At 44.1% G+C, this 57,671-nt stretch carries 53 protein-coding genes (1 of these 53 running past the window's edge); 37 read left to right on the top strand and 16 right to left on the bottom strand.

Translation table 11 applies throughout. From position 1 onward, the window contains the following. The 13 genes from nrfD to KI742_RS14000 form a co-directional block, all read left to right on the top strand. Positions 1-871, top strand: the 3' portion of a protein-coding gene (gene nrfD / locus KI742_RS14060; protein WP_167415317.1) for a cytochrome c nitrite reductase subunit NrfD. Its footprint begins 101 nt before the window's first position; 871 of the gene's 972 nt are visible here — the last part of the coding sequence; the start codon falls outside the window, past its left edge; its stop codon occupies positions 869-871. 9 nt (positions 872-880) lie between these two features. Further along, complete coding sequence (locus KI742_RS14055) at positions 881-2,788, top strand: heme lyase CcmF/NrfE family subunit (protein ID WP_167415316.1); 1,908 nt, start codon at positions 881-883, stop codon at positions 2,786-2,788. After that, positions 2,766-3,299: a DsbE family thiol:disulfide interchange protein gene (locus KI742_RS14050; RefSeq protein ID WP_025767281.1), complete on the top strand. Its 534-nt coding sequence runs from the start codon at positions 2,766-2,768 to the stop codon at positions 3,297-3,299. The genes KI742_RS14055 and KI742_RS14050 overlap by 23 nt, the downstream gene beginning before the upstream one ends. Beyond that, on the top strand, positions 3,286-3,696 hold the full coding sequence (gene nrfF, locus KI742_RS14045) for a heme lyase NrfEFG subunit NrfF (RefSeq protein ID WP_167415315.1): 411 nt from the start codon (positions 3,286-3,288) through the stop codon (positions 3,694-3,696). The genes KI742_RS14050 and nrfF overlap by 14 nt, the downstream gene beginning before the upstream one ends. A 146-nt stretch (positions 3,697-3,842) precedes the next feature. After that, positions 3,843-4,019 carry a hypothetical protein gene (locus KI742_RS14040; RefSeq protein ID WP_020480909.1) on the top strand — a complete coding sequence of 59 codons (177 nt, stop codon included), beginning with the start codon at positions 3,843-3,845 and terminating at the stop codon, positions 4,017-4,019. A 271-nt stretch (positions 4,020-4,290) separates the two neighbouring features. After that, positions 4,291-4,887 carry a GTP cyclohydrolase II gene (ribA, locus tag KI742_RS14035; RefSeq protein WP_025767283.1) on the top strand — a complete coding sequence of 199 codons (597 nt, stop codon included), beginning with the start codon at positions 4,291-4,293 and terminating at the stop codon, positions 4,885-4,887. Positions 4,888-5,061: 174 nt separating this feature from the next. Next, positions 5,062-6,324, top strand: a complete 1,263-nt coding sequence (locus tag KI742_RS14030; RefSeq protein WP_285385632.1) for an imelysin family protein — start codon at positions 5,062-5,064, stop codon at positions 6,322-6,324. A 92-nt stretch (positions 6,325-6,416) separates the two neighbouring features. Then, the gene (locus tag KI742_RS14025) at positions 6,417-7,799 is read left to right on the top strand and encodes a di-heme oxidoredictase family protein (protein ID WP_017636117.1); all 1,383 of its coding nucleotides are present in this window, start codon (positions 6,417-6,419) and stop codon (positions 7,797-7,799) included. Between the two features lie 10 nt (positions 7,800-7,809). Continuing rightward, complete coding sequence (locus KI742_RS14020; protein WP_064354126.1) at positions 7,810-8,847, top strand: imelysin family protein; 1,038 nt, start codon at positions 7,810-7,812, stop codon at positions 8,845-8,847. Next, positions 8,828-9,910: a DUF1513 domain-containing protein gene (locus tag KI742_RS14015; protein WP_158156647.1), complete on the top strand. Its 1,083-nt coding sequence runs from the start codon at positions 8,828-8,830 to the stop codon at positions 9,908-9,910. The genes KI742_RS14020 and KI742_RS14015 overlap by 20 nt, the downstream gene beginning before the upstream one ends. A 153-nt stretch (positions 9,911-10,063) precedes the next feature. After that, positions 10,064-11,605 (top strand): murein L,D-transpeptidase, encoded by a 1,542-nt coding sequence (locus KI742_RS14010; RefSeq protein ID WP_064354124.1) that lies wholly within the window; start codon positions 10,064-10,066, stop codon positions 11,603-11,605. Positions 11,606-11,771: 166 nt separating this feature from the next. After that, positions 11,772-12,320 carry a DUF882 domain-containing protein gene (locus KI742_RS14005; protein WP_031778936.1) on the top strand — a complete coding sequence of 183 codons (549 nt, stop codon included), beginning with the start codon at positions 11,772-11,774 and terminating at the stop codon, positions 12,318-12,320. Between the two features lie 129 nt (positions 12,321-12,449). Continuing rightward, complete coding sequence (locus KI742_RS14000; protein WP_005376855.1) at positions 12,450-13,106, top strand: MBL fold metallo-hydrolase; 657 nt, start codon at positions 12,450-12,452, stop codon at positions 13,104-13,106. Positions 13,107-13,124: 18 nt separating this feature from the next. On the opposite strand, the gene KI742_RS13995 is transcribed toward KI742_RS14000, so the two are convergent. Continuing rightward, on the bottom strand, positions 13,125-13,790 hold the full coding sequence (locus KI742_RS13995) for a DUF2982 domain-containing protein (protein WP_054577696.1): 666 nt from the start codon (positions 13,788-13,790) through the stop codon (positions 13,125-13,127). A 273-nt stretch (positions 13,791-14,063) separates the two neighbouring features. On the opposite strand from KI742_RS13995, the gene KI742_RS13990 reads away from it, so the two are divergent. The 6 genes from KI742_RS13990 (at position 14,064) to KI742_RS13965 (ending at position 20,066) form a co-directional block, all read left to right on the top strand. Beyond that, the gene (locus KI742_RS13990; RefSeq protein WP_005376863.1) at positions 14,064-14,468 is read left to right on the top strand and encodes a hypothetical protein; all 405 of its coding nucleotides are present in this window, start codon (positions 14,064-14,066) and stop codon (positions 14,466-14,468) included. Between the two features lie 414 nt (positions 14,469-14,882). Continuing rightward, positions 14,883-15,974 carry a TRAP transporter substrate-binding protein gene (locus KI742_RS13985; RefSeq protein WP_017636112.1) on the top strand — a complete coding sequence of 364 codons (1,092 nt, stop codon included), beginning with the start codon at positions 14,883-14,885 and terminating at the stop codon, positions 15,972-15,974. A 115-nt stretch (positions 15,975-16,089) separates the two neighbouring features. Beyond that, positions 16,090-16,629 (top strand): TRAP transporter small permease subunit, encoded by a 540-nt coding sequence (locus tag KI742_RS13980; protein ID WP_285385635.1) that lies wholly within the window; start codon positions 16,090-16,092, stop codon positions 16,627-16,629. A gap of 12 nt (positions 16,630-16,641) precedes the next feature. Further along, entirely contained in the window at positions 16,642-17,928 is a 1,287-nt protein-coding gene (locus KI742_RS13975) for a TRAP transporter large permease subunit (RefSeq protein WP_285385636.1), read from the top strand. A gap of 151 nt (positions 17,929-18,079) precedes the next feature. Next, positions 18,080-19,435, top strand: a complete 1,356-nt coding sequence (locus tag KI742_RS13970) for a cache domain-containing protein (protein ID WP_005376873.1) — start codon at positions 18,080-18,082, stop codon at positions 19,433-19,435. Further along, positions 19,428-20,066: a response regulator transcription factor gene (locus tag KI742_RS13965; protein ID WP_005376875.1), complete on the top strand. Its 639-nt coding sequence runs from the start codon at positions 19,428-19,430 to the stop codon at positions 20,064-20,066. The genes KI742_RS13970 and KI742_RS13965 overlap by 8 nt, the downstream gene beginning before the upstream one ends. A 40-nt stretch (positions 20,067-20,106) precedes the next feature. On the opposite strand, the gene KI742_RS13960 is transcribed toward KI742_RS13965, so the two are convergent. Next, positions 20,107-20,583, bottom strand: a complete 477-nt coding sequence (locus tag KI742_RS13960; protein ID WP_005376877.1) for a MarR family winged helix-turn-helix transcriptional regulator — start codon at positions 20,581-20,583, stop codon at positions 20,107-20,109. Between the two features lie 387 nt (positions 20,584-20,970). Here KI742_RS13960 and KI742_RS13955 point away from each other — a divergent pair, with 387 nt between their 5' ends. Then, on the top strand, positions 20,971-22,542 hold the full coding sequence (locus tag KI742_RS13955; protein WP_176319976.1) for a BCCT family transporter: 1,572 nt from the start codon (positions 20,971-20,973) through the stop codon (positions 22,540-22,542). Between the two features lie 231 nt (positions 22,543-22,773). Beyond that, positions 22,774-24,657 carry a methyl-accepting chemotaxis protein gene (locus tag KI742_RS13950; protein ID WP_005376880.1) on the top strand — a complete coding sequence of 628 codons (1,884 nt, stop codon included), beginning with the start codon at positions 22,774-22,776 and terminating at the stop codon, positions 24,655-24,657. 69 nt (positions 24,658-24,726) lie between these two features. Here the strand turns inward: KI742_RS13950 and KI742_RS13945 are convergent, their stop codons facing one another. Further along, positions 24,727-25,446, bottom strand: coding sequence for a 3'-5' exonuclease (locus KI742_RS13945; protein WP_005376881.1), 720 nt, complete (start codon positions 25,444-25,446; stop codon positions 24,727-24,729). An 8-nt stretch (positions 25,447-25,454) separates the two neighbouring features. Beyond that, complete coding sequence (locus KI742_RS13940; RefSeq protein WP_053306567.1) at positions 25,455-27,344, bottom strand: DUF294 nucleotidyltransferase-like domain-containing protein; 1,890 nt, start codon at positions 27,342-27,344, stop codon at positions 25,455-25,457. Positions 27,345-27,658: 314 nt separating this feature from the next. On the opposite strand from KI742_RS13940, the gene KI742_RS13935 reads away from it, so the two are divergent. Further along, positions 27,659-28,300: an outer membrane beta-barrel protein gene (locus tag KI742_RS13935; RefSeq protein WP_054574733.1), complete on the top strand. Its 642-nt coding sequence runs from the start codon at positions 27,659-27,661 to the stop codon at positions 28,298-28,300. An 89-nt stretch (positions 28,301-28,389) separates the two neighbouring features. On the opposite strand, the gene KI742_RS13930 is transcribed toward KI742_RS13935, so the two are convergent. From KI742_RS13930 to KI742_RS13920, 3 genes are all read right to left on the bottom strand, one after another. Further along, a complete protein-coding gene (locus KI742_RS13930) occupies positions 28,390-29,580 on the bottom strand; it encodes an amino acid aminotransferase (protein WP_017636105.1) in 1,191 nt (396 codons plus the stop codon). 331 nt (positions 29,581-29,911) lie between these two features. Further along, the gene (locus tag KI742_RS13925; RefSeq protein WP_005376885.1) at positions 29,912-30,211 is read right to left on the bottom strand and encodes a hypothetical protein; all 300 of its coding nucleotides are present in this window, start codon (positions 30,209-30,211) and stop codon (positions 29,912-29,914) included. A 245-nt stretch (positions 30,212-30,456) separates the two neighbouring features. Beyond that, complete coding sequence (locus KI742_RS13920; protein ID WP_017636104.1) at positions 30,457-30,687, bottom strand: hypothetical protein; 231 nt, start codon at positions 30,685-30,687, stop codon at positions 30,457-30,459. Between the two features lie 258 nt (positions 30,688-30,945). On the opposite strand from KI742_RS13920, the gene KI742_RS13915 reads away from it, so the two are divergent. Next, positions 30,946-32,337, top strand: a complete 1,392-nt coding sequence (locus tag KI742_RS13915) for a PLP-dependent aminotransferase family protein (RefSeq protein ID WP_171344301.1) — start codon at positions 30,946-30,948, stop codon at positions 32,335-32,337. A 98-nt stretch (positions 32,338-32,435) separates the two neighbouring features. Beyond that, positions 32,436-32,660 carry a hypothetical protein gene (locus KI742_RS13910; protein ID WP_033905633.1) on the top strand — a complete coding sequence of 75 codons (225 nt, stop codon included), beginning with the start codon at positions 32,436-32,438 and terminating at the stop codon, positions 32,658-32,660. 91 nt (positions 32,661-32,751) lie between these two features. Here KI742_RS13910 and asnS read toward each other — a convergent pair whose 3' ends face one another. Beyond that, positions 32,752-34,152, bottom strand: coding sequence for an asparagine--tRNA ligase (asnS, locus tag KI742_RS13905; protein ID WP_017636101.1), 1,401 nt, complete (start codon positions 34,150-34,152; stop codon positions 32,752-32,754). A gap of 189 nt (positions 34,153-34,341) precedes the next feature. Further along, positions 34,342-35,967, bottom strand: coding sequence for a methyl-accepting chemotaxis protein (locus tag KI742_RS13900; RefSeq protein WP_262658715.1), 1,626 nt, complete (start codon positions 35,965-35,967; stop codon positions 34,342-34,344). Positions 35,968-36,260: 293 nt separating this feature from the next. Here KI742_RS13900 and queD point away from each other — a divergent pair, with 293 nt between their 5' ends. Then, positions 36,261-36,623 (top strand): 6-carboxytetrahydropterin synthase QueD, encoded by a 363-nt coding sequence (queD, locus tag KI742_RS13895; protein ID WP_005376896.1) that lies wholly within the window; start codon positions 36,261-36,263, stop codon positions 36,621-36,623. 89 nt (positions 36,624-36,712) lie between these two features. Here the strand turns inward: queD and KI742_RS13890 are convergent, their stop codons facing one another. From KI742_RS13890 to KI742_RS13870, 5 genes are all read right to left on the bottom strand, one after another. After that, positions 36,713-37,180: a GNAT family N-acetyltransferase gene (locus KI742_RS13890; RefSeq protein ID WP_017820448.1), complete on the bottom strand. Its 468-nt coding sequence runs from the start codon at positions 37,178-37,180 to the stop codon at positions 36,713-36,715. Positions 37,181-37,274: 94 nt separating this feature from the next. Further along, complete coding sequence (locus KI742_RS13885) at positions 37,275-38,990, bottom strand: EAL domain-containing protein (protein WP_017820447.1); 1,716 nt, start codon at positions 38,988-38,990, stop codon at positions 37,275-37,277. Positions 38,991-39,201: 211 nt separating this feature from the next. Continuing rightward, on the bottom strand, positions 39,202-40,563 hold the full coding sequence (locus KI742_RS13880) for an L-serine ammonia-lyase (protein WP_005376899.1): 1,362 nt from the start codon (positions 40,561-40,563) through the stop codon (positions 39,202-39,204). Positions 40,564-40,660: 97 nt separating this feature from the next. Continuing rightward, positions 40,661-41,914 (bottom strand): aromatic amino acid transport family protein, encoded by a 1,254-nt coding sequence (locus KI742_RS13875; protein WP_005376900.1) that lies wholly within the window; start codon positions 41,912-41,914, stop codon positions 40,661-40,663. A 345-nt stretch (positions 41,915-42,259) separates the two neighbouring features. Beyond that, a complete protein-coding gene (locus KI742_RS13870) occupies positions 42,260-42,859 on the bottom strand; it encodes a CoA pyrophosphatase (RefSeq protein WP_005376901.1) in 600 nt (199 codons plus the stop codon). Between the two features lie 231 nt (positions 42,860-43,090). Between KI742_RS13870 and KI742_RS13865 the strand changes: the two genes are divergently transcribed. Continuing rightward, on the top strand, positions 43,091-43,630 hold the full coding sequence (locus tag KI742_RS13865; RefSeq protein WP_005388282.1) for a heme NO-binding domain-containing protein: 540 nt from the start codon (positions 43,091-43,093) through the stop codon (positions 43,628-43,630). A gap of 7 nt (positions 43,631-43,637) precedes the next feature. Beyond that, entirely contained in the window at positions 43,638-45,338 is a 1,701-nt protein-coding gene (locus KI742_RS13860; protein ID WP_213876432.1) for an ATP-binding protein, read from the top strand. 365 nt (positions 45,339-45,703) lie between these two features. Here KI742_RS13860 and pabB read toward each other — a convergent pair whose 3' ends face one another. Then, positions 45,704-47,068, bottom strand: a complete 1,365-nt coding sequence (gene pabB / locus KI742_RS13855; RefSeq protein WP_285385642.1) for an aminodeoxychorismate synthase component 1 — start codon at positions 47,066-47,068, stop codon at positions 45,704-45,706. 270 nt (positions 47,069-47,338) lie between these two features. Here pabB and KI742_RS13850 point away from each other — a divergent pair, with 270 nt between their 5' ends. From KI742_RS13850 to KI742_RS13815, 8 genes are all read left to right on the top strand, one after another. Continuing rightward, complete coding sequence (locus KI742_RS13850) at positions 47,339-48,856, top strand: fumarate hydratase (RefSeq protein WP_017636098.1); 1,518 nt, start codon at positions 47,339-47,341, stop codon at positions 48,854-48,856. 174 nt (positions 48,857-49,030) lie between these two features. Next, entirely contained in the window at positions 49,031-49,216 is a 186-nt protein-coding gene (locus tag KI742_RS13845; protein WP_005376906.1) for a hypothetical protein, read from the top strand. Between the two features lie 256 nt (positions 49,217-49,472). Continuing rightward, the gene (locus KI742_RS13840) at positions 49,473-50,849 is read left to right on the top strand and encodes a YcjX family protein (RefSeq protein ID WP_285385645.1); all 1,377 of its coding nucleotides are present in this window, start codon (positions 49,473-49,475) and stop codon (positions 50,847-50,849) included. Further along, entirely contained in the window at positions 50,846-51,886 is a 1,041-nt protein-coding gene (locus KI742_RS13835; RefSeq protein ID WP_167415307.1) for a YcjF family protein, read from the top strand. The genes KI742_RS13840 and KI742_RS13835 overlap by 4 nt, the downstream gene beginning before the upstream one ends. Positions 51,887-51,986: 100 nt before the next feature. Then, positions 51,987-53,531, top strand: a complete 1,545-nt coding sequence (tyrR, locus tag KI742_RS13830) for a transcriptional regulator TyrR (RefSeq protein ID WP_017820442.1) — start codon at positions 51,987-51,989, stop codon at positions 53,529-53,531. 36 nt (positions 53,532-53,567) lie between these two features. Next, positions 53,568-54,152, top strand: coding sequence for a ribosomal protein S5-alanine N-acetyltransferase (gene rimJ, locus KI742_RS13825; protein WP_213973219.1), 585 nt, complete (start codon positions 53,568-53,570; stop codon positions 54,150-54,152). 1 nt (position 54,153) lies between these two features. After that, positions 54,154-54,741 carry an HD domain-containing protein gene (locus tag KI742_RS13820; protein ID WP_005376917.1) on the top strand — a complete coding sequence of 196 codons (588 nt, stop codon included), beginning with the start codon at positions 54,154-54,156 and terminating at the stop codon, positions 54,739-54,741. Between the two features lie 13 nt (positions 54,742-54,754). Further along, positions 54,755-55,228: a DUF2947 domain-containing protein gene (locus tag KI742_RS13815; protein WP_031781188.1), complete on the top strand. Its 474-nt coding sequence runs from the start codon at positions 54,755-54,757 to the stop codon at positions 55,226-55,228. Between the two features lie 43 nt (positions 55,229-55,271). On the opposite strand, the gene KI742_RS13810 is transcribed toward KI742_RS13815, so the two are convergent. Further along, positions 55,272-56,234, bottom strand: a complete 963-nt coding sequence (locus KI742_RS13810; protein WP_104975438.1) for an integron integrase — start codon at positions 56,232-56,234, stop codon at positions 55,272-55,274. Between the two features lie 234 nt (positions 56,235-56,468). Here KI742_RS13810 and KI742_RS13805 point away from each other — a divergent pair, with 234 nt between their 5' ends. Both KI742_RS13805 and KI742_RS13795 read left to right on the top strand, forming a co-directional pair. After that, the gene (locus tag KI742_RS13805) at positions 56,469-56,903 is read left to right on the top strand and encodes a hypothetical protein (protein WP_025613288.1); all 435 of its coding nucleotides are present in this window, start codon (positions 56,469-56,471) and stop codon (positions 56,901-56,903) included. Between the two features lie 132 nt (positions 56,904-57,035). After that, the gene (locus KI742_RS13795) at positions 57,036-57,560 is read left to right on the top strand and encodes a hypothetical protein (protein WP_285385649.1); all 525 of its coding nucleotides are present in this window, start codon (positions 57,036-57,038) and stop codon (positions 57,558-57,560) included. Positions 57,561-57,671: the final 111 nt, after the last annotated feature.

Here is a 57,671-nt window from a genome sequence, read left to right as displayed (position 1 = left end):
GATTTCTATCTATTTAAAACGCAAAGTGATTGAAGGTGATCCCGCAAACAACGGCATCATGAAAGCGATGGCTTGGCTTGCGCCATTTGGCATCATTGCTGGGTTGGTAATTTTGATTTTCCATTTAACCAAGCCTTTAGAGTTTTGGAAGATCATGATCTACTACAACCCAACGTCTGTGATGTCGATGGGCGTGATCTTGTTCCAAGTGTACATGCTGGTGCTGTTTGTTTGGATTGGCGTTATCTTCCGCCATCAAATCATCAGCTTCTGTGAAGGGAAGTTACCAAGCAAACTGCTGGATTTTGCCGATGGCATTTTGATTAAGGCGGGGAAAGCCAACAACGCCATTGAATTGTTCTTGGGCTTCTTAGCCATCATGCTTGCAGCGTACACTGGCTTTCTATTGTCTGCATTGAAGACTTACCCAATGCTAAACAATCCAGTACTGCCAATCTTGTTCCTGTTCTCTAGTTTGTCCTCGGGTGCAGCGGCATGCTTGATGTTCGGCATCTTGGTGTTTAAAGAGTCGACCAGCAGCCCAAGTGTGTCTTGGGTACACGGATTTGAACGCCCAGTAGTATTGTTTGAGCTGTTTGTCTTAGTGACTTTCTTTACTGGACTGATCTTCAGCGGTGGTCAGAACGAAGTCGCGGCTTGGAATGCTATTTCGAGTGGATTCTGGGCTCAATGGTTCTGGGGTGGGGTAGTGTTCATCGGCATGATAACGCCTTTGACTCTCAATTGGTTGGCGCCTTCTGAAGTGCGCCACAAAGGCAGTTACGTTTTTGTGGTCACGACGTTGAGCTTGGTTGGCGTACTTATGCTGCGTACTTTCATTCTCTATGCCGGTCAAATGACCTTAGTGTAAGGGGGATAAATGGAAGCTGAGCTAGGGTTCTTCTTACTGATATTGGTGGCTGTAACATCGACTTGTGCATCGTTGCTGCATTGGCTACGTCGTGCTATGAGTAAGAAGGCGACATTGCCGCATCAAGTCGCGATGTCCCACATCATTAGCTTAGCTTCCTTCATTTGTTTAGCACTTCTGATCGTCTGCTTCGTGCAAGACAACTTCGCGTTGGAATATGTTGTTACGCATTCCAACAGTCAACTTCCCGTAGCATTCAAGATTGCTGCCGCTTGGGGCGGGCACCAAGGCTCCATGTTGTTTTGGGTCGTCACATTGAGTTTATGGGCGTCGTTTATTGCATTTAAGTCACCGCTCAACGCCCAATATACTTGTGACTGTTTAGGAATCATGAACGTTCTTATTGCGACATTTGCTTGGTTCACGTTAATGACCTCTAACCCGTTCGAGTATGCCCAAGTATTGGCGTCGGAAGGACGAGATCTAAACCCAATGTTGCAAGATGTTGGGCTTATCATTCATCCACCATTGCTTTATCTCGGTTATGTCGGTTACGCAGCAATATTAGCTTTTGCATTAGCAGCGCTATTGGGCAAACAACCGATGAGCGATTGGTATGTGGTTGCTCGAAGCGCAGCGTTTTTTGCATGGGGAACGCTCACGTTGGGTATCTTGGTGGGATCATGGTGGGCGTACAATGAGCTAGGGTGGGGCGGCTGGTGGTTTTGGGACCCTGTGGAGAACGCTTCTCTACTCCCTTGGCTTACTGGTACTGCTTTGTTGCACAGCGGTGTTGTCGCAACACGTAACAGAGGCGCAATTTGGAGCACCTATGCACTGGCGTTTGCTACGTTCAACCTAAGCATTTTAGGGACATTCGTGGTGCGCTCTGGCGTGCTGACTTCAGTGCACGCTTTTGCGGTGGACCCAACTAAAGGTTTGGTGCTGCTGGGTGTATTGAGCTTGCTTGTCATCATCACTTTTGGCGTATTGATTTTGCGAGGAGAACAACTCCCTCGCTTCAAACTTCAATCTCTAGCGAGCCGAGCTTACACTGCTTACATCGCCAAAGGGCTGCTGGTTATTGCGACTGCTATCGTTTTTCTTGGCACTTTTTATCCGATGGTTTATCAACTGCTCGGTTTAGGAAACATTTCAGTTGGCGCACCTTATTTTAATAGTCTGATCTTCCCATTAAGCATACTGGCTCTGATTGCCCTAGCTTTCATGCCGCTGCTGAAATGGACAAAAGGCACAGTGCCGAGTGTAAGCGCTGATATTGCGATCAGTATTGCGTTATCTCTTGTCTCTGGGATCGGGTTGATCTTCTTAGTGCACGCACTGCATTTCGAAGTATTGCTAACCATAACGTTGGCTACTTGGGTGATTGTGGCGCATCTCGTTATGCTGTTTCGTTGTTCCAATAAGCGCAAACTCATGCCAATCGTGATGGCACATATCGGTTTTGCGCTGGCTGTGAGTGGAGCTGTATTCAACAGTCACTACTCATATGAACACAATTTACGTGTCGAACCCGGCAGTTCTCAACAAAGGGCGGGGATCACTATCGATTATCATGGTATCGAATGGCTAGTGGGGCCAAACTACACCGCGGAACAAGGACAGATCACCTTGCACTTGGAAGATGGCCGCATGCTCAATTTCAACCCGCAAAAGAGTCATTACCCTGTGCGAGTGATGAATATGACCGAGCCTGCGATTCGTTCACTATGGCATGGCGATTATTACGTGACATTGGGTGACAAAGTCGATACTCATGCTTATGCGATTAAAGTTCAGTACCGCGCAGGTATTTGGTGGATATGGTCTGGCGGGCTACTAGCTGTGTTTGGTGCGCTATTAACCGGCCTAAAGAAAAGGAGAGAGGCTATCAATGCGATCGAGAAATACGCTTAAACTCGCAGGTCTGTTTGTGGCTGTTGCCGTGTTTGCTGTAGTAACTGCGGTGGCTTTGTCTGAGCGACCACATGTTGAATTGTCCCCACAACGAAATTTAGAGACACCTAATTTTCGCTCTACTTCTCTGATCTCTGATGACATGGTTTCTGAGCAGTTGTTCAAAAGCGACGGATATAAATTATTGAATGTTTGGGCATCTTGGTGCGGAGTATGCAAACGAGAGCATGAAGAGTTATTGCAGTTAGCAGAACTCGGTGTGCCTATTATTGGGCTGAATTATAGAGATCAAAAACAAGCCGCTCGTGAATATTTGAGCTCTAAACGAAATCCATATATTGAAGTAATTAGTGACCCTAATGGAAAGCTCGCTGTGGAGCTAGGTGTTATCGGAACGCCGGAAACTTACTTGATTGATCCAAATGGTCGTATATTGATCAAATATCGTGGAGAGCTAACGGCAGATAAATGGAACGATATATTTTCAGGATACTTGAATGTTTCGATTTAATAGTCTTCTCCTCACTTTAATCCTATTTATACTATTTTCTCCTTTCACGATAAGTGCGGATTTAGAACAGAATGTTGATCTGTTTGAGTTTCATTCTGTTGAAGTGCAACAGCGTGCAAACTCGCTAGCCAAGACATTACGCTGCCCGCAGTGTCAAAACCAAAACCTTGTCGAGTCTAATGCACAAGCGGCTAAAGACCTGAGGTTGAAAGTGTATACGATGGCCAATGAAGGCAGCTCAGATCAAGAAATAAAGGACTATCTAGTTGCTCGTTATGGGAATATTGTTCTGTATCAACCACCATTAAATTATTCCACGGCGCTGTTGTGGATCTTTCCTGTGCTATTTTTGATCTTTTTTGTCTTATATTCGATCCGAATGGTGAAGCGTAATTAATGTGACCGTTATTCCACTATTAAAAATAAATTGTGCACTTAACAAGCAGAATGTTATCATTTTTCCGAATTTATGAAGTTTCCAGTATAAAGAAAATAAAAATTTTGAGCTGGATAAGTAATAAAAGAACGAAATAGGTGCACGCAGTGGATTCAGTTATATTACAACTTAAAAAAGACTTCTATTCGCAGATTCGTGCATTGCAATCACCGAACCTGCCTCAAGTTACTTCAACGCTCGCCGTGTTGACCGACGAGGAAATCCAAGAACTCGAAGCAGTTTGGATTGAACTCGCCGTTTGGAAGCGCAGTCAGACCCATTAAAAGATAGACCAAACGACCTTCTTGAAACCCCAGACAAAATTTGTCTGGGGTTTTTTATTGTAGTTTTTTTAAATTGTTATAATATAACAATTGTTCAGTTGGAGAGTGTTTCTCTTTTGCTGTCTTGAGTGGATAACTGCCCTCAATTGTGATCTCTATATTGCAAAATGCGGTATCAGTCCCCATAGTTGAAGAGCAACGAGTAAATCCCATGAATGCAATAACGAAAACGCATCAAGCGCATCAAGCAATAAATCGAGTGAGTATAGATATGGCGGAAGTACGTGCCAGAGTAGATTTTAAAGTCGGGGCAAAAAGTAACATTGATGCCGAAATTCTGTCTTTCCATGGTCTGAAGACAGACAAAGAGCATGTTGCTATTATCTTTAAACAAGCGGACCAAACTCAGGACATGCCTTTAGTTCGTATGCACTCTGAGTGTTTGACAGGCGATGTGTTCCACTCTTCACGCTGTGACTGTGGTGAGCAACTAGAAGAGACGATCAATCGCATGGGCGAGTCCGGTGGTATCATCTTGTATCTCCGTCAGGAAGGTCGTGGTATTGGTTTGTACAATAAGATCGATGCATACCGCTTACAAAGCCAGGGCATGAACACGTACGAAGCTAACAACCATTTGGGCTTTGATGATGACCTGCGTGATTTCACAGAAGCAGCACAAATGCTAGAAGCTTTAGGCGTGAATAAGATCCGCCTCGTGACGAACAACCCTAAGAAAATTCGTGAGTTATCTGAGTACGGAATTGAAATTGGCGAGGTTGTCAATACCTCTGCACATATCAAAGATGGCAACGAAAATTATCTGAAGGCAAAAGTCTCTCACGGAAAACATGACCTAAAGGTTTAATCTTAAAGATAAAACTGACAATAAAGCCTGTGAAAAACCTCATTTTTATGAGGTTTTTTTGTATCTGGAGTTGCAAATAAATTGTAAATTTGTATTATCTCGAGACTAAAGTGCAAATAAGAATAATTAGCACTACCAATACGATAATTGAAAAGCTCAACAAGGATGCTTCAGATGAATGCAAAAAAAGTTTTAGTCCAATCTATTGCTGCATCACTCCTCATTGCCAGTGGTTCTACCGTTGCTGCTACAGTAACTAAACAACAAGTTGTCGAACATTACGCGGACGTTGCCCATGCTGTGTTTGCTGATTCAGTAACAACAGCGAAAGCGCTGGATGTAAAAATCGACGAATTCCTAAAATCACCATCAGCGAAAAAGCTTGAAGAAGTAAAACAAGCTTGGCTCGATTCTCGCGTTCCTTACCAACAGTCTGAAGTTTTCCGTTTTGGTAACGTGATTGTTGATGATTGGGAAGGTCAGCTGAACGCATGGCCACTTGATGAAGGTCTGATCGACTACGTAGCAGCGGACTACCAATACGAATTGGGTAACGAAGGTGCGGCTGCAAACATCATCGCAAACACAAGTCTGCAGATTGGTGCTTCTAAACTGGACGTTTCAAAAATTACGCCAGAATTACTAGCAGATTTAAACGAAGTAGGTGGTTCTGAGGCAAACGTTGCATCAGGTTACCACGCGATTGAATTCTTGCTTTGGGGCCAAGACCTAAACGGCACTAACGCAGGCGCAGGTCAACGCGCTTACACTGATTTCGTTGTGGGTTCTGAGTGTACGAATGGCCATTGTGAGCGTCGTGGAGAGTACCTAAAAGCAGCCGCTGATCTACTGGTTCAAGACCTTGAGTGGATGGAAAAGCAGTGGTCTGCTGAAGTAAAAGGTAACTACCGTGAAGAGCTACTGAACGACTCAGCGGACAATGGTCTACGTAAGATGCTATTCGGCATGGGTTCTCTTTCTCTAGGTGAGCTAGCGGGTGAGCGCATGAAAGTGGCACTAGAAGCGAACTCAACTGAAGACGAGCACGATTGTTTCTCAGACAACACGCATAATTCTCACTACTACAACGAGCAAGGCATCTACAACGTTTACACAGGTACATACAAAGGTGTAAACGGCAAAGAGCTATCTGGTCCAAGTATTGCTGATCTTGTTGCTCAAAAAGATAAGAAAGCCGCGACCGACATTCAAAAGCAGTTTGATACAACACTTAGCCAAGTTGGTGAGCTAGTGACTTCTGCAGAGAAGAATAACCAGCATTTTGACCAACTTATTGCGGCGGGTAACGCACAAGGCAACGCGCTGGTAAACGACACCATCATGTCGTTGGTAGCGCAAACTGGTGCGATTGAGCGAGCGGCAAACATTGTCGGCATCGACAGCCTAAGCCCTGATACTGCTGACCACGAGTTTTAATAAGAAAACCATAATAAATAAGGGCTCTTTGTGAGCCCTTTTGCCGTTTGAGCTCGTTGTTATCACCCTTGTTGTCTATGTAGAGCAATGATATGAAGCCATACCTAATTTCTGCGCTAGCCGCGATCCTTTCTTCTTCTGCCATGGCTTACGATGTTAAGTCTGGTGGCAAAACCAGTGTTAAAAAAGATGGCGCGAATGCCTATTCTCTTCCTGCTGCCAACCTGCCGATGAGCAAACGCCTAGATTTTAGTGTGGGTAACAGCTTTTTCCGCAACCCTTGGGTACAAGCGCCAGCGTCAACAGACGCTCGTGATGGCCTAGGTCCGCTTTTTAACACCAATGGTTGTCAGAACTGTCACATCAAAGACGGTCGTGGTCATCCGCCAGAGAAAGATGATTTACATGCCGTGTCTATGTTAGTGCGCTTAAGCATTCCTGCGATGACGCCAGAACAAAAGAAAGCCTACATCAAAGACGGTGGCATACCTGAGCCGACTTATGGTGGTCAGCTTCAAGATTTCGCTCTGCAAGATCAAACGCCAGAAGGCAAAATCGAAATCACTTACACCGATGTCCCAGTGAAATTTAAAGACGGTACGACGGTGACGCTAAGAAAACCTCATTTGAACATTACCGATCTGGGTTACGGCGATATGCACCCTGATACCGAGTTCTCAGCACGCGTGGCACCGCCAATGATCGGCCTTGGTTTGTTAGAGAGTATTCCCGACGAAACGCTACTTGCTTGGGCTGATGAACAAGATGCCGACAAAGACGGTATCTCAGGCAAAGTAAATAAAGTGTGGGATATTGAGAGGGACAATTTCTCGATTGGTCGTTTTGGCTGGAAAGCAGGACAACCGACGCTAATGCAGCAAAATGCAGCAGCATTTAATGGTGATGTGGGTCTTACGAGCCATTTATTCCCAAATGAAAACTGTACCTCGAAACAAAGCATTTGTGACGACATGCCAAATGGCGGCAAACCAGAAGTGAGTGAAAATATTCTCGATTTCGTAGAGTTTTACAGCCAGCACTTAGCTGTACCTATTCGCCGTAATGTCAATGACCCTAACGTGAAACTTGGTCAGCAAATCTTTGCTGCGTCTGGCTGTGAAAGCTGCCACAAGACCAGTGTTAAAACGGCGAAACGACCAGAGTTACCAGCGCTTTCTGAGCAGCTTATCCACCCATACACCGACATGCTTTTGCATGACATGGGTGAAGGCTTAGCCGATAACCGTCCGGAATATCAAGCAAACGGCCGCGAGTGGCGAACAGCACCGCTATGGGGCATTGGTTATACCGAAGAAGTAAACGGACACACTTACTTTCTACATGATGGCCGCGCTCGTAACCTGATGGAAGCGGTGTTGTGGCACGGCGGCGAAGCTGAAACGGCGAAACAAAACGTCTTAGCACTGAACAAAAAAGAACGTGACGCATTGATTGCGTTTCTGAATTCTCTATAAGGAAGCAACCATGAAAAAAACACTATTAGTGAGTGCGATTGCCGCAACGTTAAGTTTGGTTGGTTGCCAATCGACCATCGTTTCGAGCTCTGCCAAGCCTGAGAGTACAAGTCATATTTCTCAAAGCGTGTACGAGGTCGAGTTTCAATCAGCTCAGACGTTTTTAGCGCAAACCACAGAACTTGAACAACGCTTCGCAGATTACTGCGCATCAGAGTCGAAAGATGATGCACAAGTAAAACAGCAGTGGCATCAAACGATGCTTGCGTGGATGGCATTACAAGGTCAAGAACGTGGCCCTGCTACGGCGCTGGAGCAAAGCTGGAATGTTCAGTTTTGGCCAGATAAAAAGAACACTACTGGTCGTAAAATGTCTGTATTGACGAAATCTGACCAAGCTTGGAGTGCAGAAGATATCTCCACCCAAAGTGTCACCGTGCAAGGTTTAGGGGCTCTGGAATGGCTGCTTTACGATAAAGCGTCGACCTTATCTAGCAACAGCAATACCTGTGTGACAGGCGTAGCGATTGCAGAAAACCTCGATAACAAAGCGCAGATCATCGCGGATTCTTGGGCAGAGAACCCTTGGAAATCGCTAGAGATGACGGAGTGGGAGTCTGAGTACATTTCACTGCTCTCGAATCAGCTTGAATACAGCATGAAGAAGTTGAGCCGACCGCTAGCGAAGATTGGTAAGCCTCGCCCGTATTTCTCAGAGTCATGGCGTTCAGAAACTTCGCTTTCAAACCTAAAAGCCAACCTTCAAGGGATGGAAGCGTTGTACTTTGCTAACGGAAATGGTTTAGATGCGCTACTTAGAGAGCAAGGCCATGCAGATCTCGCAGACCGTGTTGTTCATCAGTTTGAAATGGCGTTAGAAACTTGGCCAGAAGATAAGAGCTTGTTTGCTGCACTACAAACAAAAGAAGGCTATCGCATGGTGCTCTCTCAATACAATAAGCTAGAGCAATTGAAGTACCTGATTCACGAAGAAGTGGCGATCGAGCTTGGCGTAGTTATAGGATTTAATGCAACCGATGGTGACTGATCAAACCCGCCGAACCTTGCTGAAAGCCGCTCTATTCGGGGCGGCTATACCTATGATGCCATTTGGTTGTGCTTCAACAAGCTCACGTGAACCTGCGTTGATCGGCTGTTCTATCATTGGTCGAGATAAATTCGCAGCGGTGGTGGCGGATGAGCATGGTATGCCGCTATCTTCATTGCCGATTCCTGAGCGTGGTCACGGTGTAGCAACCAACCAACAAGGCCACGCCGTAGTTTTTGGTCGTCGACCTGGTACTTTCTTCATGGTGTTTGATTATCGCTCAGAGCAGATGATCAAACTGCAACTAGCAACGCCAAATCGTCATTTTTACGGACATGGTGTTTACTCCCATGACGGCACATTACTATTTGCCACAGAAGGGGAGAGGGGGACAAGCCGTGGGATCATTGGTGTTTATGATGTGCAGAAGCAATATCAAAAGATCGATGAGTTAACGGGTTTTGGTCTTGGTCCTCATGAAGTGATCATGATGCCTGATGGCGCATTAGCGATTGGCGTCGGTGGCGTACACACCAACGGTCGTGAACCTCTCAATCTTGATAGCATGAGACCTAGCCTGAGTTACCTTTCACAGGAAGGGGAGCTATTGGATCAAGTGTCTTTACCGGATCATAAGTTGAGTATTCGCCACTTAGCCCATGATGGTGCGGAAACCGTGCTTTGTGGTCAGCAATATCGTGGTGAGCCGGACGAGTATCCAGCCTTGATCGCCATGCACACGCGTGGTGGTGAAATGCAAGATCTTCAAGCTGAGCCTGAAGAGTGGGCGCGTTTCAATCATTACGTTGCGAGTATTGCAGCAACCGATGAATGGATCTTAGCCACTTCGCCTCCGGGCAGTTGTTATGGTATATGGTCTAAATCTACTGGCAAATTGGTAGAGCTAAGTGCGTTACCAGACGCTTCTGGTGTTGTGGTCTATGGCGATGAGTTCCGAGTCAGCTCTGGTGCGGGAAAAGTGGTAGAGCAAAAGCCCGAAGCGTCAAAAAGTACCTTCGCAAGCGGAGTACAATGGGACAACCATTGGTCGAGAATTATCTAGAAAGATCATTGAGTAATTACTTATAGAGGGTTTTGTTGTCGTTTTCGGCATCAGATTCTTAATTTTAAACCTGCAAGTTGTGAGATATTTGCCATACTTTTTATTATGGCAAGTAGCGCAAGGATCATTTCAGTGTTTGCTAGGGTTTTAATCATGACGGCACTTCTGGTGCCGTTTTGCAGCTTTTCCACCGTCGTTTCTCTCGAAGCTTCAGCGCAAGTCGAGCAAGAGGGAGCGGTACAAAAGCTGTCTGTAGAAAAAATGATCCATTATCCAGAGGTGATTGATCAACTGTATCAAAGCACCAATTACCGTTTGAACTGGGAAAATGAAAGTGATATTGAGCAGTTTCTTTTTCAAGTAAACCTGGTTGCTCTTGCGGATGTCACCGACGAATTCGAAAATCAACTTCACCGGATAAACCAAGTAAGGTGGCAGGGAGATAATCTCGACTTCGATTTAGTGATGACAGACTCACTCTTGATGTACCTTAGTTATCTTGAGCAACTCCCCGAAGAAGGGATTAATTGGCTATTTACAGACAAAGCCCATGTTACGTTACCCGCTCCTAGCATCGATACTTTATCGATTTTGAGTAATGAGATTACGGTTGGCAAACTTGGTCAGTTTTTGGCAAGTCTCCGGTCTCCATTACAAACAGATGATGCTTTCTACTCCGCCTATTCTTCGCTATCGGAACATTCTCAGTACCAATATCCTGCCTATCAACAAACTGGGCTAGCACGTGTTGGCGATATATTAGAAAACAGACCCCTATTGATTGAGCGAATGGAGATCGTAGGCGTAGATGTTTCTTACTTGGATTTAGTCACTGAAGAATATGACGAACAATTAGAGCTTGCGATAAAAGAGTTCCAGCGTATTCATGGTTTGAAAGAAGATGGCGTTATCGGCCCGAATACCATTCGATGGATCAACTTTTCTCCTCAAGAGCGATTGCATCTGTTGGCGTTGAATTCTGAGCGTTCAAGAATTTGGTCGAAAGAAAGGGATAATGTTGTCTTTGTTAACGTGCCTGGATACGAAGTCACGTATTGGCATGACGGTCAACCCTTGTTTGAGTCTAAAGTTGTGGTAGGGAGAGCATCAAGAAAAACGCCCATCATGTCGGTAGCACTGGATTCAGTTATTCTCAACCCAACTTGGAACGTGCCTTGGACTATCATGGTTAAAGACATTATTCCTAAAGTAAAACGTAATCCGATGTATTTGATTAACCATAACATTCAAATCATTCGGTCTTGGACTTCGAACGAAATTATTGACCCTACAACCATCAATTGGGCAACGGTGAATCCGAGAACATTTCCTTATCGTATGCGACAGGCGTCGGGCTTACAAAATGCACTGGGATTGTACAAGTTCAATATGCCTAACCCACAAGCTATTTATTTGCATGACACGCCAAGTAAGAACTTGTTTGAACAGGACAGACGCGCATTCAGCTCAGGATGTGTTCGTGTAGAACATGCAGACCAGTTAGCAGAACTTCTGTTCAAAACTCAGGGGTTGGAAGAACGTTTAGCGAAAAAGCGAGAAAGTTCTCGTCGGTCTAACACGTCAGTTCCTTTGGGAGAGCGCATTCAAGTACACATCATTTATCAAACAGCATGGTTGGAAGAGGGAACGCTTTACTACCGTGATGATATCTATAAGTACGATCACCGCAGTTGAAATCTTTAAGGAAAATTTACAAAACGAAGAATTCTCTTTTCGTTCAATAATTAAGCAATAATTACTGCATCTGAAAATCAAGATGGAGCGTTTTATGCATTTGACGTGACAAATGTGTTTGGTTAATGTCCACGACTTGTCTAGTTGTTGAGCACTGTATTTTGAAATGGTAAGTCGTAACTTTTCCCGCCGAGATTTCCTTAAAATGACCGCTGGTGGTGTGGTGTTGGCGTCTGCCCTGCCATCATTTTCTTGGGCTTCACTCCCTGACGAGCCACGTGCGCTGGCGATGAACAATCTTAATACTGGAGAGATCCTCGAAACATGCTATTTCGATGGAAAACGATACATTAATGATGAACTTCAAAGGCTGAATGAGTTTTGTCGAGACCATCGACGAAATGAGGTTCATCCCATGGATAGACGCTTGTTCGATCAAATAAGTCAAATTCAAAAGTTAATTGGTACAGAAGCAGAGGTGATCGTCATTTCAGGTTACCGTTCTCCTGCCACTAACGCCTCGCTGCGCAACGGGTCTTCTCGTGTAGCGAAAAAGAGCATGCACATGGAAGGAAAGGCCATTGATTTCCGTTTAGATGGCGTGAAGCTTTCAACGGTTCGTGATGCTGCATTAAGCCTAAAAGCCGGTGGCGTGGGTTATTATCCAGGTAGTAACTTTGTTCATATCGATACGGGTGCTGTTCGTTCCTGGTAGTGCCAGTTGAGACAAGGTTTCTAGTCTCAGAACGTCGTCGATTACCCACAGTTCAAAGCTTGAAGTCGCTAGGCCTTAGTGTCATAGTTGCGGCAGTTTTCACGCAAATTTATTCGGTATAGGTTATCTATGGCTCTGAAATACCAAGTTGTTCCAGTAACATCTTTCTCTCAAAACTGTTCTATTGTCTGGTGTGACGAAACCATGAAAGGTATTGTGGTTGACCCAGGCGGCGATGAAAAGCAGCTCGCTATGCTTATCAAAGAGCTGGGTGTTGACGTGGTAAACCTAGTGCTAACACACGGTCACTTGGACCACGTAGGTGGCACGGAGCCGCTGTCTGCACTGCTTGGCGGTACAGAGATTGTTGGCCCTCACAAGGCAGATAACTTCTGGTTGCAAGGTTTGGAAGGTCAGAGCCAAATGTTTGGTTTCCCGCTGACAGAAGCGTTTGAACCGCACCAATGGCTAAATGAGGGTGACACTGTCACTTTTGGTAATCAAGTGCTGAATGTATTCCACACACCTGGTCATACACCTGGTCACGTTGTGCTTTACAGTGAAGAAGCGCGTTTAGCGTTTGTGGGTGACGTTTTGTTTAACGGTAGCATTGGTCGAACTGACTTCCCACAAGGTGATTTCAATACGTTGATTAGTTCTATCAAAGAGAAATTGTGGCCTTTAGGCAATGATGTCACGTTTGTCCCTGGTCACGGCCCTCAATCGACTTTCGGTCATGAGCGTAAAACTAACCCGTTCGTTGCTGACGAGATGCCGCTTTACTAAAAGTGCGTGTACTAAGCATTATTCTGGCTCGGCGGCAGCTAAGTATCGCCGAGTCAGTCCCACAAAATCCTCAGCCTCACGATCTAGATCACTTGCTGATATAAATAGATCATAGCCATAAAAGCCTCTCTGATACTTCATCCGGTTGGCGAGCATCGCTAACAAACCTTTGTACTCAATCCCATTTCTGTTTATATACGGTTTAGGGTCAAGCACCATATCCTCAAACTTATCTTCACACTGATTTTGTTTTGCGCCTAAGTAAAGCAGTGCTCGCTGGCTGAGGAGAATTTCTGTCGCTATACGAGGGCAGATTGAATTTAAGTAGGGTGAGTAGTGTTTTAGACGAATACCGATCCAAGGTAGCGGTTGGTGCCACCCTTCCTGTTGGTAGCTACAAATACCGATTGACTCAATATTTCGCCATCTGACGACCCAACCTCCTTTAAAAAGGTGTTGCTGAAAGTGAGAAGCTGTCAGCGTAAAAGTGACTTGGCTTTTCTTAATCATCAAGATGGCGAAACCAACGATTGCAGACATCAAAATGACCGACAACATGGCTTGCTTCCATCCCGGAGAAATGGCAACCAAAAACAAAGTGATGAGTGCAACGAGCAACAAAAGTATTCTGTTGATAGGGGAGTCGGGTTTGAAATGTGAATTTGTTAGGTGCAGCGTTTCCATGCTTATAACCTCATCGAATACTTGTTCAAAAATGAGTGGGCAGTTTTATGTGCATTGATTTGCATTTAAAATAAAACAAACCTCTGTTTTTATACCCAGTATTCAATAAATCCGTTCATAAAATATCTGATTAAATAGTAGACGTTCTATGCTTTGAGCGCATTTTTCATCGCGTTTCGCCGCTAAAACCTACAAATTGCTTGTGAATTTTGGTATAAAACGCGCTTCAAATTTTCATCCCTGCTGAGATGCAGTGAACTGGAGAAATATTCAATGAGACTTGCTCATAAGCGTAAAGTGCAGATGAAACTGCAAAAACGCATTAAAGCGACAGTAGCAAACTTAGCTGCAGCACCTAAAGCAGTGAAGCCTGTTGCGGAAAAAGCAGTAGCACCTTCTGTTGCTGAAAAAGCTGTTGCGGAGAAAGTAGTAGCTGATAAAAAAGTAGCTGCAGTGAAAACAGTTGATGTTGCCCTTACTCCTAAGCAACAACAAGTATTAGACATCGTTATGGCGAATGCTGAAGGTATTAACCCTAAAGGCATCGGTCTAGCTGCAGGTCAAGAAGATACTAAAGCGGCATCATGGGCTACTGGCGCACTAAAGAAGCTTCTTGAAGAAAACCTAGTTCAAAAAGAGCAGTTAGCAGGTAATAAAGTTATCTACAAAGCAGTTTAATTACCGCTACCGTTCTAGATTGAATACCTCGGCCGATGCCGAGGTATTTTTTTATATTGGTATTGGAAATAATGCATTAAGTACTGACTTTAACACTACCAATAAGTGGTTTGTCACATTTTCTTAAATACTATGTAAATTTTTTGGCAGAAAAATACGTAAGTATTGTCTTTTATTTTTATTCATAGATAAAAATATAATTTATTGATTTTGCTATTATTAGTCTTTTGTCATGACGGTTTTCCTACGTACTTGTACGTAATACCTTAGGCTAATGCCTTATTGATGAATTACTCGCTTCCGTGTTCATGCCCATTTCGCATTAGACAACATTGTTACATCTTTTATACCGAATACAGCCAATCCTAATGAAATGGATGACAACAATAACCTTGGTGATAAAGGACGTGAACGATGAGTCTAATCCAAAAATCTTTAAAACGAGTGCTCAAAACAACCGCTGTCGCTGCCGCGATGGCACTCGCAGCGACTTCTGTAAACGCTGCTGAAAAAGTCTATCGTTTAAAGCTTGCTGAAACTTGGGGGCCTAATTTCCCAATTTTTGGTGATACCACAAAAAACATGGCCAAAATGGCGGAAGAGATGTCCAACGGACGTTTGCAAATCCGCATTGATTCCGCAAACAAGCATAAAGCGCCTTTTGGGGTGTTTGATATGGTTAAGTCGGGTCAGTATGACATGGGTCACTCAGCGTCTTATTACTGGAAGGGTAAGGTTCCAAACACACTTTACTTCACTTCTATGCCCTTCGGTATGTTGCCAACTGAGCAGTATGCATGGTTTTACTACGGCGGTGGTATGGAGCTGATGGAAAAAGTGTACTCTCCACATAACTTGATGTCTTTCCCTGGCGGTAATACCGATACTCAGATGGGCGGGTGGTTCCAAAAAGAGATCAAGTCCGTCGAGGACTTACAGGGTTTGAAAATGCGTATCCCAGGGTTTGCTGGTGAGATTTTGGCTGAGTTAGGTGCCAAGCCAACGAATATCGCCCCTGGTGAGCTATATACTTCTCTAGAGCGTCGCACAATTGATGCCTTGGAATGGGTTGGTCCATCGCTGGATCTACGTATGGGCTTCCACAAAATCGCGCCTTACTACTACACAGGTTGGCATGAGCCAGCGACTGAGCTTCAGTTCCTCGTTAACAAGCGTACCTGGAATCGTCTACCTGATGACCTAAAAGCGATTTTGCAAGTAGCCATGAAAACGGCCGCTTACGATATGTACACGCAATCGAAACACGAAAGTGGCAAAAACTGGGCATCTATTAAGTCTGAATACCCAAATGTTGAAGTAAAAGATTTCCCACCTGAAGTAGTAGCTGCGTTGCGAGAAGCAAACGATCGTTTGTTGAAAGAACATGCAGAAAAAGATGCTTTGGCGAAAGAGATTCAAGAGTCGCAAGCGAACTATATGAATCAAGTTCGACCATGGTCAGATATTTCGCACCGAGCGTACTTAAACAGTCAAGCTCAACAATAACGTTATGAAGCAGGCGATGCCGAGAGGTTTAGCCTGCTATCGAAGCCCAAGAAAACTTCATAATGAATGCTCCGCACCATAGCGGAGCGCATCTAAACGTTCCACGGAGTTCGGAATGAGAAGTCTTATTTATATTGAGCGATTATTTAACCGCTTTAGCGATTTCCTCGGATGGTTATCCAGCATCCTGTTTATTTTGTTGTTAGCAAACGTTGTGTACGACGTTGTCATGCGTTACGTGTTTAATGATGTGTCTATCGCATTCCAAGAAATGGAATGGCATCTATTCTCTGCCGTGTTCTTGCTTGGTGTGCCTTACGCAATTAAGTCCGGTAGCCATGTTCGCGTCGACATTTTTTATGAACGCTTATCTTACAAAGCACAATCCATCATCGACATCATAGGCACACTATTTTTCTTATTCCCTTTTTGCCTACTGGTAGCTTGGTTTGGTATTGATTTCGCCAAGGAGAGTTACGCGTTAGGCGAGACGTCTGGTGACCCAGGTGGCTTACCATATCGTTGGATTATCAAAGCGATGATTCCGCTGTCATTTTTCTTTATGGCGGTGAGTGGTATTGGATTGTTACTCCATTCAATCAACAAAATTGTCAACCCTCATCTCATCTATGCCGGTAATAACGGTAAGTCGTAAAAGGAAGTCATTATGATCGGTATAGTGATGTTTTTTGTTGCGCTCTTTGCGCTTCTATTGGGATTTCCCGTTGCCTTTACTTTTGGTGGTATCGCGCTGATTTTTGGTGTTTGGGCTGAAGGCATCGAGATGTTTGCTTTTATGCCATATCGAATTCAGTCCATTATGGAAAATACGGTGCTAATGGCCGTACCGCTGTTCGTTTTTATGGGGCTAGTGCTACAGAAAACGAAGCTTGCTGAACAGCTACTAGAATCAATGGGGCGTTTGTTCGGTGGCGTTCGCGGTGGTATCGCTATTTCTACCGTGTTAGTTGGCGCATTGCTTGCAGCTTCAACGGGTGTGGTAGGCGCATCAGTTGTTGCGATGGGCTTAATATCTCTTCCTGTGATGCTCAAGTACAATTACGACAAAGGTTTAGCGTGTGGGACTATTTGTGCGTCTGGCACGTTGGGCCAAATTATCCCACCTTCTATCGTGTTGATCTTGTTGGGTGATGTACTTGGCGTACCGGTAGGGGACCTATTTCAAGCTGCGATCTGGCCCGGTATTACACTTGTTGGCGCCTATGTGATCTACATTCTCATCTACGCGAAGTTGAACCCTCAAGCCGCACAGGCGATAGAGCGTGATGAGTCGATCAGTCGTAAACAAGAAGTGCTCACCGCACTGAAAGCTGTATTGCCACCTTTAGCATTGATCATCGTGGTATTGGGCTCCATCTTTGCAGGGATTGCAACACCAACAGAGTCAGCGGCACTGGGCAGTGCAGGTGCGATTATTTTATCGCTATTGTATAAACAGTTTAGTTGGTCGATGATTTATGATGCATCAAAAGAGACAGTTAAGGTAACCGCAATGGTCTTTGCGATCTTACTTGGTGCGACCGCCTTCTCAATGGCATTTACCTACACCGGTGGTGATTATTTAGTTGAAGAGTGGATGTTAGAACTGCCGGGTGAAAAGTGGGGATTCCTTATTATTACCATGGTGGTGATTCTGATTTTAGGTTTCTTTATCGACTTCGTTGAAATCTGTTTTATCATCGTGCCAATTATTGCGCCAGTCGCTGAATTGATGGGCATTAATATGACGTGGTTTGCGATTCTTATTGCGATGAACTTGCAGACGTCGTTCCTCACACCGCCATTTGGCTTTAGTTTGTTTTATCTAAAAGGTGTCGCTCCAGCAGGGGTTACTACGCGTGATATCTACAAAGGTGTGATGCCATTCATCGCGATTCAGATTGTTGTGTTGACGTCTTTGCTGTTTTTCCCAGGTTTTTACGGTATGAGTTAATCACTCGATAATAAAGAGATTTTGTGAACTGAGAGTTTTTACCTTTTGAGACAAGTTGTTAAGCTGTTAATTATGTCTATGCAGACACAATCGATTAGTTTGTACTGCTAAGATAGTAAGCTGTAAAGGCAGCGTTTCATGGAGGGAAGGGATGCCTCTCAAAGCAAAGTTAATTCTGCTGACACTGATACCCGTGGTATTGGTGTCAGCGAGTATCAGCTGGATCTCTATCTATCAAACCAAGACCCTTGGCAAAAGGGAGGTAGAGATCTTTCATCAAAACCTGATCCAATCAAAAGAAGCGGCGCTGAAAGATACGGTCGACGTCGCTTTTGACTCCATTTCTTACATCTACAACGATCCGACTTTAGAAGAGAGTGTTGCCAAAACGCGTGTGAAAGCGATTTTAAATCGTTTGAGTTATGGGTCGGACGGCTATTTTTTTGCTTATGATAAATATGGTACCAACCTTGTACACCCAGTTCTTCCGGAGCTTGTCGGGGAAAACTTACTCTATCTTGAAGACGAAAATGGCGATCGCTTAATCGAAGCTTTATTGTATCAAGCGCAATCAGGTGGTGGATTTCATCAGTACCTGTGGCAAAAGCCATCTACGGGTGAAGTCGTCCCTAAGCTTAGTTACGCTGCATGGCTCGATAAGTGGGAATGGATGATAGGGACTGGGCTGTATATTGAGGATGTCAGCCGAGAAGTCGCCAATATGCGCGCGGCAGTGAACAAAAATATCGAAACGACATTTTTCTCAGTCGTCGTGATCTTAGCGGTGACCGTTGCTGTAATCATTGTTCTCACTTTGGCGATCAATCTGCACGAGCATCGCCTCGCTGATAAGAACCTGAAAGAATTGGCACATAAAACCGTGATGTTCCAAGAAGATGAGAAAAAGCATTTAGCGCGAGAACTGCATGATGGAATCAATCAGTTGTTAGTCTCCAGTAAATGTCATTTAGACTTAATGAGTCATAGACTGGAAGACGAAAAACTCAAATCCCACTTAGATAAATCACAACGATCGCTCGTCACCGCGATAAATGAGGTGCGGCATATTTCTCATCAGCTCCGTCCAAGCGCCCTCGATGATATCGGTTTAGAAGCAGCACTGACGACCTTGCTACAGGACTTTCACTCCCATTCCGGGATTGATATCGAGAGCAATTTCGATACTCAGCAGCATAAACTGACTTCGGAAGTCGCAACGACGCTATATCGCGTCGCTCAGGAGTCTTTGAATAACATTGAAAAACATGCGCGAGCGAAAAAAGTAACGGTTACTTTGCAAAAAATGGGCAATATGCTGCAATTACTCATACGTGACGATGGGGTTGGATTTGTGGTTAACCATGCAGTGCACCAACAAGGGATTGGGTTAAGGAACATGCAAGAGCGTGTAGAGTTCATCGGTGGTGAATTTGAGCTAATGAGTGAGCTTGGCTTGGGAACAGAGATTACTGTGCTGCTTAATTTGGATGAAATAGTTTATGGATAAACCGATTAGTGTAGTGATTGTCGATGATCATCAAGTAGTATTGGATGGCTTCATGGCTCGTTTGGAGTTAGAGCCTGACATCGAAGTGGTGGGTACAGCAAGTAATGGCTTGGAAGCGATAGAGGTCGCAAAGCACTTGCAACCGGACGTCATATTGATGGATATCAGCATGCCAATAATGAACGGTATTGAAGCGACTGGTGTAATTAAAGAAGCGCGCCCAGAGAGCAAAATACTGATGTTGACCATGCACGATAATCGCGAGTACATCATGAAGGTCATGCAAGCTGGTGCCGTAGGATATATGCTCAAGGAAATATCGGCCGAGAAAATGGTGCAAGCAATAAAAACGGTGAACCAAGGCTCGACGTATTTCTGTGAATCCGTCACACAAACACTCTTTACCCAAGAAGTGGTGCCTGCCACGCAAAAAACGAATCCTCTCAGCCGCAGGGAAGAAGCGGTACTTAAATTAGTTGCTCAAGGAAACAGCAGCAAGAAAATCGCCACTTTACTCAATATTAGTTATCGAACGGTAGAGACGCATCGCCATAACATTAAGCACAAGTTGGACTTACATTCGACGGCAGAGTTAGCAAAATATGCGTTTGAAACTGGGTTGACTGAGTAGGAGAGTAGTGCCCGCAAAAAGCGAGCACGTGGGAGCTAAACTAATCGGCTTTGGTAATGCTACCAAGCTCTAGCATTGGAGCAACATCGATGTCCTCTGCATTCATCATCGTCGAGATGCGTTGAACGGAAGATAGTAGAAGGGATTGCTCCCATTCTTCCAATTTTTGGAATCGATTAATGAAGTGCTCTTGCAGCGGCGTTGGTGCTTGTTTTAAGGCTTCTTGGCCCTTGCTCGTAAGCACAGCATGCACTTTACGCTTGTCTTGAACACTGCGCTGACGCTCAACAAACTGGCCTCGTTCTAGTCTATCTAGAATGGTCGTTGCGGTCGCTTGGCTCATGTTAGTGTGGCTAGACAACTGTTTAATCGTCACGTTATCTAAGTCATTGATAGCGCGCATCAAAATCAACTGTGGAGCAGTCAATCCAGACTCTTTGCTCAGCTTTTTAGAATGTAAATCAATAGCGCGGATGATCTGACGAATCGAGACCAATACTTCTTCGTACTTTTCCAATTTATTCATCCAGTCTGTAGGGAACATTTATCGAGGCGACACTAACTTAAATGCGCCCTTATTTAAAGGGGGGAAATCAAAAATTACCTCTACAATTTTACGCCGTGTCCTCAATACCATTTTGTCGCGCCTTTTCGACAAAATAAGAAGAGCTAAAATTATTATAGCAATAAATGTTTGTGGTCTAACTATTGTAGTAGTGATTTGTTCTATCAAAGGCCGTAATCACACAGTGAAAAGTAAGTTATTGGATTTTTTAATAGCAAAAAGATAGACAAAAACGTGTCAAATGATAGGATCTTGCGCCTTCACGGAATGCAAAACGTATCGTGTTCGAAAGATTTTTTTGTTTGGTACGTAAAAACACTACAAAAATAGAGAGGAACGATGACAAAGGGTATAGATAAGTACAGTATCGATAGTACCGACTATACGGTAGGTCAGGACAACGTTCAAAAATGGGGTTTTGATGTTCATAACCCAGTTTTTGGTATTAGTGCAGGTTTAATTGCGCTGTTTCTTGTCGCTGCATTAGTTCTAGATGCACATACCGCAAAGACGGCACTTGATGGGCTGAAGTGGAAAATTATTGGTTCATTCGATTGGTTGTTCATTATTGCAGGTAACATTTTCGTTATTTTCTGTTTGGCGCTTATCGTCTCACCAATGGGTAAGATTCGACTAGGTGGTAAAGACGCTGTTGCCGATTACTCGTTTATGTCATGGCTTGCAATGCTATTTGCAGCTGGTATGGGTATCGGTTTAATGTTCTGGAGTGTTGCAGAACCTGTCGCTTACTTCACCGGTTGGTATGAAACGCCACTTGGTGTTGAGGCAAATACACCAGAAGCCGCGAGATTGGCACTGGGTGCAACGATGTTCCACTGGGGCCTTCACCCATGGGCAATTTACGGTGTTGTAGCACTTTCTTTAGCATTCTTTGCCTACAACAAAGGTTTACCGCTATCTATGCGTTCGATCTTCTACCCACTTCTGGGTGATCGTGCATGGGGTTGGGCTGGCCACATTGTGGACATTCTGGCTGTGCTTGCGACTTTATTTGGTCTTGCTACATCCCTAGGTCTAGGTGCGCAGCAAGCAGCAAGTGGTATTCATCACGTATTTGGTGTTGAGCCAGGCCTTGGCCTACAAATCGTCGTCATTACCGTTGTAACTTTGCTTGCTGTTGTTTCAGTGGTACGTGGTATTGATGGTGGCGTTAAAGTCATTAGTAACATCAACATGGTTGTGGCGTTCTTGCTACTGATTCTTGTTGGTCTTATCGGTTGGGCGGCGAGTTTAGGTTCGATTCCAACCACACTTATGGCATACGTAGAGAATATTATTCCACTAAGTAACCCGTTTGGTCGTACAGATGAGGCATGGTTCCAAGGCTGGACTGTATTCTACTGGGCTTGGTGGATTTCATGGTCACCATTCGTAGGTATGTTCATTGCGCGTGTTTCTCGCGGTCGTACCGTTCGTGAATTCATTACAGCCGTTCTACTTGTTCCAACCGCTGTTACTGTTATTTGGATGTCAGTATTTGGTGGCCTGGCGATCGAGCAAGTTGTTGATAAAGTAGGTGAGTTGGGCACGAATGGTTTGACTGACGTTTCACTTGCTATGTTCCAAATGTTTGATGTTCTTCCATTTGGTAGCATGCTTTCTATCATCGCTGTTGTGTTGGTACTTGTGTTCTTCATTACGTCTTCTGACTCTGGTTCACTTGTTATCGACAGTATCACGGCAGGTGGTAAAGTTGATGCACCTGTACTTCAACGTGTCTTCTGGGCATTCATGGAAGGTGCAATTGCGGTTGCTCTGCTATGGATTGGTGGCTCCGAGGCGGTTCAAGCTCTTCAGGCTGGTGCCATTTCTACAGCACTGCCATTTACCTTCATTCTGCTTGCAATGTGTGTGAGCTTATTGATGGGTATGAGAACAGAGCGTCAGTAATTCGGCATTTTATAAAACCGTTTGACTAACAATTAATCAAAAGGCCAGCAATTTGCTGGCTTTTTTTGTGCGGTTTTTATGACGCTCGAGACAAAAAAATGACACATGAAAGTTCATATTTTACAAAGAGTTAATGTGCTATTTTGTTTTTTAAAAATTAGTGAATAGTCGTAAAAAAGTGTGTAATATTCATGCACCTTAACTGTTCTCCCAACTCAAAAAACTATAAATATGAAATTATCATTAAAACAAAAGCTTATAGGCGCAAGCCTTTCTGCTGTTGTTGTGATGGCAACAGCACTTACTTGGTTGTCGGCTGGTCAATTATTTGATCAGACTCGTTCAGGTGTCTATTCACGTGCGCAAAGTCTTAGTACTACTGCGTCAGAGGGAATTTCTGATTGGGTCAATATCCGTAAAGATATTGCCACTGCGTTCAACGACTACTCGACCGAGCAAGACGTTGTTCCTTTCCTACAACAAGCTCGCAAGGCTGGTGGCTTCGATGACATCTTCCTTGGTACACCAAACGGTGATATGTACCGCTCTCATCCGGAGCGTAACCGTGCTGATTATGACCCTCGCACACGTCCTTGGTACAAGGATGCTGATGCAGCGGGTAAGCAAATCATCACCGCCGCATATCAAGACGCAATCACGAATGCACTACTTGTGACCATTGCTGAGCCAGTAATGAAAAATGGTCAGTTTGTTGGTGTTGTTGGTGCGGACGTACTGATCGATCAGCTTATCAGCGATGTAATTAACTTAGATGCAGGTGAAAACGCGCATGCGATGCTAATCGACATGAATGAAGGCACCTTCTTAGCGCATCCAGATAAAAGCTTGACGCTTAAGCCTATCACCAGTGTTCTAAAAGATTTTTCAGAAGAGGCAATTGAGCGTGCCGCCGATGAAGGTCGTATCGAAGATACGGTAATCAAAGGAAAAGAGAAGCTTTACTACTTCAATAAAGTTCCTGGTACGCATTGGATGTTTGCGATTGAAATGGATCGCGCAACAGAAGAAGCAGGTCATGCGGTATTGCTACGTGATCTATTGTTCACTGCTGTGGCGATCACGATTGTGGTTATTCTTGCAGTTTCTTGGCTAGTTGGCTTCTTGTTCCGTGACTTGAACCGCGTATCAAATGCACTGGAAGAAATTGCATCTGGCGAAGGTGACTTAACGCAACGCCTAGAACCACGCAGTGATGATGAAGTAGGTAAACTGGCGGAAAACTTCAACCGTTTTGTTGGCAACATGCACACAATGGTTACTAAGCTTAGCCACGTATCTTCTGCGCTTTCAGAGCAAGCACGTACGACAGCACAGCAAGCTGAGGAGCGTAGTCAGCGTATCTCTTACCAGCAAGATGAAATCAACATGGTGGCGACGGCCGTGAACGAAATGGCAGCAGCGACACAAGAAATTGCAGGTAATGCTGATAGCACGGCAAGTAACTCAGAAGAAGCGGTTCAAGCTTGTTCACACGGTTCAAGCCAAGTAACTCAAACGCAAGGCTCTATTCAGAACTTAGCGCAAGAAGTTCAAGTTGCTACTGATGTGATTCAAGAGCTAGAAGCACACGGAAATAGCATCAATACGATTCTATCAACGATTCAAGGCATTGCAGAGCAAACGAACCTACTTGCACTTAACGCGGCGATCGAAGCGGCACGTGCAGGTGAGCAAGGCCGTGGTTTTGCTGTGGTTGCAGATGAAGTCCGCGTATTGAGCCAACGTACTCATGCTTCAACGCAAGAGATTCAAGAAACTATCGAGATGCTACAAGGCACAACAGCCAAAGCGGTCGGTATTATGGGTGACAGTCGTCGTCTAGCTGATACCAGTGTTGATGATGCCAATGCGGCTGCAGCGAGCTTGACGCAAATCCACACTGCTGTTGAGCGTATCAGTGATATGGCAACGCAGATTGCTTCAGCAGCAGAAGAGCAAGCATCGGTAACCACTGAGATCACTCGTAACACTGAAGGTATTCGTGACGTGTCTAACGAGTTGTCAGTCGAAGCTCATCAAGCAGCAGAACAAGCTGCCCACCTGTCTGAGCTATCACACGAACTTGAACAAGAGATTCAACGCTTTAAGCTGTAATCTTGTCTCAACCTAAGTAAAAAGGAGCCATCTGGCTCCTTTTTTGATCGCTATTAAGCGTGAAGTATACTACAGCCAGAACTCACTGATGGGTTGCTCTTCACTGTAATGATGGGCGATTTGCGCTTGCAGTAGCTCTGCGGTAGCAATTGCATCGGTTAATGCATGGTGAGGCGTATAGTCTGGCAGCCCATAACGGCGTCGAGATTGCGCTAGCCGAACCGATTCTGGTTTTTTCCCTTTTAAACGCTCCCAGAGAGAGCCTGAACGTTTCTGTTGAATCGTTTCTTCAAGGTGCAGCGTATCTAAAACAGGAAACTCAATACCTTCCCCTAAACGGCTTTTGAGCGCTTTATCCAGAAACTCTCTCTCGATACGACGGTAATGAACAACAATGATTTTCCCGCTTAAGCATGGTAGCAGCTCGCTTAAGATATCGCCTAAGTCAGGTGCATCGATCAATTCGCTGTGAGTAATACCGTGTATAATGACTGAATCTTCATCGAGTGCACGCTGTGGACGTACCTTCCAATGACGCGAGTTACGTAGGAAAATTCGCTTCAGGTTAAACGGCACCAAACCAATAGTAATTATGTCATGTTTTTCAGGATTCAAACCCGTCGTTTCGAAATCTAACGCCACGAACTCCACCTCAGATAACGGTGTTTCTGGAGCAGGCGGCTTGTTGCTATAAAACGCAATTAAATTCTCATCCTTCGCCATCTCCAGCTTTTGTTCAAACTTCGTTGGCCACTGAATGGTTGGCTTCTGAAAGAGCTTTTTAATCATGCTAAACCTCACTTAAAGCTCTTGTTCGCTTGGTAGCGGAACTTAAGGAAATTTTGACCATTGCTTAGGATCTGGAATGCATCCTTTAGGTTGCGACGTTCAAACTCAGAGAGGTTTTCCGGTTCGATATTGTTATCAGGCTCAATGCCTAGTTCCACATCCGTCGCTTGGTGACGAATACGTACCATGGAAATAAATTCTAACGCGTCTTTTAAGTCTTGTGCTCGACCTTTTGGCAAAATGCCAGCATCAATAATGTCGTCAAGACGCTCAAACGAGTTCTGTGCACGTGAACCAACCGCCAGAGAGTGAACGCGAATTAAGTCGACCAGAGGAGCAGTACCGCGACGTTTGAGGTTGATGGAGTTGTTGTGTCTGCCATCTTTTTCCATCACGAAGTCTTTAAAGAAGCCTAGAGGTGGTGTTCTGTTTAGTGCGTTACGAGCCAAACACGCTAAGAAGCGGTTGTTCTTTCGAGCGCGACGAACAATAAAGCTAGTTAACTGTTCTGCCCATTTTAAGCGGCCATAGACGCCATCCAAGTCGAAAAAGATGGAGGCGTTGAGTAGTGCTTTCGGGTTCGGGTTATCAATCCAGTCAGCAAAACACTCTTCCCACTCTGAACGAGTCATGCGCCAGAGTGGGTTGGTTGCCATAATATCACCTGTGCAATATTTGTAGCCACAGGCATCTAACCCATCGCTGACGTATTTTGCTAGGGCTTCGAAGTATTTACCATGTTTCTCTTCTTGATAAGTCTCATCTAGAATGATGGCGTTATCTTGGTCAGTCACCAACAGTTGCTCATCTCGCCCCATTGAGCCAAGTGCAAGGAAACAATAAGGAATTGGCGGTGGGCCAAGCTCTTCTTCTGCCATTTCTAGCAGACGTTGTTTGAAGCTTCGGCCAATGACCGACATCGCGCTACCCACCATGTGAGAGTTGGCATCTTCATTGACCAAACGCACGAAGCTGCTTTTCACTTCTTCGGCAACAACGGCTAAATCTTCGATAGTCTGTTGTTGGAAAATACTACTCACCAACAACAACGAATTCTGAGATTCATAACGAACAATGTCGGTAGTTTCGATAATACCGATTGGTAATTGGTTTTTTACCACTGGTAGGTGATGTACGTTGTAACGCAGCATCGTTAACATTGCTTCATAGATGTAAGCGTTGTGGTCAAGAGACATGACCTCCGTGGTCATCACACTAGACACATCGTCCTGTGGGGACAAACCTTCAGCTAACACACGGGTACACAAGTCACGGTCAGTAATGATACCAAGTACTGGGGACTGTGGATCGTCTTCGTCACGAAGGAAATCTGGGTCGACGATAAGTAAAGCCGATACGTTGTCATTCGCCATTTGCTGCGCGGCTTGCTGGATTGTCTGACCACGATCAATCGTATGAGCATCGCCAGTTAGCAAGGTTTTCACTTTCGACGTCGTCAGGTCATTGGCGTCTTTGTTTTCTGAAATGGCTTGGCGTAAACGAGCGCTATTTTCAACTTCAACAAAATCCGCAAAGGAATCAAAGTTATCGTAAATTTCTTGGAAAATGTCACCAGGAATACAGTAGAGCAGGGTATCCTCAATGGCTTTTACCGGAAAGCGGACTTTGTTATTGGTGAGCATGCCCATCTGGCCAAATAGGTCACCTTCGTCAAGGCGGTTATACAGCTCACCTTTGCGTCGATAAACTTCAACAACACCGCTTCGCACCACGTATAAATCTTGGATATAGTCTCCAAAATGGATGATGGGGGTATCTTCTCGGTAGTACGAGATTTCGACACTCTCTGTCACCTTGTTTAGTGTTTCTTCAGGGAGTTCATTGAACGGGGGATACTTGGCGAGAAAGTTGTAAATCTCGAGAAGTTCTGCATCCATCGAAGGCGCCTTTTAGTTCGCAAATAATAAAGTAATCTTAACTTAGTTTTAAAACAGAGTCTTATCTGAACCGCGATTTTCGTGCTCAGTCATAAGATTCTGACATATCGCACGATAAGGGAGCTTCATTTTTACTACTATATGATCACCTCAATTGAAAAAGACGTCGTCGATATGTTTTCTTCGTGATGAATGATTAGCTCTTTGGCTGTTTCAGATCGTTATCACGTCTTTAGATTACGCTATTCTTTTTGAGCCAAGTAGCTCAGGCGATGGAATACAGTGTTTAGATAATTCTCATGAAAGGAAGTCGAATGGTGAGAAATTTATTGCTTGTTTCTTTAGCTGCTTTGCCGGCGATATCAAGCGCAGCGGTCATGGACCAAGCAGAAAAATTTGGGTACGAACACATTCATTTGGATGTTGGTGCCGGAACGACAAACGAAGAATGGTTAGATAACTCTAATGCGACCACAGTTGGACTCGGTGGTAACTATTTGTTTACTGAGAACTGGTTGTTTAATGTTGATTACTCAGCGCAGTTTTTCCATCCGGATGATTTTACTCTTCGCATTGACCGCCTTTTGTTTGGTGGTGGTTACCGTTATGGAGTTACAGAGCAATTCGATATCTACGGGATATATGGAATAGGCGCAATCAAAGCGAAAGCGACGGACGACAAAACGGATAATACGTTGTCTTCCGATAGCGAATTGATTCAAGCTGTAACTGTTGGGGTGAATTACTTGCTCAGTGAAAAGCTTATTGCGACAGCTGAAGTGGAGTTTAACCGTAGTGATATCGTTGATGAGAACAATTTTAAGATCGGTTTTAACTACCAATGGCATAAAGTCATCGGCACTGGTCTTTTTTATCAGTTTAGAGATACTGATTACAGCGGTGAAAGCTCAGATTACGTCAATGAAGTAGGGCTGAGTTTGAAGTTTGTCTACTAGATCGGACGGGTTCGTTTTTGGCGTTAAGTTAAAACAAAAAAGGTCAGCTTATGCTGACCTTTCCTTTTAATAAAGTATGCGACAGTCGATTATAAAACCGCTGCAATGCCTTTACACAGAGGGCCCATATTTGACTTCGTCATACCAGCAACACTGATTCGGCCAGAACCGACAATGTAAATACCGAACTCTTCTTTAAGGCGGTTAACTTGCTCTTTAGAAAGACCAGAGAAAGAGAACATACCATTTTGACGTTCGATGAAACTAAAGTCTGCGTCCACACCCTCTGCTTTTAGTGTCGCTACAAATAGTTCACGCATTTCTTGAATGCGGTCACGCATTTCTGCTACTTCAGCTTCCCATTCCGCACGCATTTCGGCGTTGCCAAGAATGTGAGTCACGACAGCGCTGCCGTGTGCAGGTGGGTTAGAGTAGATAGAGCGAATAATGGCTTTAACTTGAGAAAAAGCGGTTGTTGCGACTTCTTCTGACTCAGCTACTAACGTGAAGGCACCTACGCGTTCATTGTATAGGCCAAAGTTTTTCGAGAAAGAGCTCGCGACTAGGATTTCTTTGTTGTATTTAGCAAAAGTACGAAGACCTGCAGCATCTTCTTCCACACCTTTAGCAAAGCCTTGGTAGGCGAAGTCGAACAGAGGAAGCAACTTCTTCTCTGCGACAAGTTTCGCCAATGTTTCCCATTCTTCAGCTGTAGGATCGATCCCTGTAGGGTTGTGACAGCAGCCGTGTAGAAGCACGATGTCGCCTTCAGATGCAGATTGCAGATCATTTAGCATCGCGTCGAAGTCTTTGTCTTTTGTTTCAGCATTGTAGTAGCTGTATTGTGCCGTTTCGATACCAGCAGCAGTAAATACGCCGTTGTGGTTCGCCCATGTAGGATTGCTGATCCAGATCTTTACATCGCCTAGTTGACGTTTAATGAACTCGCCGGCAACACGTAGTGCACCAGTACCACCCGGAGCTTGCGCTGTTTTAGCGCGTTTTTCGTTTACAATTTCTGCATCAGAGCCGAAAAGCAGTTTTTGCACTGCAATACCGTACTCTGCTGTGCCTTCGATGGTTAGGTAAGATTTGGTTTTTTCAGTTTCAACAAGTGCTGCTTCAGCTTTCTTTACTGTCGCAAGAACGGGAGTTTCGCCTTGCTCGTTTTTGTAAATACCTACGCCAAGGTTAATTTTGTCTGCGCGAGCATCTTTTTTAAACTCTTCAGTAAGGCCAAGAATAGGGTCAGCCGGAGCGGCAACTACTTTTTCAAACATAATCTTCATCCATGTTAATCGAAGGGGTGTGCTAACATTTATACCTTTCAGCAATATTGGTTACAACCGTTACTGAAAAGAAAACCTAAAAAAGTTGCGATTTGAAACAGAATTCTAACATAACTAAAGTTTTTGCCATGAAAACGTTTGGTAGGCACAGAGTTTGAAGGGCATTTATGCCATGGTTGGAGAAGTTTTGCACACATCCCAATCGTTTCAATTCAGTGCTTTGCGTTAACACGTTTATAATTGTCTAGTGAGGATTTGTTGAGACAAAAACGCCCCACCAAAGGTGGAGCGTTTACTGTTAGAGTATGGATATCGGTTGGGGTTATTTCTTCAGATTGATTTCCGACTCAACCGCATTGGTTTCGATGTCAGGGTTAGAAGAAAGTTTTTCAGTCGCCCAGTCGTTCATATGCTTTAAGATCGCTTTTAATGCGTGCTTTTCGGTTGGTACTTCTGTCTTTTCAACTTCAAGTTTTTGCTTCGGATGCGTACCCGTCGCATCTTCCGCAACGTGTAGCCAATCTGGGTGCCAGTAATAAGGTTGGCCGGAAGGAGAGCTCCAAGAATGTACGCCGTTGGATTCACCTTTGTATTTAATATCTTCTTCGTTGTATTTCGCCATTATTGTTTTCTCTCATAATCCATGAGTTGAGGTGTGCATCACCATTACTATTTAAATGTAACAGATGTAATGAAAATTAATGTGATAACAATCGACTTATTTTGCCCTTTGAACGCTATAGAAGATGCGTACTTCTCATTCAGAAGAATTTACTATTTGGCAGGTTTTAGCTTTATTTGTGTTTAAAGCATACAACGATGGATTCGCCTACCTAATGCTATTCTTGAACGGTGATAGAGCCTAAACTACTCGTCATTCAAGTGTTTGAGAATCGCCGCTTTTGCATGCTCTTCTGTCGCTGTTTCTCCATCAGGGACTTCAAGGTCAGCCTTTTTGTGTTCACCCAAAGCATCTTCAGCGATATGCAGCCAATCAGGATGCCAATAATAAGGGGTGGTACTGCCAGGATGGTCCCAACTATGTACACCTTTATGTTTTCCGCGATACGAGAGATCGTCCATTGTAAAAACTTTCATCGCTTCCTCCTGATTTAAAGACAGTAGTTCGAAGTGAGTTTAACGCACTCAGTCCAACGTAAAACCTTGGCTTTTAGGTATTGCAAAGATGTGAGGCAATATGTGTGTAACGGTCAAAGTATGGGATATAAACGCTCACTTCGTGGCTGAAATATCTATTATAAGATTGATAAATTACGTTGCTAAATTGAATACTCCCATATCAGAATGCTGGCGCGAAGTATGCTATGGTGCGGCTGTAAGTGAAATGAGGGAAACATGAACCGATACCGTCAACTGGCTGAGCTGTTCAAAACGCAGATTCAGCAAAATACTTGGAGAGCAGGGGAAAAGCTGCCATCAGTGCGTGTAACAAGCCGAAACCATTCTGTCAGCGCAGGTACGGTATTACAAGCTTATCAGCTGCTCGAAGCACAAGGTTGGGTCGCAGCGAAACCTCAGTCTGGATACTTTGTTACTGCGGAGTTGGACCGCTTCGAACCGAGTTCTCCAGCCACTTCCGTTTATCGCTCCAGCATCAACGATGAACTTTACGACTACCTCAAAAATCAGGCCTCACCGAATGCGGTGAAGTTTGGCTCCGCGTTTCCAGACCCTGCATTGTTCCCATTAGAAGCGCTAAACCGCAACCTAGCCAGCTCAGGCAGGAAGATGGGGGCAGAGACGTTATTGGATAACTTGCCGCCGGGCTGTGAGTCTCTACGCCGTTTGATTGCTCAACGGTACATCCAACAAGGTATGGTGTTTACCCATGATGATATTGTCGTTACTTCTGGCGCATTAGAAGCGTTGAATTTGAGCCTTCAGGCCGTGACCCAGCCTGGAGATACTGTTGTAGTTGAATCACCGACGTTTTATGGCGCACTTCAAGCGATTGAACGTTTAGGTCTAAAGGCGATAGAAATAACGGTGGATCCGTTAACTGGACATTCAGTGGATCAAATTGAAGCGACTTTTGCCGGCAATGATGTTCGCGCATGTTGGTTAATGACTAACTTTCACAATCCAACAGGAACCTTATTAAGTGACGGGCAGAAGCAACGTATCGTCGAACTGGCTGACAAATACGATGTGTACTTGATCGAAGATGATGTGTATTCAGAGCTTTATTTTTCTGAAAAAAAGCCAAGCTCACTTAAAGCTTTTGATACACAAGAGCGCGTGTTGCATTGTGGATCATTTTCAAAAAGCCTTTGCCCTGGCTATAGGCTGGGCTGGGTGGTAAACAAACGCTTCAATGAGCAACTTCAAAAGCTGCAACTTATCTCGACGTTGTCAGGCAGTGCACCAATCCAGCAGGGTATCGCGCATTACTTGCAAAACGATAGTTATGATAGCCATCTTAGAAAACTGCGAAAGAATCTTGAGCAGCGGCAATTGGCGTTTATTGAACTGGTTGATAAGTACTTTCCCCAATCGATTCGTTACACGCAACCGGAAGGCGGCTATTTTCTTTGGATAGAACTGCCGAAAACAAAGTGCGGAAAAGCGATTTATCAGAAGTTATTGGAAGCGAACATCACTGTAGCATTTGGTCAGTTGTTTTCTGTCGCTCCAAATTATGAGAACTACCTGAGGCTTAATACATCGTTACCTGTAAATGATGAATTAGAACAAGCCGTGAAGACGGTCGGAGAATTACTTCATTAGCCAACTGTTTACCTGTTTTTTGCTCAAACTGTATCAGTGGACGATACCGAAGCTGTGTTTCAATCATGGGCAGACAACCATTTAGGTTAGGAGCCGTAATGAAAAAGCAGTTGGTAAAGCATGAACTTAGGTTGATGGGTGTTGCTATTTTTAGCGCATTTTTGTTGGTGTTTGCACATTTGATATTGGCGAAATCTTTTTCTCATATGGTTTGGACGGAATACACTGCTGCCGTTATCCCATTTGTGATGTTTGGCTTGTGTGTGGTTGGAGTAAAATACGCAGCGCGAGCAGATGAGGATGACGACGAAGATAACAACTAGAGTGCATACACCGGTTGCTAGAAAATCATTCGTACAAAATAAAAGACCTCCACATGGGAGGTCTTTTTAATTCGATATCACTAAAAAGTGATTAGAAGTTCGCAGAGCGAGGAGTACGTGGGAATGGGATCACGTCACGAACGTTGCCCATACCAGTTACGTAAGATACTAGGCGCTCGAAGCCTAGACCGAAGCCTGCGTGTGGCACTGTACCGTATTTACGTAGGTCGCGGTACCAGCTCATGTGTTCAGGATCGATACCCACTTCACGCATACGTGCATCTAGAATGTCTAGGCGCTCTTCACGCTGAGAACCACCGATGATTTCGCCGATGCCCGGTGCTAGAACGTCCATCGCTGCAACTGTTTTACCGTCATCGTTAGCACGCATGTAGAATGCTTTAATGTCTTTCGGGTAGTTCTTAACGATTACAGGTGCTTTGAAGTGTTCTTCAGCAAGGAAACGCTCGTGCTCAGAAGACATATCGATACCCCATTCAACTGGGAATTCGAACTCACGACCTGAATCAAGAAGGATCTGGATTGCGTCAGTGTAGTCAACTTGCGCGAAGTCAGAAGAAACGAACTGCTCTAGACGAGTGATTGCTTCTTTGTCGATGCGTTGAGCGAAGAACTCAAGGTCATCGCGACACTCTGCAAGCACTGCTTTAAACACGTACTTGAGCATGTCTTCAGCCAGTTTCGCTACATCATCCAGTTCTGCGAACGCAACTTCAGGCTCAACCATCCAGAATTCTGCTAGGTGGCGGCTTGTGTTTGAGTTTTCAGCACGGAAAGTAGGGCCGAAAGTGTAAACTTTGCTTAGCGCACAAGCGTAAGCTTCTGCGTTTAGCTGACCAGATACGGTTAGGAACGTCTCTTTACCGAAGAAGTCTTCGTTGTAGTCCACTTTACCAGCGTCAGTGCGAGGAAGGTTTTCCATGTCTAGCGTAGATACGCGGAACATTTCACCAGCGCCTTCAGCATCTGAAGCCGTGATCAACGGCGCAGATACCCAGAAGTAACCTTGCTCGTGGTAGAAGCGGTGGATTGCTTGAGATAGGCAGTTACGTACACGTGCTACTGCACCTATTACGTTTGTGCGCGGACGTAGGTGCGCAACTTCACGTAGGTACTCGATTGAGTGACGAGTTTTTGCCATTGGGTAAGTTTCAGCATCTTCAACCCAACCAACCACTTTAACGTCAGTGGCAGCAAGTTCGAAGTCTTGACCCTTTGCAGGAGATTCAACAATCTTACCAGTTACTTCAACAGAGCAGCCAGTCGTTAGCTTTAATACTTCGTCTTCGTAATTATTAAGATTATTTGGGACCACGGCCTGAATCGGGTCGAAACAAGAGCCGTCATATATGGCAAGGAAAGAGATTCCAGCTTTGGAATCACGACGTGAACGGATCCAGCCACGAACAGTCACTTCGCTGTCTACTGCTAGCTGACCTTTCAATACGTCTGATACAGGCGCGTAAGTCATGTTTTCAATATTCTCCATTGAGGTAAAAATTCAACTCAACGCTTACTTAAAGTACTTGTCTAATAACATTTTTGTTCAAAAAACAAGCTAAGCGCTGAGTTGGGTAGCATTTTACAGATTCAACGAGACATATTACCTGTCAATTCGCTCGCATCAACCTTTATATTCGTTTTGATGGGGAGAATCTCTCTATTTATTCACTCTTTTGTGCTCTGAAAGTGTGAATTGGTTTAGTAATTGCTCTAAACGTTCGGATAGATGCTCTAAATCAACACTAATATCACGCGTGTGCGATGCTGATTGCGATGTGTCGTTAGCATGCAGTGTGATCACATCTATTTTAGATTGAATATGCTGACTTACATCAGATGTGGTTTGCGTCTGGTTTTGGATATCTTCTGCATGTCTGAGCACTTGGCGCATTTCGTCAACAACGTTATGCATTGTGGCTGATAGTGCCTCGACATCGACAGAGCGTTGATGAGCAAACTGGCAGACGGTATCAACAGAAGTTAATGACTCTTCACTTCCTTGCTGGAATTGAGAAATGATATGTTCAATATTACCAGTGGCTTCAGCCGTCCTAGAAGCCAGGTTACGCACTTCTTCCGCGACGACCGCAAAACCGCGCCCTTGCTCTCCGGCTCGGGCGGCTTCAATAGCAGCATTCAACGCGAGCAGATTGGTTTGTTCTGCAATACCCTTAATAACCACAAGAATGGACGACACTTCTTCGGTTCTTTGATTTAGAGAGCTGATTTTTTCCCGTACAGTATCAATGTTACTTACTAGTTGTTTGATGTCTTCACTGACGTTGTGTGCTTGACTTGCACTATGAGTGGCGACATCAACGGTGTGATTGACCAAAACAGTAGCGTTGTTAGTCGAGTCCTCAACCGCAGTTTGTTGCTGCAACATATTGGTGATATTACTTTGTACTTCGTTGGTCTCTAGCTGTTGGTTATTGGCCGCTTTATCTGTGGACTGCGCGACAGCAGTTAGTTTACTCGCGGAGTCGGCAAGTGAGTGAGAGGTGTCTTGCACACGTTCTAAGCTTTCGGAGACCGTGTCCATGAATGAATTGATGGCTGTAGAAAGTTGGCCCACTTCATCCTGTTGGTGATGCATCAGTCGTTGAGATAGATCTTTACTATGGCTCACATTCGACATGAATTTCGACGTTCTTTGAATTGGTCGTACAATGATTTTTTGAATCAAACTCATCGTTATGATGAAGCCAACAAATGCGATTACGGCCATTATTCCCATCGCAAACATAGCCTGTTTACTGATCATTGAATTGACATGATTCATGTTGTATTCCAAGCGAATCGCGCCCAACACTTCTCCTGCTGGTGCAGCGTGGCAAGAAACGCAGTTGGTGCCACGGTAATTTTCGCTCGATTTCATTGGTAGCGCGACTACTAACCCTTTGCCCCAATCGGCTGAGATTGGTTCAATCACCAGTTCACCATTCAACGCTCGTTGATCAATATCATCGACAGGCTGCTGGTTTTGTTGCCCAGGTCCGTAAAGTTTGGTCACAGTATCAGCTCGCAACACGCGAACTGCTTCAATGCCTTCTTGGGCTAGGGCTTTTTGACGTAAGGTTTCTTTTTGCGACATGGTGCCCGTAAGCATCATCATATTTAGGCTATCGAAATAATTGCTAGCCTTATCATGGAGTTGTTCACTAAGAACATCATTGATTAAGGTTTTTTGTTGATGGTATTGGTAAGCCGTAGAGGCAGCTAGAACGCAGCTGAAGACAGCAATTAACGCCAGTAAGAGCTTAAAAGTGATAGTTGAGCGCATAAATTTATAAGTGTAATTGGAACGAACTGCACAATATTAATGTGCACAAATGCGCACTGCGAACAACGAAATGAATGATTGTGACCCCACACATGTTGGGGATATGTAATTGTGATGTGAGTGCTGTGTAATCAAATGTTTGGCGCGTGACAGAAATACGACGCTTTGGTGTGAGTGATAGCAAAGAGGCCGGGAACCAGCGGAAGTTTTTGCTACGCTTGTATGGGGTAACGCTTGTCTCTTGGCAGCGAATTCCTTAGTATTGCCTGTCTTTTTAAAGCCTGAGAATCAAGATGAAAACAGAATTATACAAAGAGTTTATGTTCGAAGCAGCACACCATTTGCCACACGTACCAGAAGGTCACAAGTGTGGTCGTTTGCACGGACACTCTTTCCTTGTTCGTCTTTATGTAGAAGGTGAAGTTGATCCACATACAGGTTGGGTAGTGGATTTTGCAGAGATCAAAGCTGCATTTAAACCAATTTACAATCGCTTAGACCATTACTACCTAAACGACATTGAAGGGTTAGAGAACCCGACTAGCGAAGTGTTAGCAAAATGGATTTGGCAGCAGCTTAAGCCAAGCTTACCACTGCTAAGTAAAGTAGAAATCAAAGAAACGTGCACAGCGGGTTGTATTTACAAAGGCGAATAAGTCACTTTCTGTTGAGCATTAAACAAAGGCAAGCGAGAAGCTTGCCTTTGTTGTATCTGAATGGCCCAATTTTGATTATGCTTCACCAGCTAGCTTAATGGGTGTCGTAGAATCCATTCTTTTTCATTATCACCCAATGTTGTTTCCTCTGTATTAATGAATCCGCACGCATCAAGAAAACTGATAGCGTATTGCTGACTTTGTGGGACAGTGGCGCAAAGAGAGGTGCTTTTAGGGTTAATGGTATACGCATAAAGGAACAGTTTACGCAATGCCTCACTCCCAACCCCTTGACGTTGGAAACGTTGATCAATCATCAAGTACTTAAGCTCCAGTTCGTATCGTTTAGCAAACGGCGCATGTTGGGAGAAACCTTTATCGATAACAAGATAGCCTACTAATAGATCATCAGAATAAATCGTAAAGAACGCCTCTGACTTACTACGTTTTTGATAAGCCATTTCAAACGGTGTAAAAAATCCTTTTTGCTCTTCTTGCACATCCAATTGCATCAAACTTGAAAAATCTTTCAGTTTGGTGGGTTTAATCGCAATCATCGCTCAATCACAAATTGGCGGCATACCTTTATGCCACCACGAGTTTTTATAGAGTATTAGATCTATTTTAAGTAACTAACCGAGTGAAGAAAAGCTAGCAATGAAGAGGGTAATAATAACCTTGGTGAATATAGGCGCCCAATGTTGTGAGTAAGTGAGCACTGTCTGCCGTTTCTACGCCTTCAACAATGACCGTGCAGCGATACGTATTGCCCATAGCAATTAACTGACGCAAGGTTTCTATCTTTTTATCATCAGATTTTAGGCCAATAACAAATTCTCGGTCGATTTTGAGGTAGTCCGGATTCAGCTTGCTGATAAGCGCCACGTTATTATTGCCGGTGCCAAAGTCATCAATACTGATTTTACAATCCAGAGCTTTTAGTTTTGCGACATTGCCATAAATCTCAGAGGTATAGTACATCGATGCATTTTCTGTGATTTCGATTGTCAGCAAACGGCAATCCCGATTAGATAGCTCTCTATATAGGATTGAAAAGTTACGCCCTCGCAGCAAAGAAGGACAAACGTTAATGCTGATAGGGATGGGCAACGCTTTTTGTTTGGTGTAGATGGAATCAATCACCAGTAAGGTATGAGTTAGCAGCAATCCATTGCGGATCAGTGTTTCAATAAACCGTTGCGTATTTTTTACCTTAAACCGGGAGAGGGCTTCGTAGTGCACAATCTTTTGTGCCGAAGTGTTATAAATCGGCTCCAGTTTTATTTTGAATTGTCGAATTGCGCACAAGTAAGCCATAAAGGCTTGTAGGGAGCGGTGACGCAGTATAATGAGAAAAAGTAAGCTCAGTAGAATGATACTTTGAAACGGTCCAGAGATGTAATACACCTCTTTATAGCCACTATTCTTTACGTGATAATTGAAAAAGCGTTCATTGGTGTTACCAATCTCTAACGACGTTCCGGTATTCGTTGATAGCTTCATACCGGAAAGAAAAAAACGTGAAATATGATTTTCAACATTGTCGGATAAGTTAATGTTTTTAACACGAACCAAAACAGTTGCGTTATTTAAGTCAAATGATTGGGTCGTGTAATTGTTATTGTTACTCCACTCTTCAAAGGCTTTTTTGCTGACGGGGACAACGGTTTCTGGAGTGACTAAGCATCGAATATTGAAACGATCTAGCATCATGCTCGATTCCACCAACTTCACATTATCAAATAGTGACTTCAGTTCGCTTTCATTAGCAAAGCAACTCCTGCGGGAAAGGTTCTCTGCAATTTCGAAGGCGTTATCCAGATAATTATGTTTAACGATGCTGTTTATCGCGTAGTAACAGATAGCAAAGAAAATGATCGCAGTGATCAACACAACCCACATTGCTTCTGAATAGATCTTTTTATTACGCAGGCAAATACGAAGCGCTTTGCGAAGACTATTGGTTGTGTATTGATTGATCTTCTGTTGATGTTCGATGCCATTCTGATGGTTGTTTTGCATAGTAAAAGGGATGAAGTATCCGGTCCGGTGAATGTTTTCGATAATGTTTTTGTTAGTGGTTAAATGTTCTTCCGTGAGCTTGCGAAATTTCTTTCTTAGAGCGGCCACCGCGTTTTTAAAGCCATTTTCAGGCAGTGTCATTTTGTATTGTTGAGTGATTTTGCTTTCTATTAACCGCTGACTAATCGGCGTATTTAAACTGCCGTATGTGGCGATAGTTGACAGAATGGCGTACTCATTTGGGTTGACAGGAATGGAGTGGTGGAGTGACTGATTGAGCTCTAGAGATATTTCGTTTTCGGACAAGCAAACGCAGATTTGGTTTCCAATTTCAAACCTAATCATGTGTTGATGTGCTCCAAGTTTAATTTTTGGCTACGTTATCAATAAAGCTAGGGAAGAGATGTGATTTTTTACTGAGATATCCATAATATTTGGATATATTCAACGTTTTAGGTTTTTTTTACTTGTCCTGATAACGCATTTTCCTGGGTTTTTTAGGTATAAAAAAACCCGAGCATAAACTCGGGTTTTGATTGGTATTCAGAAAGGCGTGTTAGCAAATCACTTTGATTGCTAGACCACCTTGAGATGTTTCGCGGTATTTCGCGTTCATGTCTTTACCTGTTTCTAGCATGGTTTCGATAACCTTATCTAGAGAAACAGTTGGAGCTGAAGAGCGACGTAGTGCCATGCGAGTAGAGTTGATTGCTTTTACTGCCGCAATACCGTTACGCTCAATACATGGAACCTGAACCTGACCTGCAACTGGGTCACACGTTAGACCTAAGTTGTGCTCCATCGCGATTTCTGCTGCCATACATACTTGCTCTGGGCTACCACCCATAAGCTCAGCAAGGCCTGCTGCTGCCATAGAACATGCCACGCCAACTTCACCCTGACAGCCAACCTCTGCACCAGAGATAGACGCGTTACGCTTGTAAAGACCTCCGATTGCGCCAGAAGCTGCAAAGTAACGGATGTAATCTTTTTCAGTCACAGTTTGGATGAACTTATCGTAGTAAGCCAGTACCGCAGGGATGATGCCACACGCACCGTTAGTTGGTGCTGTAACAACGCGGCCACCTGCTGCGTTCTCTTCGTTTACTGCGAAAGCAAACATGTTTACCCAATCAACAACAGACATTGGGTCGTTTGTTGTCTTTTCTGAAGTAAGTAGCTGCTGGCGAAGTGCTGCTGCACGGCGAGGCACACGCAGTGGACCAGGCAAAATACCTTCTTCATTCATACCGCGATCCATACACTCGCGCATTGTGCGCCAGATGTTTGCGAAATAAGTACGAGTTTCTTCATCTGAATGAAGCGCATGCTCATTCTTCATGGTTAGTGCGCTGATGGACAATCCACTTTCGTGGCATTGGTTAACCAGTTCCTCTGCCGTTGTAAACGGGTAAGGTACTTTTACTGGGTTTTCAGCTTCTTTACCGAAATTTTCTTCATCAACGATGAAACCACCGCCGATAGAGTAGTAAGTTTTTGAGTACGCCTTTTCGTCATCAATCCAAGCGTGGATCTGCATGCCGTTTTCGTGTAGCTCTAGGTTTGTTTTGTGGAAGTTCATTCCACCTTCACGTGGGAACGATACTGTGTGACAGTGCATGCCAACAGGAAGGCGTTCAGTTTCTTCTACACGAGCGATAAAGCCCGGGATAGAATCGATATCAACTTTCTCAGGAGTGTTGCCTGCAAGACCCATGATGATAGCAATATCTGTGTGGTGACCTTTCCCTGTCAGTGATAGTGATCCATAAACGTCAACGGTGATTTTAGTGATGTCGCGCAGTTTTCCCATTGCACGAAGATCATCAATAAACTCTTTACCCGCTTTCATTGGGCCTACAGTGTGTGAGCTTGAAGGTCCAACACCGATTTTATAGATATCAAAAACACTAATCATATCGATTACCTCAGAAGAAAGCCTCCCAAGGGGAGTTGGGAGGCTTAATTTTATCGTTATATTTTTGGATTAATCATACTGCAACGGGCAGAGATGATTAAAGAGCGCCGTAGATTACAGAACTAATTGCAGCAAGACCACAGATTGCTGTGAAAATTTGCACAGGTGCTGAAGTTTTGTACTTAGCCATCGCAGGAACTTTTTGCATTGCGAAGATTGGCATCAAGAATAGGATTGCCGCAATCATCGGTGCACCCATTGTTTCAATCATACCTAGGATGCTTGGGTTAACGATAGCAACGATCCAAGTTGTGATTACAATGAAGATTAGAGACATCTTCTCGATCTTGCTTACTGGTGATTTTGAACGAGATTTCACTAGACCAACTAGACCTTCGTGCGCACCTAAGAAGTGGCCAAAGTAGCTAGAGGTGATCGCTGCGAAAGCAACCAATGGACCCATGTAAGAGATCAGTGGAGATTCATGCACGTTTGCTAGGTAAGAAAGAACAGAGATGTTTTGCTCTTGCGCTGTTGCTAGTTGCTCTGGAGACAGAGAAAGTACAACAGAGAAAACGAAGAACATAACAAAGCCCATCAGCATCATTGCTGCGCCACCAGTGATAGTGTCAGTTTTCTTAACTGCGTCATCACCGTATACACGACGTTGCTCTTTAGAGAACTGAGAAATGATTGGGCTGTGGTTGAAAGAGAACACAATAACAGGGATTGCTAGCCAAACGATAGCTGGCATTGCACCCCAGTCAGGCGACACTTCCATCATTGAAGTGTTCCAACCAGGAATTAGGTATACAGACAGTGCTAGTAGGATGAACACGAGAGGGTAAACCATTGCTGAAGTTGCTTTCAGCATAAGCTCTTTACCGAATACTACGCCTGCTGTCATTGCAGCAATAAGTGCACCAGAAAGTAGCCAGCGAGGAATAGATTCCATGCCCATTTGGTTAACTAGGAAAGAGTCAACTGTGTTTGTGATACCAACACCGTAGATAAGTACGATTGGGTAGATAGCGAAGAAGTAAGCGAACGTAATAAGGTTTGCGCCAGTCTTACCAAAGTGCTCTTCTACTGTGTCGGTGATGTCCGCTTCAGGGTTTTTCGCAGAAAGAACGAAACGAGCTAAAGATTTGTGTGCGAACCAAGTCATTGGTGCTGCAATTAGGGCTAGGATTACTAATGGCCAGAAGCCACCTGCACCTGCTTTAATAGGAAGGAACAGTACACCTGCACCTACTGCCGTACCAAAAAGGGACAGACACCAGGTAAAGTCTTTGTAAGAAAACTTACTAGACGATTGTGCGGTAGAAACCGCAGAAGTAGTTGTATTCATTTTTTAGTTACTCATTTTGGGAACAGGAAATAAGTCGGGAGTAATTTTGCAAGATTTTACACTAGGAAAATTAGATCTAAATCATTTATTGCTTACGCTTATTGAATGATATGTCAAAAACCTGCTTTTTATCACGAAAATGATGTGCTACTCGTGATTTCTGCTAATGAGTAAAATTAGAAAAACTTATCAATAGGGCTGTTTGTATAAATTTATTTCACCGCAAGCGTTTGCGGTGAAAATGGAAAATTAATCTAATGTGAATGAATGTTTATGAAGCAACGTTTTATTAATATTGATGCGCATAATGATCGCGCCTATAAAAGCACCGATATCAACAACTGTTTAATGTGAAATAATATGTTTTTGCATTGATTCGATAATTTGTGCCGTCATGCCCCAGATGAAATGCTGTCTATATGGGATAGCAAATACACGATGACTGCTTCTTTTTAGGTCAAATTTGGTGCTATACAATTTTTTGGGGTTCAGAATATGGTTGGCAGGAACCTCAAAAACTGACTCTACTTCATTTGGGTCAATATGCGTTTTATATTCCGGAGAAACAAAAGCCAAAAAAGGTGTCACATTAAATTGACTAATCGTTGGTAGTGTAGGCAGTTGACCAAACACATGAATATGCTCATCTTCTATCCCAACTTCTTCTTTGGTTTCTCTTAAAGCGGTATTCACGAGCTGAATATCTTCCTGCTCATATTTGCCACCGGGAAAGCTGATTTGTCCCGGATGATGGCGTAAGTGGGCTGCACGCTTAGTCAGAATGACTTGTAACCCGTCATCGCGTTCCACAAAACCGATTAAGACTGCCGCATCTCTCAGGGACTTTTCTTTCATCCATTTCAGTCGTGCAAGGGACTCTTTGTGGTAGCCCGTTGGAAGCCGAAATTGAAAGTTCTGTAGTAAATGAGTTTTGTCGATAACCAAACTGAGTCCTTATTTATCGTGCCTAACCATTATCTATTATACTCAAAGACGGCAAAGCGTATGGCGTTATCGTTACTGGTTACCAAATAAAGCATTCGCATTAAAACACTCGCCAGCACTTTCCCTCTTTGTGTTGTGTGTCTCACTCTGCTTGAACATATTAATTTGAAACTTATAAGGTTATACACCATTCTTTATTTTAGGACGTCACTATAGGGCAAGTATTGGCCAATGAAAGGGATTATTTTCACCGAGTTCATGGAGTTAGTGGAAGAGAAATTCGGTCTTGATGTGTTAGACCAAGTTCTCGACCTTTCTAACGATGAAGGTGTTTACACCGCTGTTGGTAGTTACGATCACAAAGACTTGGTTAAGTTGATCGTGAATCTCAGTAAAGTATCTGGTGTTCCCCCCGAGCAACTGCAAGAGGTGTTTGGAGAGTGCGTCTTTTTGAATTTACTTCGCTCTATTCCTAGTCACGCCAGTTTGCAACAGTGTGAAACGACGTTTCAATTTGTTCGCCATGTTGAAGACTTTATTCATGTCGAAGTTAAGAAGCTCTATCCTGATGCTAACCCTCCGCAATTTGATTTCATTAGTGAAAACCAATCCCAATTGGTATTTGACTACCACAGCGCAAGATGTATGTCTCACGTATGCTTAGGATTGATAAAAGGTTGTGCTGCACATTTTGGTGAGGTAGTTCATATCAAACATCAAAACCAGTCAGAAGATGGCAGCAAAGTACGTTTTTGGTTAGAGGCTCAATAAGAACGATATGACGGGAAGTTCCTCATTAGAAAGGAAACTCAAACGAGAAGTTGCATCAAGAAAAGCAGCTGAGCAGCTGTTGGAACAGAAAAGCTTAGAGTTATATGAATCCAACCAGCAACTCAGTGTTGCATTGAAAAAGTTAGAGCTGAAATCTAAAAAGGATCTTCGTAAGTTTGAGTTTGAAGAGCAAATTGATGCCACGTTGATTAAGTTCGGTCGTACTTTTTTATCGAGCACGTTCGATGAAGCAATGATAGCGAGCTTTATTGAGCAGCTCACTTCTAACTCGATCATTTCTGCGGCTTACTTGTTTCTTGACGCTACAAAGCTGAGCTCATTGCGTCGTCATCACTTTGGTCACTTACAGCTTCGTCATAACAACGAGATTTTCACCACTCCTAATTGGCAGGGAGAGAATTTGCATTTGCCAGTTATCATTGATGGGGAAACGGTTGGGGAGTTGATTTTCTCTGTGTTGCAAGATCAAATCGATCAGTCTTTTATTTCCAAACAGATGGAGCTCGTGTCTGACTTAGTTCATGGTGTTATTGGTCGACACTTAAGTTTAGAGCGAGAGGTCGAGCTGAGAAAGCGGGCTGAGGAATCAGAAAAAGCGACGAAGGAGTTTGTCGCCATGATTAACCATGAGCTGCGAACTCCTCTCAATGGCGTATTGGGTAGTGCGGAGTTATTGAGTCGAACCCAATTAGAAGAAGAGCAGCGTCAATACTTGAGCAATCTGACTCAATCAGGGGACTTATTGAGAGTTATCATTAATGATCTTCTTGATTTCAGTAAGATGAATGCCGGTATGATGGAAATCATACATAAAGTCTTTGCCTGGGAGGAACTTGAAAAAGCCATCATGGGTGTATTTGCAGCTAAGGCTGCGGAAAAACGCATCCATTTCTCTATCGACAAAAAGCTGGGGATCCCGGAATTTTTAGTCGGTGACTTAGAGCGCATTACACAAATTTTGGTTAACTTGGTGGGAAACGCGATTAAGTTTACTCACTTGGGTGGCGTCGTGTTACGGGTGGAATGGCTTAACGGCACGGCTTATTTTGAGGTTGAAGACACTGGTATTGGCATCCCAATAAAAGCACAGCCGTCACTCTTTGATCCATTTGTCCAAGTTGATCGCTCAGCGAAACGCAGCTTTGAAGGCTCAGGTTTAGGTCTCGCGATTTGTAAAAATCTCGTGGATTTGATGCAAGGTCAAATTAGCTTTGAGAGTGAAGAGCGCAAAGGCACAACTTTTAAAGTTGCTATTCCTCTTGATGAAGGGCAAGCACAAGGCACAGCAGAGGGGGAATTGGTCACCATAGAGCGAAGCGATTTAGCAGGACGCTCAATATTAGTGGTTGATGACATCAGAATGAATCAAGTCATTGTTACTCAAATGCTGAAAAAACTCGACATTACACCTGATTTAAAAGCCAACGGAAAAGAAGCATTAGAAGCGGTGAAAAGTAAAGACTACGAACTGATATTCATGGACTGCCGAATGCCTGAAATGGATGGTTATGAGGCGACGATGTATCTGAGAGAGCGTGGCTTTACTCATCCAATTATTGCATTAACCGCTGGCACTACCATCGAAGAGCGTCAAAAGTGCATTGATTCAGGCATGGACGACATCCTCACTAAGCCGTACACCGCAACCGATATCGAACAGATTATGTGTAAGTGGCTTGAGCAGTAGACGCTGCCTCTTAAAAAGTATGTTTGTTGGCCAACGGCTAAAAGCTAAAGTACATGCAAATAAAACACACAAAAAAACGCACCACACTGGATAATGCCGATCATTTAACGATGTTTTTTGGGTCATTCTAGCGAGCCTTGGCGAGACTAAGAATCTAGTAGCAGCACGATGAGCGGGTAATGAAACAAATTTGACCACAAAGTGCTTGAATAGAAGAACCTGTATCACGCTCTTTCGTCGCTGTGCAGGGTGATGAGATACAGAAATATGCCACTCGCTGTTAAACGAGCGGCATTATCCGTTCTGGAGGCATTTTAGATTGTTTTCGTCAATAGCATTAAAGCGACGTTGTCCGCGGTTGAAATCTACGATTGCAGCGCTGGTAAAATCTTTGAAAGCTTGTCCAACGTTTCTTGATACTCAGAGGCGCAATCGCTATCTGCCACGACGCCGCCGCCTGCCCAAGCGTAAAGTTTGTTTTGTTCCGCTACAAGAGTTCGGATAGTAATGCTGGTGTCCATACGACCATGGCGTGAAATGTAGCCAATACTGCCGCAATACGCGCTGCGTCGATGCGGCTCCAGTTCTTCAATGATCTGCATTGCGCGAACTTTAGGTGCGCCCGTAATTGAACCGCCTGGAAAACACGCTCGCAGCAAATCCGCAGGAGCGTATTGTTCATCCAAATTTGCACGAATGGTGCTCACCAAATGATGCACGGCAGGGAAGCTTTCAATATCGAACAGCTTTGGAACGTGAACGCTACCCGGTGATGCAACTCGACCAATATCATTACGCAGCAAATCGACAATCATCAGGTTTTCTGCCTGATCTTTTTCCGCTGTCTGCAAGTCATGGGCATTAGCGTTATCTTTCGTTGGATCTTCGCTGCGTGGGCGAGTACCTTTGATTGGTTTTGTTTCAATGACGCGATCTTTGAGCTCTAAAAAGCGCTCTGGAGAGATACTCAAAATCGAAGACTCAGGCATACGGATAAACGCTGAGAATGGCGCTTGGTTGGCGGACTCCAATTTCAGATACGCTTGCCACTCGCTGCCTTGATACGGTGCGTTAAAGCGCTGCGCCAAATTGATCTGATAACAGTCACCGCTCAACAAGTATTCTTGCACCTTGTCAAAGCGAGTAGCGTAGCTCTCTTTCGTCATGTTTGACTGCCAATCACCAGACAAAGCGAAGTCAACGGTTTGTTCTGCTTTTTGCTCGTTTAACCACTGCCAAGCTTGCTCGATATTCTGACCAACTAGGCATGCTTTTTTAAGCTTGTGGTCAACAACAACGGCCCATTCATACAGACCTACCGCCATATCCGGCGTGTTGAGATCTTTTTCTGCCACTTCTGGCATCGTTTCTACGCGGCGACCTAAATCGTAACTGAAGTAACCGAGCGCACCACCAACAAAAGGCAAATCCAATTCTTTATTTAACTCTACGTGAGGAAGCCACTGTTCTTGCAATTGATGAAGCAGCGTGAATGGGTCATCTTGAGTTGAATAGGCATTCGATGGCGTTTCAACTTGTGTGTTGTCGGCAGTGGTTTCTAACGTTGCAATCGGGTTGGCGACCAACACATCGAAGCGGCTATCGATATGCGTTTTTGATGCAGAACGCAGCAACATCGCCCAAGGTAGGTGTTGAATGCGAGAAAAAAGGTGAAGAGCAAACTCTGGTGCGTATTCCAACGCTTTAAAATCAATGAATTGATTGTCCATGTTGTTCATTTGTGTAATTTGTGACAAAGAGATCGTTCACTGCATGGCATGTCATGGGCAGCAAGAGTATCATATTCCTCTGTGTAGCCAAACTCCCTCTATTCATAGGGTTTTGAGATGGTTTACAAGTAGGCAACTTCAGCATTTCGTGTGTCGATATCAGCCGTTCGACAATTGTTTATAAAAAACGAAGCTCAAAAGAGCAATAAGCTTAACAAACACGATTGAAGCCAAGCCAATAATGGAAGCATAACTATAACGAGGCATGTAATGACGGTAATACGCAAGCAGGATGTGATCAGCAGTGTCGCTGATGCGCTACAGTATATTTCTTACTACCACCCGCTAGACTTTGTTCAAGCTCTTGAAAAAGCCTATCACCGCGAAGAGAGTCAAGCCGCGAAAGACGCGATTGCTCAGATCCTAATTAACTCCCGAATGTCCGCAGAAGGTCACCGTCCAATTTGTCAGGATACTGGTATTGTGACGTGTTTCGTCAACATCGGTATGGGCGTGCAATGGGATTCGACCGACATGACGGTTCAGCAGATGGTAGATGAAGGTGTTCGACAAGCGTACACGAACCCTGATAACCCGTTGCGTGCGTCAGTACTTATGGACCCTGCTGGTAAACGTATTAATACCAAAGACAACACGCCTGCCGTCGTACATATCAACATGGTTCCGGGCGATAAAGTTGAAATTCAGATCGCTGCGAAGGGCGGCGGTAGCGAAAACAAAACTAAGATGGTGATGCTAAACCCATCTGATGATATTGCTGAGTGGGTAGAAAAAACGCTACCAACAATGGGGGCGGGCTGGTGTCCTCCTGGCATGCTTGGCATTGGTATCGGCGGTACGGCTGAAAAAGCAGCGGTATTGGCAAAAGAATCTCTAATGGAACACATCGATATTCAAGAGCTTATTGACCGTGGCCCACAAAACGCAGAAGAAGAGCTTCGTTTGGATATCTTCAATCGCGTGAACAAACTTGGTATCGGTGCGCAAGGTCTTGGCGGTTTGACGACTGTTGTCGACGTTAAAATCAAAACTGCGCCAACGCACGCGGCTTCTAAGCCTGTTTGTTTGATCCCGAACTGTGCGGCGACTCGTCACGTACACTTCACGCTTGATGGTAGCGGCCCAGCAGAGCTAATACCACCTAAACTAGAAGATTGGCCAGACATTACTTGGGAAGCGGGCGAAAATACGCGTCGCGTAAACTTAGACACAATTACTAAAGAAGAAGTACAAGAGTGGAAGACAGGCGAAACGGTTCTTCTATCAGGTAAAATTCTGACTGGTCGTGATGCTGCGCATAAACGTATTCAAGGCATGCTAGATAATGGCGAAGGTCTACCTGAAGGCGTAGATCTAAACGGTAAGTTTATTTACTACGTAGGCCCTGTCGATGCAGTTGGTGATGAAGTCGTTGGTCCTGCTGGCCCAACAACATCAACGCGTATGGATAAATTCACCGATATGATGCTAGAAAAGACCGGCATCATGGGCATGATCGGTAAAGCTGAGCGTGGCCCTGCAACGGTTGAATCTATCAAGAATCACAAAGCGGTTTACCTAATGGCTGTCGGTGGCGCTGCGTACTTGGTGGCGAAAGCGATCAAGAAAGCTCGCGTTGTCGCATTTGAAGATTTAGGTATGGAAGCGATTTACGAATTTGAAGTTGAAGATATGCCAGTAACAGTGGCTGTCGACTCAAATGGTGTTAACGCGCACCAAATCGGTCCAGACACTTGGAAAGTGAAAATTCAAGAGATGGAAGCATAAGGCAAAGGGCAATCTTGCTGCGTCTCAGTAGAGAGAATGTGACAAGGTGCTGATTTACCTAGCAAACAATTGACAAAAGTGCAGCGAAACCTGCACTTTTTGTCTATATAATTAAGGATATAAACCTTTAGGCATAGCAATCAAACGTTATGCGAACAATAATTAGGAGACGGCATGCCTCGTTTTATTCAGATTCTACAAATTATTCTTGCTGTAGTGATAGGTGGCTTTGTTGGCTATGACTTGATTCTTCACGGTATCAGCATCTTTGATGAAAAGTACGTAACCATCACATGTGTGTTGTGGTTGATTTTGGAAATCGCTCTATTTGTTATCTATAAGTTGATCGAAGACGACTAGGCTTAAAGAAAGCGGGTTCCTGTTTAACATAGTAATCAGCGCATATAGAGTTACTAATGCTGTAGATTAAGTAAGCCTCTGAACCACTCAGGGGCTTTTCTTTTTTTAATACAGCATCAAGCCGGATGTTTTGTTCATCTTTTATTAAGGTATATAAAGTTAAACTCATAGAATTCGGGATAGAACAGTATTCATAGATCGAAATTCGAAGTCGCTGACAACGTTGTTTTAAAGTGGAGTAAGATAAAGAAGCGTAATGAAGAGAATAAAGAAAGAAGTTAATGACTTTATCAACAGAGGTATGGACTCTAATGTTCGAATTGCTGTCACCGGACTTTCTCGTGCCGGTAAGACGGCATTCATCACGTCATTAGTGAATCAGCTTCTTCATACTGCAACCCATGACAATTTGCCTCTTTTGACTGCGGCTAGAGATAAGCGCCTTATTGGGGCGAAGCGTGAGCCTCAATCGAATATGATGGTGCCACGCTTTGCTTACGATGAGGCGATGAGCCAAATTCATGCGACTCCACCTCAGTGGCCAGTACCGACACGTGATGTGAGTGAGATTCGCTTAGCGCTCAAGTACAAACCAAATAAAACCACGAAAAAGCTGTTGAGTAAAACCGCAATTTTAAATGTTGATATTATCGACTATCCAGGAGAGTGGTTGCTCGACCTGCCTTTATTGGACATGGATTTTGCAACGTGGTCGCAAACTCAGTTTGATGCACTTAAAGGCCAGCGTGGCGATTTAGCCAAAGCTTGGCTTTCTGAACTGGAGAAAGTGGATCTCTTTGCAGAAGTGAATGAGAAACTACTTGAGAAAGTTGCACACACATACACCGAGTACCTTCATGCTTGTAAAGACGTTGGCCTTCATTGGGTTCAGCCTGGCCGCTTTGTATTACCTGGTGAACTAGCAGGTGCGCCGGTGCTACAGTTTTTTCCGTGTCGTGCTGATTCGGAAAGCAAAGCGCCCAAGGGCAGTAACTTAGCGATGCTAGAAGCCCGTTTTCAGGAATACCAACAGAAAGTAGTGAAAGCGTTTTATAAGCATCATTTTGCGACCTTCGATCGCCAGATTGTACTGGTGGATTGTTTGCAGCCTCTCAATGCCGGTGATGAAGCGTTTTACGACATGCGCCAAGCGCTAGAACAGATCATGCATAGCTTCCGTTATGGTCGTAGTAGCTTTTTGCGTCGTTTGTTCTCACCAAAAATCGACAAAGTGTTGTTTGCTGCTACAAAAGCGGATCATATCACGCCCGATCAGCACCCAAATTTGGTGTCTCTGCTCCAACAAATGGTGCATCCAGCATGGCAAACGGCAGCCTACGAGAATATTGAGATGAGCTGCATGAGTATCGCTTCCATCCAAGCAACCACGACGGGGTTTATTTCCTCTGGAGATAAGACCATCCCGGCGTTACAAGGAACAACATTGGGTGGTGAGCCGATGACTATGTTTCCCGGAGAGGTGCCGAAAAAGCTACCAAATGCAGCGTATTGGCAAAACAACGGGTTTGATTTTACGTCGTTTCGTCCGATGCCCTCACCGAATGATGAGCCAATGAAGCACATACGCTTAGACAAAGCATTGGATTACCTGATTGGAGATAAATTGAAATGAGTGAGTTGAAGCAAAAACAAGTTTTCTCTAAAAAGGTAATGGAAAAAGAGCAGCAATCGAATCAACCGGAGTTGACGGCGCAGCAAACATTCGGCGAAAAAGAAACATTTGTACCTGTTGAAGTTAAAGAAGCGCACCAGGAGACCGAACAGGAATTGCAACTCGAGCATGTCATTCGTCCAAAATCGGGCAGAAAATGGCTCGCGACTGGCGCATTTGCAACTTTTGCTGGTCTGGTTGGCTGGCAAGCGGTGGACTCGGTTATAACCGCAATTCAGGCTTCTGATTGGCTAGCCTTAAGCTGGACGGGGTTTATTGCTGCGATCGCTTCGCTTGGTTTAGGAGCTATGGGTAAAGAGCTTTGGAAACTGCGAAAACTACGAAATCATTTTAGTGTTCAAGAAGAAGCAGAAGCACTTGTTAATAGTGAGAGCGTTGGGAAAGGGAAAGCCTTTTGCGAAACCGTAGCAGAACAAAGTGGTGTGATGGCAGAGAATCCGGGCTTTGATCGTTGGCAGAACAGTATTAACCCTGCTCATAGTGACGCTGAAATTCTTGATATGTATGACTCGATGGTGGTGAGCCAACAAGACAAGTTGGCAACGAAAATCGTATCACAGCACGCAACCGAGTGTGCGGCCCTAGTCGCCGTGAGCCCTCTGGCTGCCGCTGATATGTTGCTGGTGGCGTGGCGAAATTTCAAAATGATCGACAACCTCTCCAAGGTATATGGGGTAGAGCTAGGTTATGCATCTCGCATCAAGTTACTAAGAGCGGTATTTGTCAATATGGCGGCGGCTGGTGCCAGTGAGCTCGCTATTGATGCCAGTATGGATTTGATGTCGATGGATCTTGCTGGCAAAGTTTCTTCTCGTGCGGGGCAGGGACTCGGTGTTGGTATTCTAACGGCACGTTTGGGCTTGAAAGCGATGACCTTATTGCGTCCACTACCCTGGTATCCTGACCGTCAGGTTAAGTTGGGCACCATACGCAAGGCAGTGGCGGCGAAAGTTGCATCAATTACGATGAAACCGTAACGAATATCAACTTTGATGGATAGGATTGCTTGACGCCATTCCAAGCATGATAGAAACTACTGTCAACTTTTCCTGACAGTTGTGAATTGGGATATTTTAAGTGCGTCTTGAAGTCTTATGTGAAGATCGACTCGGCTTGACCCGAGAACTGCTCGATATTTTAGCGTCTAAAAGCATCGACTTACGTGGTATCGAAATCGATATTAGCGGTATTATCTATTTGAATTGCCCGGATATTGATTTTGATACGTTTAGTGAGCTGATGGCTGAAATCCGCCGTATTCCGGGGGTGAAAGACGTACGTAAAATCCAGTTTATGCCGATGGAGCGCCACAATACGGAGCTGCTCTCGTTAGTTGATAACTTGCCCGATCCGGTTTTTGCCATTGATCTTAAAGGTGCCGTAGACATGGCGAACATGTCTGCACTTTCATTGCTTGGCCTTCACAAGCAAGAAGTGATTGGTACTCAAATCGGTGCTTTGTTACCAAGTGTTCGTTTCTCTCGTTGGTCTGAAGGTGTTAATGGTCGAACGCGGGAAAACCTTGTGATTGATGGCTTGGACTATGTTCTAGAGTTGATGCCCGTTTATATCCGAGACGAAGCGCAAAACTCGACTCTAGCGAGTACTCTAATGACGATTCGCTCTAGTCAGCAAGTTGCCAGAATTGAAGAAGCACTACCGCTGCATAATCCTCTGGGTTTTGAGCACTTTGTTGGTATATCGAACCGTCATAAAGCACTAATGAACCAAGCTAAGAAGCTGTCTGTGCTTGACCAACCATTGTTGATTGAGGGCGAAACGGGGACTGGTAAAGAAATGCTTGCTAAAGCTTGCCATAGCCGTTCTAGCCGCGCGAGCAAGCCATTCCTAGTTTTGAGTTGTGCTTCGATGCCTGACGATGTAGCAGAAACTGAACTTTTTGGTCATGCGCCGGGTTCATTTAATCATGAACAAGGCCACAAAGGCATCTTTGAGCAAGCAAATGGCGGGACGGTATTTCTTGATGAAATCGGTGAAATGAGTTCGCACCTTCAAATCAAGCTGTTACGTTTTCTACAGGATGGTAATTTCCGTCGTGTCGGTGCAGAAGATGAGATGCATGTCGATGTTCGTATCATCGCTTCAACAAAACATAACCTTGCCGAGCTTTCTGAAGCAGGAATGTTCCGTGAAGATTTGTATTATCGTCTCAACGTACTTACGCTCAGCATTCCTCCGTTACGTAAGCGCTCAAACGACGTTGCACCATTGCTTGAGTTGTTTGTGGCGAAACATGCTCAACAGCTTGGGATTGATAAGCCAGAGTTTGATGATGGTCTAGTTGATGCCCTTGCAAATTATCAGTGGCCAGGAAACATGCGCCAGCTGGATAACATGGTTCTTCGAGCGCTCACGGAAATGGATGGTGATATACTAAACGCGGATCACTTCAATTTACCTCAGCCTCAGTCAGTCGGCGCTGGTAGTGCAACGCTTAACATCGACGGTTCTTTGGATGAGATCATGCGTGATTATGAATCTCAAGTTCTGGAACGTTTGTATCAGTCATTCCCATCAAGCCGCAAGCTTGCTAAGCGCTTAAATGTATCGCATACCTCAATCGCTAATAAACTGCGTGATTACGGTATACGTAAGAATTAATCGAATTGAACGAAAAGACGGAATTAATCATTTGTAATGGAAGATAACAGCTCATCTATCGCCGTTCATAAGTTGGACGGTGACTTGCTTCTTCGTACCGCTGAAATCGGTGACGCAGATATGATTGCCGAATATTTTCAAGCGAACCGAGAATACCTGAAACCGTTTGAACCGAAACGTGAAGAGGCTTTTTTCTCAGTGAACGGTTGGTTGCAAAAGCTTGTCAAGCTCAATGAGCTGCATCGAATGGGATTGGGGTATTATTGCCTTTTAGTCAGAGCCTCTTCGGGTGAAATGCTAGGTACGATATCCTTTAGTAGTTTGAGTCGTTTTCCTTTTTATTCTTGTAACGTCGGATATTCTCTCGCTGAAAAAGCGCAAGGGTATGGTTATATGCGTCGTGGATTAACCATGGCTTGCGACTACATGTTTAACGTTCAGAAACTGCATCGTATTCAAGCTGGCTACATGCCTCACAATAAACGCAGTGAAGCTGTGCTACAGCATGTAGGGTTCAACCGAGAAGGGTATGCAAAAGATTACCTTTTGATTAATGGTGAGTGGCAAGACCACGTTCTAACGTCGCTTATTAATCCGAATTGGCAGCCAGAAGGACGATAGTATGGAACGATTGGAAAAGCAGTTAGCACTTGTAATCGAGCTCGATAAACTCAAAAGCATTTTGCGCCGAACTCGAGTTAAAAGTGCTGAAGGGCGCCTCGAAAATAGTGGTGAGCATAGTTGGCATGTCGCACTGATGGCAATATTGATGGAAGAGCATGCGAATGCACCTGTTGATATTTGCCGAGTGATGAAAATGTTATTGATACATGACGTAGTAGAGATCGACGCGGGCGATACCTTTGTTTATGATACTGCTGCGTCTCAAGAGCAAGCTGAAAAAGAAATTAGAGCGGCAGAGCGCTTGTTTGGTATGTTACCCAGCGATCAGGAGCAAGAGCTATTGGCGCTTTGGCATGAATTTGAAGCCGCGCAGACCGATGATGCTAAGTATGCAAAAGCACTCGATCGGTTAATTCCAATGCTCTTGAACTACCATAATAATGGTCAGAGTTGGAAGGAACATGGTGTCTCACGCGAACAAGCACTTACCATTAATAAACGAATTGAATTTGGCTCTGTTACCTTATGGGACAAAGCGAAAGAGTTGATTGAAGAAGCCACAGAGAAAGGTTGGCTGAAATCGTAATAAAGGAGACTGAATGTCTTATTTGCCTTTGGATGAATACCAAAGAAAATGGATTTTTACGCATCAGTCGATGCCTGTGCCAGAAGAAGATTTGGCTTTTATTAAGCCGATGAGCCAAGCCCGTTCAGCACAATTTTGGAAAGAAAATATCAGTGCTCAAAGCCCTGATATGGATAGACTTAGTTCCCAAGACTGGCCAATGAATGAGGCGAATTGGTCTGAAACTGTGGATTGGATGGCTGCGTGGGAGTCGGATGATCCTGACATGCCAGCGGAAGTTGAGGCACATATCGATTGGCAAGACGATGTGACCGTTTACTTTTGCTACGAGAAGTACAATGTCATCGAAACGAAATGGTCTATTTTTAAAAAGCACTGGAAGAACTTTCTCTTTTATGATGATGGTCCGATACTAATAGGACGTCGCCGTTCGCAAGCACTTTGGTTTGACTCAAAAGGCAATGTGAAACTCGGTGTTCGTCAATAACGAGTTATAAAGCAAAGCCACCTTTCGAGGTGGCTTTGTTTTTCTAAAGGCTGGATAATGGACTCAACACACCGCCAGCCCCGCGCTCGATAACGTGAGTATAGATTTGCGTGGTTTTTACATCAGTATGCCCTAATTGTTCCTGAACAGTTCTAATGTCTGCGCCAGATTCCAATAAGTGCGTGGCAAAACTGTGTCTTAGTGTGTGGCAAGTTACAGTTTTCTCAATGCTTGCGTCGCTTGCCGCGCGCTTTACTGCTCTTTGTATTGCGCTTTCATTGATATGATGCCTTCTGAGTTCACCAGTGTCTCGATCTGCGCTTAACTTTGTTGATGGAAACAAAAAGTGCCAGTTAAAATCTAGCTCCGCTTTTGGGTATTTACGTCGTAAACCTTCAGAGATGTATACGCCCGCATAACCAGGCATGTGCCTATCTTTAAAATAATAGTTTCTTGCTAAATTAACTTGAGCTTTGAGTGGTTCATGCAGTTCTTTGGCTAATGTGACTGTACGATTTTTACCTCCTTTTCCTTGCCAAACGCGAACTGCACCATAATCATAATCGATGTCTTGAACTCTTAAGCGTAAACATTCCATAACTCGAAGCCCGGAGCCGTAAAGCAACTGAATATGGAGTCTATACCTCGGGTCGATATGCTGAACGAATCTTCGGATCTCCTCCCTGGATAACACAACGGGAAGTTTCTTTTCGGTCAAGGATTTCTGAAATCTCATATCAAGTGATAGTGGGGTTTTGAAATAATCACGATATAAAAATGATATTGAGTTCAGCGCCAAAGCTTGCGTTTTTACCGCAACTTTTTCTTCTACCGCTAAGTAACTCAGAAATTGAATGACATCATCTTCTGCTAGTGTTGATGGGTGAGCAAGCTGGTGAAAAGTGATAAAGCGTTTTATCCAAAATAGATAACTTTCGATAGTTTTATTCGCATAATGACGAGTAAGCATGTGCTCTTTTACACTAAGTAAAAACTGACTTTTCATGATAAATTAACCTGTTTATTTATACAGCACCCTTAATGTATCACCACTTTTGAAATTAGCGTGCTGTGCGCCGACTAATTGCGCGCGCTACCACACATATTCATACTGTTTTTCTATTTGTTTCATACATATAAGTGCTACGATTGATAGCGCTTTTGATAAGAAAGAAGGCGGTAGCCTGCCAGAAAAACGGCAAATTGCCGTATAGAAAGCGTTAGGCATCAAGGAGAAAAAATGGCGAGACAAGATACACGTTTAGAGTCAGAGGGTGCAGAGTTTCTAGTCTTAGGGCAGTTGTTGATCCATAGAATTTCAGCTTATAAAACATACACAAATATGCCTGGTTATGACTTAGTAGCTGTTAATCCAGATTCTCATAAATCTGCGAGAGTTCAAGTTAAGAGTAGATGGAGAACGGGTGCATTGGGTTTTCCAATTAAAAACCTTGAATCTGACTTTGTCGTAGCTGTATTTCTAAATCGTGGCTCAAAAGACAACAAAAAAGAAATACTGCCTCCCAGATACTATGTGTTCCCAATTAGGTTAATTCATGAAGCTCCTCGCAGTGCAGATTGGGGGAAAGTAAGCATTAAATCCATACCAAATTATGAAAGCTATGAAAACAGATGGGATCTTATCGATTCTTTTTTGTTGACAGAAAATGCCTAACAAATTGTTCAAGAGTGATTCGGCACGCGTGGCATTTTTACTATGCGTTGGTTTTAGTGGTTAGGGTGGTATGCGGAAGCTTCGGTATTGCATGCCTCACACCTTAACAAGGCGTTATGTTAAAGGAGAATTATGGAACGTTCCATTTTGCTAGAAAGGGCATTGTCCAATTGTGTTGATTTTGTACGTCAGTATGTATATTACTTGCGCCTAACAGAAAGGAGAAATGAATTTCCCGACTTGGTTCATACGTATATACATAATAATTTTATATGTATGGCTGTATTTAATTGGAGTCATGCTTTTGGACATCACAACGATGTTTTGCATTTTCGTAATGTGAGTACAGATGGTGATCAATTCAAAGAAGATTTATTGCGACGCTTAGAACTTGATAATGATGGCTGGAAAGCATATTGGGAAGAAATGAAAGCGTTTCGGGATAAGCGAGTTGCCCATATAGATCCAGATCCTCAAGTAAAAATTCCAGACTTGGATAAAGCATATGTATGCATAAGTTATTATTATCATTCATTTGTTGGTGAGCTTAAAAAGTTAGGTGGTTATGATGTATTCCCTGATAACTTAGACAAATTTAGCGATACTTTGCATAAGAAGTACGAGAAAACAGTCATCAGCCTACTATCAGGGTTTTAACATAACAAACTGTTTAAGAGTGATTCGCAACGCGTGGCATTTTTACTATGCGTTGCGTTTAGTGTTTAAGGTGGTATGCGGCGGCCTTTGTATTGCGTTGCTCACACCTTA

Origin of the sequence: Vibrio sp. D417a, assembly GCF_030248595.1 — a bacterium.
Classification (GTDB): domain Bacteria; phylum Pseudomonadota; class Gammaproteobacteria; order Enterobacterales; family Vibrionaceae; genus Vibrio; species Vibrio alginolyticus.
Note: the sequence above shows the minus strand (reverse complement) of the source record. Positions and strands in the feature narration are given on the sequence as shown.

What these genes read in the sequence shown, in the direction of transcription:
- KI742_RS14030 (WP_285385632.1), top strand. Translation starts at nt 5,062, where the DNA reads ATGAATGCAAAAAAAGTTTTAGTCCAATCTATTGCTGCATCACTCCTC.
- KI742_RS14005 (WP_031778936.1), top strand. Translation starts at nt 11,772, where the DNA reads ATGGTAAGTCGTAACTTTTCCCGCCGAGATTTCCTTAAAATGACCGCT.
- KI742_RS13950 (WP_005376880.1), top strand. Translation starts at nt 22,774, where the DNA reads ATGAAATTATCATTAAAACAAAAGCTTATAGGCGCAAGCCTTTCTGCT.
- KI742_RS13955 (WP_176319976.1), top strand. Translation starts at nt 20,971, where the DNA reads ATGACAAAGGGTATAGATAAGTACAGTATCGATAGTACCGACTATACG.
- KI742_RS14055 (WP_167415316.1), top strand. Translation starts at nt 881, where the DNA reads ATGGAAGCTGAGCTAGGGTTCTTCTTACTGATATTGGTGGCTGTAACA.
- KI742_RS13975 (WP_285385636.1), top strand. Translation starts at nt 16,642, where the DNA reads ATGATCGGTATAGTGATGTTTTTTGTTGCGCTCTTTGCGCTTCTATTG.
- KI742_RS13915 (WP_171344301.1), top strand. Translation starts at nt 30,946, where the DNA reads ATGAACCGATACCGTCAACTGGCTGAGCTGTTCAAAACGCAGATTCAG.
- KI742_RS13845 (WP_005376906.1), top strand. Translation starts at nt 49,031, where the DNA reads ATGCCTCGTTTTATTCAGATTCTACAAATTATTCTTGCTGTAGTGATA.
- KI742_RS13985 (WP_017636112.1), top strand. Translation starts at nt 14,883, where the DNA reads ATGAGTCTAATCCAAAAATCTTTAAAACGAGTGCTCAAAACAACCGCT.
- pabB (WP_285385642.1), bottom strand. Translation starts at nt 47,068, where the DNA reads ATGGACAATCAATTCATTGATTTTAAAGCGTTGGAATACGCACCAGAG.
- queD (WP_005376896.1), top strand. Translation starts at nt 36,261, where the DNA reads ATGAAAACAGAATTATACAAAGAGTTTATGTTCGAAGCAGCACACCAT.
- KI742_RS13875 (WP_005376900.1), bottom strand. Translation starts at nt 41,914, where the DNA reads ATGAATACAACTACTTCTGCGGTTTCTACCGCACAATCGTCTAGTAAG.
- KI742_RS13925 (WP_005376885.1), bottom strand. Translation starts at nt 30,211, where the DNA reads ATGGCGAAATACAACGAAGAAGATATTAAATACAAAGGTGAATCCAAC.
- KI742_RS13935 (WP_054574733.1), top strand. Translation starts at nt 27,659, where the DNA reads ATGGTGAGAAATTTATTGCTTGTTTCTTTAGCTGCTTTGCCGGCGATA.
- KI742_RS13835 (WP_167415307.1), top strand. Translation starts at nt 50,846, where the DNA reads ATGAGTGAGTTGAAGCAAAAACAAGTTTTCTCTAAAAAGGTAATGGAA.
- KI742_RS13970 (WP_005376873.1), top strand. Translation starts at nt 18,080, where the DNA reads ATGCCTCTCAAAGCAAAGTTAATTCTGCTGACACTGATACCCGTGGTA.
- KI742_RS13815 (WP_031781188.1), top strand. Translation starts at nt 54,755, where the DNA reads ATGTCTTATTTGCCTTTGGATGAATACCAAAGAAAATGGATTTTTACG.
- KI742_RS13890 (WP_017820448.1), bottom strand. Translation starts at nt 37,180, where the DNA reads ATGATTGCGATTAAACCCACCAAACTGAAAGATTTTTCAAGTTTGATG.
- KI742_RS13810 (WP_104975438.1), bottom strand. Translation starts at nt 56,234, where the DNA reads ATGAAAAGTCAGTTTTTACTTAGTGTAAAAGAGCACATGCTTACTCGT.
- KI742_RS14050 (WP_025767281.1), top strand. Translation starts at nt 2,766, where the DNA reads ATGCGATCGAGAAATACGCTTAAACTCGCAGGTCTGTTTGTGGCTGTT.
- KI742_RS13865 (WP_005388282.1), top strand. Translation starts at nt 43,091, where the DNA reads ATGAAAGGGATTATTTTCACCGAGTTCATGGAGTTAGTGGAAGAGAAA.
- KI742_RS13995 (WP_054577696.1), bottom strand. Translation starts at nt 13,790, where the DNA reads ATGGAAACGCTGCACCTAACAAATTCACATTTCAAACCCGACTCCCCT.
- KI742_RS13990 (WP_005376863.1), top strand. Translation starts at nt 14,064, where the DNA reads ATGAGACTTGCTCATAAGCGTAAAGTGCAGATGAAACTGCAAAAACGC.
- KI742_RS13980 (WP_285385635.1), top strand. Translation starts at nt 16,090, where the DNA reads ATGAGAAGTCTTATTTATATTGAGCGATTATTTAACCGCTTTAGCGAT.
- KI742_RS13880 (WP_005376899.1), bottom strand. Translation starts at nt 40,563, where the DNA reads ATGATTAGTGTTTTTGATATCTATAAAATCGGTGTTGGACCTTCAAGC.
- KI742_RS13795 (WP_285385649.1), top strand. Translation starts at nt 57,036, where the DNA reads ATGGAACGTTCCATTTTGCTAGAAAGGGCATTGTCCAATTGTGTTGAT.
- KI742_RS13940 (WP_053306567.1), bottom strand. Translation starts at nt 27,344, where the DNA reads ATGGATGCAGAACTTCTCGAGATTTACAACTTTCTCGCCAAGTATCCC.
- KI742_RS14010 (WP_064354124.1), top strand. Translation starts at nt 10,064, where the DNA reads ATGACGGCACTTCTGGTGCCGTTTTGCAGCTTTTCCACCGTCGTTTCT.
- KI742_RS13945 (WP_005376881.1), bottom strand. Translation starts at nt 25,446, where the DNA reads ATGATTAAAAAGCTCTTTCAGAAGCCAACCATTCAGTGGCCAACGAAG.
- KI742_RS14000 (WP_005376855.1), top strand. Translation starts at nt 12,450, where the DNA reads ATGGCTCTGAAATACCAAGTTGTTCCAGTAACATCTTTCTCTCAAAAC.
- nrfF (WP_167415315.1), top strand. Translation starts at nt 3,286, where the DNA reads ATGTTTCGATTTAATAGTCTTCTCCTCACTTTAATCCTATTTATACTA.
- KI742_RS13805 (WP_025613288.1), top strand. Translation starts at nt 56,469, where the DNA reads ATGGCGAGACAAGATACACGTTTAGAGTCAGAGGGTGCAGAGTTTCTA.
- KI742_RS13900 (WP_262658715.1), bottom strand. Translation starts at nt 35,967, where the DNA reads ATGCGCTCAACTATCACTTTTAAGCTCTTACTGGCGTTAATTGCTGTC.
- KI742_RS13965 (WP_005376875.1), top strand. Translation starts at nt 19,428, where the DNA reads ATGGATAAACCGATTAGTGTAGTGATTGTCGATGATCATCAAGTAGTA.
- KI742_RS13930 (WP_017636105.1), bottom strand. Translation starts at nt 29,580, where the DNA reads ATGTTTGAAAAAGTAGTTGCCGCTCCGGCTGACCCTATTCTTGGCCTT.
- KI742_RS14015 (WP_158156647.1), top strand. Translation starts at nt 8,828, where the DNA reads ATGCAACCGATGGTGACTGATCAAACCCGCCGAACCTTGCTGAAAGCC.
- KI742_RS14020 (WP_064354126.1), top strand. Translation starts at nt 7,810, where the DNA reads ATGAAAAAAACACTATTAGTGAGTGCGATTGCCGCAACGTTAAGTTTG.
- KI742_RS13860 (WP_213876432.1), top strand. Translation starts at nt 43,638, where the DNA reads ATGACGGGAAGTTCCTCATTAGAAAGGAAACTCAAACGAGAAGTTGCA.
- KI742_RS13885 (WP_017820447.1), bottom strand. Translation starts at nt 38,990, where the DNA reads ATGATTAGGTTTGAAATTGGAAACCAAATCTGCGTTTGCTTGTCCGAA.
- KI742_RS13840 (WP_285385645.1), top strand. Translation starts at nt 49,473, where the DNA reads ATGAAGAGAATAAAGAAAGAAGTTAATGACTTTATCAACAGAGGTATG.
- KI742_RS13850 (WP_017636098.1), top strand. Translation starts at nt 47,339, where the DNA reads ATGACGGTAATACGCAAGCAGGATGTGATCAGCAGTGTCGCTGATGCG.
- ribA (WP_025767283.1), top strand. Translation starts at nt 4,291, where the DNA reads ATGGCGGAAGTACGTGCCAGAGTAGATTTTAAAGTCGGGGCAAAAAGT.
- KI742_RS13910 (WP_033905633.1), top strand. Translation starts at nt 32,436, where the DNA reads ATGAAAAAGCAGTTGGTAAAGCATGAACTTAGGTTGATGGGTGTTGCT.
- KI742_RS13920 (WP_017636104.1), bottom strand. Translation starts at nt 30,687, where the DNA reads ATGAAAGTTTTTACAATGGACGATCTCTCGTATCGCGGAAAACATAAA.
- rimJ (WP_213973219.1), top strand. Translation starts at nt 53,568, where the DNA reads ATGGAAGATAACAGCTCATCTATCGCCGTTCATAAGTTGGACGGTGAC.
- asnS (WP_017636101.1), bottom strand. Translation starts at nt 34,152, where the DNA reads ATGACTTACGCGCCTGTATCAGACGTATTGAAAGGTCAGCTAGCAGTA.
- KI742_RS14025 (WP_017636117.1), top strand. Translation starts at nt 6,417, where the DNA reads ATGAAGCCATACCTAATTTCTGCGCTAGCCGCGATCCTTTCTTCTTCT.
- KI742_RS13820 (WP_005376917.1), top strand. Translation starts at nt 54,154, where the DNA reads ATGGAACGATTGGAAAAGCAGTTAGCACTTGTAATCGAGCTCGATAAA.